A 57,671-nucleotide genomic window follows, 5' to 3' on the forward strand; every position below is an offset into this window, starting at 1 on the left:
AGCGCCGCTGCTTCGGCACGCTCGCCGACCCGAGCGGGCCGTAGAAGGCCGACTCCATCGCGTTGGTGAACGCCCCGGGGTCGTTCCCCGGCAGGGTGTTTCCCTGGGCATCGGACCACTCGTCCATGTTGAAGCCATGGCAGTGGTCGGCGGAGACGCCCCACTCCTTCAGGAAGTAGACGGCCCAGCGGTACATCCCCATCGGGCCGACCGGCAGGATCATCGCCAGCTCCCTCCCCTCCTGCCGGGAGCGACGGATCGCCTGGGCGATCTCGTGCCCCATCATCACGTCGAAGTCCTCGACCGAGGCGCAGGGGACCGGCTCGAAGCCGTCGTTCCAGAACGGCTGTCGCTCGGTGACGGACCCGGGAGGGTTCGAGCAGCAGGCGTCGATCTTCGAGAGGTCCCAGCCGGAGGGCAGGAAACCCTCCATCATCGACCCCTTGAATGTCGTCAGCAGGTTCATGTCGGGGGGGCTCCGGGGTTGCGGGGGCGGGCGGTCGAGAGGAGGGGAGGACGGGTCATTCCTCGTCGGTCGATCGGGCACCGGTGCCAGCCGGGGAGGAAGCGTCGCCGATCGGCTCGAGGACGAGGTTGCGGAAGCGGACCTCCATCGGCCCGCCGGCGTGCAGTTGCAGGGCGAAGACGCCGCGACGGGCCCCCTCGGGGTCGTCCAGGTCGACGCACCTCTTCCCGTTGAGGAACGTCTGGATCTTCGACCCTCGGGCCACGATCTCGTAGGAGTTCCACTGGCCGGGCTTCACGTGCGGTTCGCCGGACTCGTCCCAGAGCAGCCCGCGCCCGAGTTCCTCGTAGAGCTTGCCCCACCAGCCGGCGCCGATGTCGGCCTGGTAGCCCTTCACCTCGCCATCGGGCATCGGCTCGCTGCGGAACTGGATGCCGCTGTTCTCGGAGTTCGGGGAGAGCATCACCTCCAGTTGGAGGCGGAAATCGGTGGCGACCAGCTCGCTCTTGAGGAACTCGTTGTGGTTGAGGCCGTTCGTCTGGCCGACGATCTCGCCGTTCTCGACCCTCCAGAGCTCGGGGTCGCCGATCCAGCCGGTCAAATCCTCGCCGTTGAAGAACATCGGCGCCGTGTCCTGGGTGAGCAGCACCGGCACCTGCGACGGACTGGCAAGGTACGCGACCAGGGAGCGGATCTCATGGTCCGACAGATTCGCCCAGAGGTCGTCGGGCATCATCGACTGGTCGCTGAGCCGGCGTTCCTCGATCTCGTCGACGGGCAGCGTGATCGTCTCGTTCGCGGTGGCGAGGGTAATCGCGTTCTCATCCTCTCGCTTGATGATTCCGGTAAGAACCCGGCCGTCGACGGTGGCGACGAGGTGCGCCTGATAATCCTTGCCGATCAGCGCCGAGGGGTCGAGGACGTTCGAGAGAACGTAATCCAGGTCCGACCGATTCGATCCGGTCAGCTCGGGGCCGATGTCCCCCCCCTGATTGAACAGCTTATGACACTGGGCGCAAGTCTTGACGAAGACGGCCCGCCCGAGCGCGACGTCGGGCTCCGCCTCGGGAGCCGACGTGAGCATATTTTTGAATTGCGCGATCCGCTCGGCGCGATCGGCCGGGGTGTCCCGGACGGTGCCCCAGACCTCGGTGATTCTGGCCGTGACCTGCTCGTCGTCGAGGTTGCGGAGCTGTCGCACGATGTCGGCCGACAGGTCGGTGGCGGGCACCTTCCCCTGCCCCACGGCGTCGAGCAGCGCCCGGGCGGAGAAGGGGCGGGCGGCGAGCGTGTTCAGGGCGTCTCGACGCTCGGCGAGCGCCAGCCTCGGGTAGATCGCCAGGACCGATTCGGGCGTCTCCACGTCGTCGAAGTCGGCCAGCGCCCGGAGGGAGGCCCCGCGGACGGCGGGATCGTCGAGCAGGTGGCGAAGCTGTCCGGCGAGCCCGGGGGCTCGGGCCTTGCGCAGCGCCTCCAGGGCGTCGAGCCGGAGGGCGGCATCGGCGGAGCGGTCGGTGAGGACGTCGAGCAGGACCTCTCGGGCGGAGGAGTCGCCAAAGGTGAGCGCCAGCGCCGTGGCCCGGGAGCGGACGTCGGCGTTTCCGCCTTCGAGCAGTGACCGGAAGACGGCGGGCCAGTTCTCGGGCATCGTCACCTGGCGACGGCCCTTGAGCGCGTCGAGCAGGCCGCCGAGAATGGTGACCTGCCCGGCGGTCGACTCGGCCTGGCCGAGCCCGTCGACCAGCAGCGCGAGCGCCTCGTCGGTGCCGATGGCCCCGATTCGCCTCACGGTGTACTCCAGCAGCCCCGGAATTGGCGACGACGACGCCAGGGCGAGCGCCCGGCCGGGCTCGGCGCCGGCCTTCGGCTCCAGGGCATACCAGTCCATCAGCGGGAGGTTGTGATCCTCCGCGTCCTCGGCGTGCGCCACAAGCCCTTCGAGGATCGCCCAGCTCGCCGACGACTCGGCCGGCATGCGCTGCAGGGCCGAGGCCAGCGCGAGGCGCACGACCGGAGACGGGTCGGCCTTGGCCAGCTCGGCAAAGCGGGCGAGCTCGGAGTCGGCGGCCTCGCCGTCTTCCATCGCCAGGCGGATCGTCCAGGAGCGGACGTTGGGCTCCGCATCCGAGAGCCCCTGCCGGATCTCGTCTGAGTTCACGCCTCCCGTCACATGGAGGGCCCACAGGGCCCGAAGTCGCTGGACGGGCTCGGGGGCGAGGCGGAGGAAGGACGCGAGGAGGAATCGGGTGTCATCCTCGACCTCCGGCCCGCGTTCGGCGAGGCGTCGGAGGGCATGCTGAGAATGCCAGGCGTTCCGGGACGCGACGGCGACGACGGCAAGGGTGCGGTCGTCCGCCCGCCGGAGGTCGTCGATCTGGGAGGCGAACTCCTCGGGAGAGACGCCGTCGGGGAGCCCCGCGCGACGGGCCAACGCGTCGAGCAGCCGACGCGCCGAGTCGACGATCGGCTCGCCGCCGGAGCTCGGACGCTCGAATGCAATCTTGTAGACACGTCCCTTATTCTTGTCGTGGATGCTCGCATCGGGGACGTGGCACTGCTGGAGGTCGTACCAGTCGATCATCCAGACGTTGCCGTCGGGGCCGTGCTTCAGGGCGAGGATCTGGGAGGCGCGATCGTTGGCCAGGAGGAAGTCGGGGGCGTGGCGGCCGACGAAGCCGGAGCCGGAGGGCTGGGCGAGGTCCCGGTTGAGCCGGGCGCCGTGGATGTTGTTCATCAGGAGCGAGCCGCGGTACTCCTCGGGCCAGGCGTCCCCCTGGTAGATGAGCAGGCCGGAGTGGGCATGGCCGCCGCCGGCGGAGTCGGAGCGGTCGTTGCCGCCGTGGGGAGTGAGGCCGACGTAGTGGACGTGGTCGGCAATCGTCTTGATATCGTTGTACGTGTGCGGGTTGAAGTGCTGCCCGGCCTGGCGCTGGAAGCGACCGCCCTGGACCATGTGGTACAGGTGGGGGATGACGCAGGCCTCGATGAAGCAGTTGCCGAACTCGTCGAAGTCGACGCCCCAGGGGTTGCTGGTGCCGTGGGCGAAGACCTCGAACTCGTGGCGGGTGGGGTGGTAGCGCCAGACGCCGGCGTTGATGGGGATGCGTTCCTCGTCGGGCGTGCCTGGCTTGCCGACCCGGGAGTGGGTGAAGACGCCGTGGCAGCCGTAGAGCCACCCGTCAGGTCCCCAGGTGAAGCTGTTGAGCGTCTCGTGGGTGTCCTGGAGGCCCCAGCCGTCGAGCAGAACGACGGGGGCGCCGTCGGGTTCGTCGTCGCCGTCCGTGTCGGGGATGAACAGCAGCTCGGGAGCCGCCCCGACCCAGACGCCGCCGAAGCCGAGTTCCAGGCCGGTCGCCATGTTCAGGCCTTCATAGAAGACCTTGCGGGAGTCGAAGCGGCCGTCGTGGTCCTCGTCCTCGAAGATGAGGATGCGATCGGTCCCCTCCCCCTCCGGGGCGCGGAAGGGGTAGGTGTGATTCTCCAGGACCCAGACGCGGCCTCGGTCGTCGATCGCCAGGGCGATCGGCCGCACCACGTCCGGCTCACCGGCGGCGAGGATCACGCGGAAGCCCTCGGGAACGGTCATCGCGGCGGCGGCCTCCTCGGGGGAGAGGCCGGCGTGAGCGTAGGAGTCGCGCGGGGGGAGCGGCGCTCGGGAGGGGATGTCGGGCTTCTCGGGATGGAAGCGGAAGTCGTCGAAGTTGAGATGGCCCCAGCCGCCGGACACCTCGTCGACCAGCCGGATCTGGAGGGTGTCGCCGACGAACGGGGACAGGTCAACGACCACCCGGCTCATGTTCTCGACATTCTCGCCCGTCGCCTCGGCGATGACGATGTTCGAGTCGGCCAGCACCAGCTCGACGCAGGTTCTCCGGTGCGCACCGCCGCCGACGAGAAAGCTAGCGAAGGGGTGGGTGACCTTGAAGGGCACGGAGGTCAGCGTGCCTTTCGGCGCGTCCCCCTTGCGCTCGAAGCTGCCGACCCAGTAGGACCCGGTGTGGTTACTCTTCATGTCCGAGCGGCGGGAGGCGACGGTGTCTCCCTCGATCGGCTGGTCGCGGAAGGCCTCCCCCTCCGAGGTCCAGTCGGCCAGGGTGCCGGCCTCGAAGTCGAGGTTGAGCGTTCGCCCCGATTCGTCCGTCGGCACGACGCCACCGGGATCCTGGGCCCGGGCCCGCGTGCCGGCGAGGGAGGGGAAGAGGCCGCCCGGGATCGCGGCGGCGAGGATCGCGACGACGGCGAGGTGGTTCGACCTCATGGCGCGTCTCTCTCGGGTGTCGGGGCGTCGGTGCTCGGCCTGGCGGGATCGGTTCACCATACCAGGCGCCCCGGCCCCGCTCAATCAACCCCCCCCTCCCGCCAGCCTCCCGACGCGCCTTGCCCCCCGGCCGACCCGGATGGACAATCAAGCAATCGAGCGGAGCGCCCCGGCGGCATTCGTCCGCGAGTGGACCTCGAAGTTCGGATGCCTGATTCAATGGAGGGACCAATCATGACGGCGTGGCGGATCGCGCTCGGGATCGCCCTGGCCTCGCTCCCGATGGGCCGCTGCTGGGCCGACGACGGCCCGCCGCCGGAGGCGATCCGGGGCGCGGTCGAGCGCGGCCTGATCCGGATCGAGCAGGCGGCCCGGAACTACCCCGACCACCGCGACTGCTTCTCCTGCCACCACCAGACCCTGCCCGCGATGGCGATGGCGGCCGCCGATCGGGCCGGATTCGAGGTCGATCGGGACCTGCTTGCCGAGATCATCGAATTCTCGGCCGAATCCTTCCAGGTTCGGATCGAATCTCTGCGGGACGGGGCGGGGATCGGGGGCGGTTCGATGACGGTTGGCTACGGGCTCTGGGCCTTCCTGGAAGGTGATCGGACGCCGGACGCGCTGAGCGACGCCATGGCCGGGTTCCTGCTCAAGAACCAGCAAGCCTCCGGCCGCTGGTCGAGCAACTCCGGCCGCCCTCCGCTGGAGGGTTCGCACGTCATGTGCACCGCGCTGGCCGCTTACGGGCTCCGGGAGTTCGCTCCCCTGGCCTATCGATCCCTCTCGAAGGAGGCGATCGCGAAGGCGAACGCCTGGCTCCTCTCGGTCGAACCCGAGGACCAGGAAGACCGGGCCGCGAAGCTCTGGGGCCTCTGGCTGCTCGATGCGGACGACGAGGCGATCGCCGAGGCCCGCGCGGCCGTCCTCTCTGCCCAACGGGAGGATGGGGGCTGGGCCCAGCTCGACTCCCTGTCTAGCGACGCCTACGCCACCGGCCAGGCCCTCACGATCCTCTCTCGTACCGGCTTCCCGACCAACGACCCGGCCTACCGTCGCGGCCTCGCCTTCCTGGTCAACTCCCAGTGCGACGACGGATCCTGGTTTGTCCAGACCCGGGCCCGAGGATTCCAGACGCCGTTCGACAACGGGGACCCGCACGGCGAGTCCTCCTTCATCTCGGTCGCGGCCACCTGCTGGGCGGTTGCCGCTCTGGCCGAGGGAATCGATGCCAGGGCCGATCCCACGACGGAGGTGGGGGCGGATTGAATCGCGGTTCCCTGGGCCGACACCCGTTCTCTTCCTGACACGATCGCCGTCGTCCCTCTCCGCTGCGCTCGGCGTCTCGCGTCGGGGAGGGAAGAGACCGCTTCCCGGATCAGTGCGATGGCGGATCGGAGCCGTCTCCCGTCGCCCCGAGGACCTCGTCTCGGACTCGGATCCAGTGATCCGCGAAGAAGACCTTCTGCCCCGCGTCGACCCGAGGCATGTGGCAGGTCGTGCAATCGGTCGACGGTGACACCGGGCAGGAGACCTGGGTGGGATGGCTCGACTGGTGGCAGGAGAGGCAGGTGGTGTTGTAGGAGGAGGGGTCGGTCGAGGGGCGGTCGTGCGGATCGTGGCAGGTGGTGCAGCTCATCGCCCCATCGCTCTCGGTGAAGCAGCGAGACTGCATCAGCCCCACGGGCTGGAAGCGGGCGAGCTCGATATTGTCGGGCCGGAGCGCTCCCGGGGGTGCCTGGGAGGGATGCCGGTGGCACTCGCCGCAGAGGAGCATCTGATCCTTGGCCGAGGCTCGCCCGGGCCCGAAGGGCATCGCCAGGGAGGTTGGGTCGGCCCCCCGACGGGCGGCCTCGGCGTGGGTCCGGCCGGGGCCGTGGCAGCGCTCGCAGGAGACGGTCGGGATCAGCGTCGCCAGATCGACGTGGCCGGCCTCCGAGGCGGAGGTCAAGGTCACGTGGCACTTCACGCAGTCGAACGAGTCCTCGTCCCGGAGCACCCGGCCCATCGCGTCGGTGCCCGGGGCGGTTTCGATCACCCCCTGCCCCGGCGTGATCCGGATCGAGCCGTCGGCGTAGTAGGTCAGCCGGTGCTCCCGGATGACGAAGTCGTGGGGGTCGTCGTTCAGGACGCTGATGAAGGTCGTCGCGTGGTAGCCCGACCCGAGGGCGAAGTCGATCGGCAAGCGATCGACGCGGTCCCCGGCCTGCCGATCGACGGCAAGGCGGCCGTCGTCCAGCAGGAACCTCCAGGTGACGGCCGGCCGCTCCGGATCGGCAACCACCCGGCCATCGAGGCGGGCGGCCAGGGCGCGGTCACCGGCCCGGCGGAAGGTGCGGCTGTGACCGTGTCGCTCGTGGTAGACGGCGATGGACGGATGGCATTCGGCGCAGGCGTCCTCGCCGATGAACTCCTCGATCGCGAAACCCAAAGGGAGCGAGGCGGTGGCCCCCCTCCGTTCGTCGCCGTCTCCGTTCGCCCCCGGTTCCCGGGCGATCCACCAGAACAGACCCCCGAGCACGATCAGGCCGATCACCCCCAGGGCGATCGCCTCCCCGACCCCGGACGCCGCCCCCGTCGACGGCTGCTCGGCGTTGGACTCGCAATCGTGCGCGCTCATCAAAAGACCGCTCCGGCAGGATCGTCCGAAGGAGGACGGGGTCAAGTGTATCGGCCCGCCGAGGCCGCCGTCGATGTCTTCTTCCTCCCGGTGCCCTTCTGGTAGACTCGACGACCCGACGCCGATTGTCCCGCTCCCGTTCCACGGGAAACGCCGAAGGATCGGATCGGGCCCGGTCCAGCGCCACCTCCGCGCTCGACCGGCCTCCCGCCCCCCTCGGGGCGATCGTGAATCCGCCTGCGCAACGCAACGCAACGCAGCCACCGGGAGAGCGAGCCGTGCTCTGGTCGAACGCCCTGATCCCGACCCAGAAGGAGTCGCCGGCCGACGCCGTGGCCCCCAGCCACGTGCTGTTGCTCCGCGCCGGGATGATCCGGCAGCTCGGGGCGGGGACGTACACCTACCTCCCCCTCGGCCTCCGAGTCCTCCGGAAGGCCGAGCGCATCATCCGAGAGGAGATGGACGCCGCCGGCGCGCTCGAATTGCTCATGCCGGCACTCCACCCCATTGAGCTCTGGGAGGAGTCCGGCCGCGTCGCGACCATGGGCGATGTGCTCATCAAGTTCGACCTCGGCGGCGACCGCAAGGTCTGCCTCGGCCCGACGCACGAGGAGGTCATCACCGACCTCGCCCGGTCATACATCACCTCCTACCGCCAGTTGCCGATCACCGCCTATCAGATCCAGACCAAGTTCCGCAACGAGCCCCGCCCCCGGTTCGGCATCGTCCGGACCCGGGAGTTCCTGATGAAGGACGCTTATAGCTTCGGCGCCGACGTCGAGCAGCTCAACGCCAGTTACGACGCGATGTACGAGGCCTACTGTCGCATCTTCGACCGCTGCGGCTTGCCCTACGTCGCGGTCGAGGCCGAGAGCGGCCCCATCGGCGGCGACGCCTCGCACGAGTTCATGGTCCCCTCCCCTTCCGGAGAGGATCAACTCATCCGCTGCTCGTCCTGCGGTTACGCCGCGAACGTGGAGAAGGCCGAGGTGGGTACCCTGGCGGGACCCTCCCCCAACTCGGACGGAGCGCCGGCCCCGACCGAGGTCCAGACGCCCGGCCAGCGCACGATCGAGGAGGTCGCCGCCTTCCTCAAGGTCCAGCCCGAGGAGACAGGGAAGCTCCTCGTCTACCTCGCCGACGGCAAGCCCGTCGCCGTGCTGCTCCGGGGCGACCACGAGGCCAACGAGGGGAAGGTGCGCCGCGCCTTCGGGGCCGCGACGCTCGAGCCCGCCGACGCCCCCACCATCCAACGGGCGACCGGCTCCCTGATCGGATTCCTCGGCCCGATCGGCCTGACGATCCCGCTCGCCGTCGACCAGGCCGTCGCGCTGATGCCTCGCATCGTCGTCGGTGGGAACAAGGAGGACATCCATCTCAGGGACGTCGTCCCCGGCCGAGACTTCCCGATCGACCGCGTCCTCGACCTCCGCAACGCCGCCGCCGGCGACCCTTGCCCCCGATGCGGCTCGGCGCTGGAGGTGGGCAACGGCATCGAGATCGGCCACGTGTTCAAGCTCGGCACCAAGTACTCCGACGCGCTCGGGGCCACCTTCCAGGACGCCGAGGGCAAGACGCGCTCGCTCATCATGGGATGCTACGGGATCGGCGTGAACCGGATCGTCGCCTCGGCCGTCGAGGCCGGCCACGACGCCAACGGCATCATCTGGCCGCTGAGCATCGCCCCCTACGAGGCCCTGATCGTCCCGCTGCAGGTCGATCCCGACGGCGAGGTCATGAAGCTCTCCCAGCAGATCGCCTCGGCCCTCCGCTTCGCCGGCGCCGACGTGCTGATCGACGACCGCGATCAGCGGCCCGGCCCCAAGTTCAAGGACGCCGACCTCATCGGGATCCCGCTCCGGGTCGTGGTTGGTGAGCGAGGCTTGAAAGAGGGGAAGGTCGAGGTGAAGTGGCGGCACGACTCCGAGGCGTTCACGGTCCCGGCCGAGGACGCCCCGGCCGCGATCGTCCAGCGGCTCGTCTCCGCCCGGCAAGAGCTCGCCGATCGCGTCGAGCGTCGAGCCGAGGAACGTACCGCCAGACGAGGGCACGCCGGATGAGCCCCCCCGGCCCCCCGATCGCCAACGGCCCGAGGCCCCGCCTCTACATCCTGTTCGGGATGCTCTCGCTGCTCACCTTCGCCGGCCCCCTGGCGATCTTCCTCGTCGGCCGGGGAGGCCAGCGCCCGACCTGGCCTCCCGACCGGCCGATCGAGTGGCAGGTGTTCCTTGGGGTGACCATCGCCTTCGTCGTCCTCTTCGTCGCGTGTCTGGTCGACGCCGCTCGTCTACGGTCCCGACCGCGGGGCGACCGCTCGACCGACCGACCGGAGGACGCCTCGTGATCCAGGTGGCCGGGCTGGCGATGTTCTCGGTTGGGGCGGCGCTCTGCTACGCCTTGTGCTGGGCCGTGCGCTCGATCGCCCCCCGGGTCGGCTTGATCGACTCCCCCGGCGGCCGCAAGGCCCACGCGGCGCCCACCCCGCTGGGAGGCGGCGTGGCGATCTGGCTCTCCCTGGTGATCGTCCTCGGGATCGGGACGGGCTGGGTCGCCCTGGGGCTGCCCCTCCCCCCTGAGATGGCCCGCCACGCCGAAGGGTCGATGTCCCGGGTCGTCGAGCTCTGGCTGCTGGTGGCCCTCGCCACGATGATGATGCTTATGGGGCTGCTCGACGACCGATTCCGGCTCGACTGGAAGCCGAGGATGGCCGTCCAGGTCCTCGCGGCGGTCGGCCTCGTTCTGCTCGGCGGCCAGATCACGCTCTTCGGCCCCCTCGGCTGGCCTCCGATCCGATGGGCGATCACCCTGGCCTGGGTCGTCGGCCTGACCAACTCGTTCAACTTCCTCGACAACATGGACGGCCTCTCCGCCGGCGTCGGCCTGATCGTCGCCCTGCTGTTCGTGGGCGCCCAGGCGGCCGTCGGGGCGCTGTTCGTGCCGGCCGTGCTGCTGATCCTGGCCGGGGCGCTCGCGGGCTTCCTGGTGCATAACTCCGCTCCCGCGAAGCTGTTCATGGGAGACGCCGGCAGCAACTTCCTCGGCTTCCTCCTCGGGGCCCTGACGGTCGTCGGCACCTTCACGAGAGACAACCCCGGGTCGGGATACTCCCCCTTCGGCGCCCTGGCCCCCTTGCTCGTGATGGCGGTGCCGCTCTATGACACCGCCTCGGTCATCGTTATCCGCCTTCGGGAAGGGAGAAGCCCCTTTCAGGCGGACCGGAGCCATTTCTCCCACCGGCTGGTCGAGCGTGGATTGACCCCGCCCTGGGCCGTCCGAACGATCTACCTGGTGACGCTCGCCGGAGGACTCGGGGCCCTGCTCCTGCACCGCCTCGACGCCCTGGGGGCGGCCGTCGTGGTGTCGCAGACGCTCTGCGTCCTCGGCGTCGTGGCGATCCTTGAGATCGCTCGCCCCAGGCCGACGCCCTCCGGGCCGACATCCTCCGCTCCCCCACCGGCCGAAGAGGCATCGACGGGATAACGCCCATCATGGCACGCCGAGCCTCGTCCCACCGCAGGACCCCTTCCGGGCCCTCCCGCACCGCTGCCCCTCCCGTCGTCGCCCCCGACGACTCGGCCTGGTTCGCCGATCGGATCCGAACGATCGCCCTCGGCCTGACCGCCGCACTCGTCGTCTCCCGAGCGTACTGGCCCGCCGAGGGGACCACCGAGCTGATGACCGGGGAGCAGTTGCCCTGGACCTTCGCCCTGCTCGCCACCGCCTCGCTCGCCGTGGTCGGCGCGATGCTCGGCCGATCCCTCCGGTTCCGGTTCTGCTGGGCGGATCTCGCGGTAATCGGCCTGATGTTCGCCGTTGGTCTGAGCGCCTCCCACGCCCTCGACCGCCGAGTGGCGATCAACCTCGCCTGGCAGTGGGGAGGGGTCGGTGTCGTCTACGTCCTGCTCCGGAACCTTCCCCGAAGCCGGGCCGAGACCCGGGCGCTCGCCGGCATCCTCGCGGCGACGGCGACGGCGGTGTCCTGCTACGCCGTTTATCAGGTCGGGGTCGAACTCCCCGAGTTGCGTCGCCTGTTCCTGGAGAATCCTCGGCAGCTGCTGGCCCAGTACCCGATGGCCCCCACGCCCGGGACCCCCGAGTACCGATCGTTCGTCGACCGAGTGGTCGGATCGACCGAGGCGTTCGCCACCTTCGGCCTGGCCAATTCCCTCGCCGGCTACATCGTCGGGCCGTTGGTGGTCGGAATCGGCGTCCTCCTGGCTGGGGTCGCCCGCACCGGACGACAACGACTCGGGGAGGACGCCCCGAGCCCCGGCGTGGGGATCTCCTCGATCGCGATGGCCGCCCTGCCCGTGCTGCTCGTGCTCGTGGTGCTGCTGCTGACCAAGAGCCGAAGCGGCTTCCTCGGACTGGTGGTCGGCACGCTCATCCTCTCGGCGGCATTCGCCCGACGGCTCGGTCGTCGGGCGCTCCTTGGAGGAGCGGTGGGCCTGATCGCCGCCATCGGAGCCGCGGGGGGCGCCCTCTGGCGGCTCGGCTTCCTCGACCGAGCGGTGCTTACCCAGTCGACGCTCTCCCTCCGCTACCGCTTCGAGTACTGGGTCGGCACCTGGCGAGTCCTGGCGGACGGCGCCTGGCGGACCGGCCTCGGCCCGGGGAACTTCCGGCCGGCGTACCGCCAGTTCAAGCTTGTCGAGGCGAGCGAGGATGTGGTCGATCCCCATAACCTGTTCCTCGAGGTCTGGGAGGTCGCGGGCATCCTCGCGCTGGTGCTGCTCGTCCTCGGGCTCGGTTTGACGCTCTGGAACCTCTTTGGGCCGTCGAAGGCGTCGAGCGAGACGTCCTCTCCCCCCCCTTCGGCGGGCGATCCCAACCCGAACGGATCCGCCGGCTCGCTCCTGGTCTGGGCTGGACTTGGAGGCTGGGTCGGCGTCGTGCTCCTCGGCGACCTGAACCTGTTCTCGGACGACAACGACGCGATCGCCCGATGGCTCCTGCTCGGCCTCGGCTGGGGCCTGGCGGTAGCGCTGGCCGGGCCGCTCTGGGCGAAGGTCTCGCCCCCGGCGGTGGCGATCGGGGCCGCGGTCTTGGCGATGGTGGTCAACCTGCTCGCCGCCGGGGGGATCGGGTACGCCTCCGTCTCCTCGATGCTCTGGGGACTGGCCGCCGTCGGCCTGAACCTCCGGGAAGATCGCCCCGCCGGGCGCCTTCGAGAACTCCCCGGCCTCTTCCCTCCCTTCGTGGTCGCCGCCGTGCTCTCCGCCCTGCTGGGGACCTTCTACGGGACCGTCTCCCCCTACTGGCGCTCCCAGGCGCTGATGAAGCGGGCCGACGCCATCCTGGCCGAGCGGCCGACGGCCCCCCGCCAGGAGGACCTGGAGCAGGTCGCCGACCTCCTCCAGCGGGCCATCGCCGCCGACTCCTACGCCTCCCGGCCCTACCTCGCGCTGGCCGAGCTGGAACTGCTCGCCTGGATCTCCCGGGGCTCTCCTCCCGAGGATGCGGTCTGGAACCGGATCGTCGAGATCCTGGAAGACGCGATCACCCCCCCCCGAGACCCCCGATCGCTCGAGGTCCGCGCCTTCCGGGTCAACCTCGCCCGCCGCATCCTCGCCGCCCGGCCCGACCTCCCCTCGGCCGCCCGAGACCGGCTGCGGACGATCATCGCCACCGACTCCTTCGTCATCGCCGAACGGCTGACCCCCACCAGCCCCCTCGCCCACGCCCAGGCCGCCGAGGACCTTGCCGCCCTCGGCCAGTTCCGTCGCGCCGCCCGAGAGGCAGAGAAGGCCCTGGAGCTCGACGCCCGCACCCCGCACCAGGACAAGAAACTGCCCGAGGCGCTCCGAGATCGACTCGCCGACTCGATCCCCAACTGGTTGAGCCCCTCCGAGAGCCATCCGGAGGATGCGCAGCCCCTCGACGATCCGACGCCGAGCCCTTAATCCAGCTCGTTCGCGCTCCTGGGTTTCGGCGCGCCCGGGCCTCCCCTGCCCTCCGCATCGGGCTCCGAGGTCAGGGCGCGTCCCAGCACCGAAAGCCCCCGGTGCACGGCCACGATGGGCACGACCACCGGGCTGAGGGCGAAGCAGGCCAACGCCACGAACGCCGCTTCCGCGTCCGATGCGCCATTCCGCTTCGCCCGGATCGCCCGAGGGCGGAGCAGGAACAGCCCTCCGGCGTACAGCACTCCCAGCGTCCCCAAGACGACCGGCCTGCCGAGGAGCCTGGCCCCGTCCCCGTCCCCGGCTCCCGCGGAATGACCCTCCCCCCGCTCCTCCGGAGGGCCTGGCGGCGATTGATCGGCGCCGGCCCCGGCCCCGGCCTCGATTTCGATCTCGGAGATCGCCGCGTCCTCCCGCCGATCTCCCACGAACCAGAAGCCGGCCACGAGCAGCACGATCACGACCGCCAGGATCGCGACGAGTCCCGAGGATTCGTCCATCGCCTCTGCTCCGTCTGGGACGACTTCGATTCCATCACTCAGCCGGAGGGTACTCCGATCGATCGTCGGGAATCCCGGAGGAAGGAACCGGCCCCCCGGAGCCAGGGGGCCGGATCGGTTCAATCGCCCCCGGCGATCCGGGTCTGGTAGGTCTCCAGGTACTCCAGATACTCAGGGTCCGAGGGACGCTCGGTCCCGTCCGGGAAGGGATACTCGGGCATGCCCTTCCAGGGCAACGGCTCCACCGAGTCGCTGCCGGCCGTGAACGGGTCGGCGTCCTTGCAGTAGCCGTAGGTGCGGAGCACGAAGCTCCGCGTCCACCCGTCGGGGAGCGCCGGCGCCTCAGCGTCGAACTCGACCTTCACCTCGTCCCCTGGCCCGACCAGACAGTGCCGGTCGTCATCGGCCGAAAGCAGCTCCTTCACGTCTCCGAACCGGGTCAAGCGGCCGGCGAACGGCGCCAGGGGGGCCGGGTCGATGTAGTCGTAATCGTAGAGCAGGGGCAAACGGCCGTCGGGGGAGACCTCCCGCGTATACCCCCTCGGGCCGAGCTTCGCCCGAGCCACCGGCACGGAGGTCACTCGGATCTCCTGCTCGGCCTTCCGATCTCGGACGGCGATGAAGGCCTGGTCCCAGTAGCATTCCATGGTTGTCCGGAGCCGGAGCACGCAGCGAGGGCCGGTCAACTTCCCGGTCAGGTCGAGCGTCGTCATGCGGGGAAGCCCGGCGGGGTAGCCGGGATCGGGCTCGATCACCTCCCAGGACCCGTCTTCCCGCTGGCGTTCCAGCACCGGGGGTTGCAGCGAGACGCCTGCCGTCGCCGCCGCGTAGTTCGTCTGGGAATACGGATACTCGACCCACCCCGCCAGGCAAAGCACGAGCGAATCCGAAGGGCCGAACCGGGAGAGGCGGTCCCCGAAGTCGAGGACGATCCCGTGCTCCTCGGCGTAGCCGACCCAGCGGACATGACGCTTGAAGGTGTCGACCGTGGCGCGGTCCCAGGAGGCGAGGGTCTCGGTCACATCAGCCCCGCCCAGGTCGGTCGCCCGCTCCGGGGAGATCGCCTCTCGCCAGGCGATCAGCGCGCCGGTCGGGCGGTTCCCTCCCGGGGAGAACCGCTCGTCGGGGTGCGACTCCACCCCCGGGGGGCGGTCGATCACATCGAGCACCAGATGGTCGAGGTAGGCAACCTCGTCCATCGGCTCGGTGATCGCGATGCGATAGACGCCCCCCTGCTCCTTCAAGTGCTCATCGGTCAGGTGGAGCATCTCGTCCCGGTCGGGCTGGCTGTAGACTCCCGGCGCGACGAGGTAGCCCATCCCTCCGCCGCCGAGGAAGTCACCGAAGCAGACGAACCGGCGACCGTTCCACGTGAAAAGCACCGGGCAACTGCCGGTCTTCCGATTCTTCTCGGCGAGCGTGATCGCCACGTTGGCCGCCTGGTTCAGTTCGGTCTGCATCACCCCGTCGGGCCATCGGAGGCGGATCAGGGGAACCAGCTCCGAGTCTCCCAGGCCGAGGACGACCGGCGCCACCGACTGCGCCGGCCCCGCCTCGGTCGTGGTGTGATGGTAATGGACCGAAAGCCCCTCCCCTTCCAGCGAAACCTTCGCTCCGATCCCGTGCGGGTTGGTTCGCATCAACTCGGGGTAGATGTTCCACCGGCCGGCCAGATCGATGCCGAGCCACCGTTGGCCGTTGCCGAGGTTCTCGCCCAGCATCGGCGGCTCGCCATCGCGCAAGAGGACGAGGTCCGGCAGCGGAGACTCGCCGATCAGGTCGACCACCGCTCCTCCGACGATCGCCGCTGGGGATCCCTCGGGTGGGGCGGTCGGCAACGCTCGGGAGGCGAATCGGTCCCCCTCGTTCCGGGCCCAGGAGGGGAGCTCGCTCCCTGCGATCGAGGTCGCCATCAGGTCCGGAAAGCCGTCGAGGTCCAGATCGGCGACCGAGGCCGACCGCCAGCCCTTCGCGTCGATCGGCCAGGGCTCGGTCTGCAGGCTCAGCGTGGCCCCCCTGCCCTCGGTCGTATTGCGCCAGGCGACCACGCCCCCTTCCGAACGGGTGGCAACCAGGTCGGGCCGGCCATCCTGATCCAGGTCGGCGACCAGCAGTCCTGCGATCCTCGGGGGCACGTTCTCGGCGGGGAGTTCCTCCGTGTGGAACTGCCCGAGGCGGTCGTTCAGGGCCACGAGCAGCGGCTGGCCGTCGGCGGCGATCACCAGATCCAGGTCCCGATCCGAGTCGATGTCCAGCGCCGCCACCGCGGCGAGGGGAGCCTCGTCGCCCCGCGGAGCGATCACGTCTCCCCATTCCGAGAAGGCGATCTCCAGCCCGGCGACCGCGTTCGCCTTCGGCCCCTCGACGGCCAGCGGCGCGAACGACAGCGGCGTGCCCGTCTCCAAGGGGACCGGGCGGCCGTCGTTCCGATACACGACCACCGCGGTTCCCGCTGCTCCCTCCGGGGAGAAGGCTGAGTCGGCCTCCGAGACCGGGCAATGGTTCACGACGAACAGGTCGAGATCCCCGTCCAGGTCCAGGTCGAGCCAGCGAGCCGTGATGGTCACGGCATCGCCTCCTCCCGTGTTGGTCGAGGAGGTCAGGTCCTCGAACCTCCCGTCTCCCGAGTTCCGGAGCAGCAGGTTCGGCCCGACCCCGGCGAGGTACAGGTCGGGGAAGAAGTCGGCGTCGAAGTCGGCCACCGCGACGCCGATGCTCGCTCGGTCGGCGGGGATGCCGAACGCGACGGCCGACTCGACAAAGCGGCCTCCTCCCTGGTTCAGCAGCAGCGCGTCGCGCACTCCCTCCGGCCCGACGACGGCCGACGTGGCGAACAGGTCGATCTTGCCGTCCCGGTCGAAATCCGCCGCCGCCACTCCGGCGCCGAACCGGGCCCGGGCCCGGCCGACAACCGCCAGCGGTCCCTCGGCGAAGTCTTCGGCGGAAACCCAGCGATGCCCTTCGGGCAGTTCGACCTGAGCCGGGGTCATCGCCGAGAACTCGGGAGCGGGCGCCTCGGGGATGCGAGGCTCCCGATCGAGCGGGGGCCCAACGATCTCGGCGTAATGCCCCATCTCGCCGTAGACCTTCGCCGCCGTATCGCCGATCCCCGGAGGAGGCTCCCCGCGCTGGGGGTCCAGACGGTTCTTCCGGTCGTTCAGCCGTTCCCAATCGTCTCTGCGGCCGACCTCCGGGCGGACGTAGACCCGGGAGAGGTTGTAGATGGCGGGGACCAGATACGGGTTGATCGCCAGCGCCTTCTCCAGCGGCTCGACCAGTTTCTGCGGTTCAAACAGGGCCGCTCGCTCCGTTCCCGAGGCGTCGGGCATGGTCACGGCGTACCAGTAGAGGGCGTGGGCGTCGTTGGGATCCCCCTCGACGACCGCGGAAAACTCCTCGTGGGCCTCCTGCCAGCGGCCCACCTGCTCCAGGATGATCCCCTTGCAGTAGTGGGCGTGCAGGTTGCCGGGGTCGTTTGCCAGCACCTCGTCGAGCAGGAGGATCGCCTCGTCGAACCGGCTCAACTCCGGCTCGCCATCGCCCTCGGAAGTCGGTTCCTCGTCGGCGATCGCCTCGCCGGTCTGGTTCAGAAGGGCGATCGCCAGGTTGATCTTCGCCGGCTGCCAGTCGGGGGCAAGCCGGCGAATCTCGCGGAACCGGCTCGCGGCCTCGGCGTACTCGTAGCGTTCCATGTGGCCGAGGCCGGCGTAATGCGCCTCGAGCACGTCCTCGATCACCTCGGCCGGGATGCCTGGGATCTGCGAAACCTCTTCGGCGTCCTGCTTCGGGGACCGGCCGCAGCCGGAGAGGATCAGGACGACCAGCAGCGGTGCCAGGAACGGCACTCGATCGAGGAGCGGATTCCGCATCGTCGCGACTCTCCGAGGTGCGGGATCGATTGCGGTCGGATCGTCTCGGGAACCGGCCAGGGGGAGCCTGCCGGAACAAAACCATCACCCCCGGAAGGGGGGCCTGTGGATGGGGCGATCGTAGAGCCCAGTATACGCCTCGGACCGGATGTGGGACAGCAGCGCATGACCCTGCCGGCGCCGCCGTTCGTCCCGGAGGGCCGCCAGGTCGATCGGCCCCACCACGATCTTCTCCCCCGGCCCCGGATCGGCCTGCGCGAGGATCCGGCCGTCGAAGTCGACGATCATGCTCCCCCCCGGCCAGGAGAAGGGCGGGTAGTTGGCCAGCGACGCCCCCTGGTTGGCCGCCACCACGAACGCCATGTTCTCCGCGGCTCTCGCCCGGTTGAACAGCGTCCACCAGTCCATCGGGGGGGTCGCCCCCCAGGGGTCCATGTAGGCGGAGACCCGGATCAGGACCTCCGCCCCGTTGAGCGCCAGCGCCCGGATCGCCTCCGGGAAGAGCCAGTCGTAGCAGATCGCCACCCCCAGGCGGCCGATCTCCGTCTCGGCGACCGGGAAGAGGTCTTCGTCATAGCCCGGCAGGTCGTGAGGGCTGGCGTGCACTTCCCAGGGCAGCCACGGGTTCACCTTGCGATACCTGGTCAGGATCCCGTCCGGCCCGATCAGGCACGTCGAGTTGAAGACCACCCCCGGCCACTTCGGATCCGACTCCAGAAACGTCCCCGTCTGGATGTAGACCCCGTGCCGCCTCGCCTTCGCCGCGTAACGGTCGGTGTGCTCGTTCGGGATCGGGACGGCGAGGCGGTCGAGGAGTTCCTCGGCCGTCTCGTAGATGGGAGCCGCGTGGGCGAACTCCGGGAAGACCACCAGCCTCACGTCGAAGAAGGGGCGGTAGCCGACCACCGCCGCGTCGACCATCCCCAGCAGGTGATCGACCCGGCCGGGCAGCTCGTCCCGGGATCGGGGGCAGGGCAAATCCGTCTGGCAGGCGGCGGCATAGAATCGAGTCGTGCTGGGCATCGCGGCGAGCGTCCCGACGGGCATCGGAGGAATCCGGACGGCCGAAGGTCGCTACGTCGCCAGAGTCGGAACGGTTCGCGCTGTCTCGAGCGACCCAACCGTCGGCGTCAGGGGTCCAGACCGGCCGTCCTCAGGAGCGCCTCGAGGGCGGCATCCGGCCTTCCGTCGTCGATCCGGACCAGGACCTCCTCCGCCCGGTCGACCCGACCGGAGAGGAGCAACTCGGCCCCGAGCACCAGCCAGGCCTCTCGGTCGTCCGGTCGGCCTTGCAGGTGGGCCTCGAGCCGGGCGATCGCGTCGTGGAAATCGGCCGGCTCGGCGAAGAGGGCCTGGAGATCACCGGCCATCGCCGGCCAGTCGGGATCGGCGGTGATCGCCTCCCGAAGCCGAGCGGCGGCCTCATCGTAGTCTCCCCTGACAACGGCGACCTGAGCCAGCCGGGCCCTCGGCAGCGCCGATCGAGGGGCCTCGGCCAGCGACTGCCGGTAACGCCGCTCCGCTCGGCGGAGGTCTCCCGCTCGAAAATTCCGGTCGCCGAACGTCAACAGCTCCAAGGCCCGCTCCGAGAACGTCGGCGAAACCGGCCTCCTGGGCACGCTCCCCCCCTGCCCGGCCACGATCGGAAACGCGGCGACACCCCCTGGCGGGGGACCGATCCCTCCGCCCGGAATCCTCCCGAGGCCGCTCGGGGGTGGAGGGGATGCCGGGGTTGTCGGCACCAGCGGCACGCTCCCCAGCGACCAGACCGACACCCAGGGAGCGACCGGCACAGACCCGAACGGCCGAGGGACGAGGATGACCCTCGGCTCGTACCGGATCACGTCCGGAGGACGGTACGGGACGCACCAGGCCGATCGGCCCCCGGGCCGTCCTCCCGGATCGGAAGCATCTTGAGCGTCTCCGGGAAGCGCTTGAGCACCCGCTCCCCCCGTCATCATCGCCACGAGGGCCGATCCCGCCCCGAGAGACGCTCGAATGAGGTGCCCCCATCGTCGCATCGGCTCGCCTCCCTGTGCTCAGGAGGACCTCCGACCGTTGCTCACACCCGGGCCCCGAGGCTCGGTCGAGCGCCCGGCTCCTGTCCCGATCGGCCCCATGCGGGGGTCGAGCCGGTCATCGGGTCGGCGATCTGCCCTTCGTCTCCGACCGCCGGGGACGATCGGCTCGGCCAGTCCATCCGGATCAGGCTGATGATCGCGAAACCGAGCAAGGCGATGACCAGCCCCACGATCGCCCCCCCCAGCGCCCAGGCCTTGACCGAGGCCTCCTCCCCGTAGGATCGCCGCCTTCCCAGCGAGACGGGAGAGCCCACAATCTCCTCCGCGCTGCCCAGGTCGGCGAAAGGATCGAAGGCGTCACCGTCCGTCGCGGCGGCCTTGCTTCTCGGCAAGGGAACCGGCGGGCCCTCCCAAGAGGGAGAAGGAGGCCGCCGGTGATTCTTCGAGACGGGCTCGTCCTCGTCGCTGAGCAGCATGGCCAGCTCGGAGAGCTTCAACTCGGGCTCTCGGGGAGAGGCCTCCTCCGGGCCGGGAACCAGGTTCCGGGCCGGGGGAAACCGGGGCTCGGCTGGCGGTCGACGGGGAGGCTCGACAATCCGAGGGACATCCCGGGTCGATGGCGGCTCGATCAGCTCGGCCCCGTCCCCGAGATCGAAGTCGGCCGACTCGTCATCGTCGGCGATTAGCGCGTACTCGAACGACCCGCTGCCGTCCTCCGAGGGATTGGAGGCGAGCGTGTCAAGTTCGGCAAGCAGTTCGTCGTAGTCTGCGAACCGATCCTCCGGCCGCTTGGCCATCAGCCGGAGAATGAGCCTGGCCACCCCTCGGGGCACGTCGGGCCGGAGCTGGCGGACATCCGGAGGGGGCTGGGTCGCGTGCCTTCGGAGCTTGTCGGCGATATGGCCTCCCGGGAACGGCGGGAAGCCCGTGAGCAGGTAGTAGAGCGTGCAGCCGAGCGAGTACATGTCGCTCCGCTCGTTCGCGGCCCGGCTGTCCCGGGCCTGTTCCGGAGCCATGTAGTCGACCGTGCCGACGGTGGTCCCGTGTCGGGTGACGCGCTCGTCCTCGGCCTCGTGCTGCAAGGCGAGCCCCAGGTCGATGAGCTTCACCGAGCCGTCGCTCGCCATCAGGATGTTGGCCGGCTTGATGTCCCGGTGGACCACCCCCTTGCTCGACGCGTATCGCAGCCCCTGGGCCGCCTCTCGGATCACCCGCATCGCCTCGTCGACGGGCATCGGTCCCCGATGACGCACCCGATCGTGCAGGTCGGAGCCGTCAACGTACTCCAGCACGAGGTAATGACGGCCCCCCTCGGATCCCCGATCGTAGATCGAGACGATGTTCGGATGTTCCAGAGCCTCGGCGCTCACGGCCTCGCGAAGGAAGCGCTGGAGGAGCGTCGAGTTCTTGGCGAGGTAGCGCGGCAAGACCTTGAGCGCGACCTCGTAGCCGCTGTCGATGTGGACCGCCCGGAAGACCGAACTCATCCCTCCAGAACCGAGGGGCTCGATGAGGCGGTAGCTCCCGAGCCGAGTCACCGTCTGGGAGGCCTTGCTCGGGATGCTGTCATCCATGGTGGCCCCGCTCTCGACCCTTCGGCCCGATCGAACGAGCACGATGACCCGTGTCTGACAGCGAGCCGGGATTGGATCCCGATGCCGACGGCTCTGAGAATTGTAGGCGGGCGATTGGTTCGGGCAAAGTCCTCTCCTCAGAGCCGTCGCAGATGAAGCCCGCCGTCGACATAGACCACCTGGCCAGTGGAGAAGCCGAACGCCCCGGATGACAGGGCGGAGACGACCCTCCCGACGTCCTCCGGGGCCCCCCAGCGTCGGGTCGGGCTCAGGCCGTCCGCGATCCGACGGTCGTAGGCCTCCTTCACCCCGGCGGTCATGTCGGTGGCGATGATTCCGGGACGGACCTCGAACACCAGCACCCCCTCGTCCGCCAGCCGGGCGGCGAAGAGCTGCGCCACCATGCTCAGCCCCGCCTTGGAGACGCAATACTCCGGCCGGTTGACGCTGGCGAACGTGCTGGAGACCGAGGTGATGAAGACGATCATCGGCGGCACGTCCCCTCGGGGATGCCCCGGGGCGATCATCGCCGAGGCGGCGTGCTGGGAGAGGAAGAACGGGCCCTTCAGGTTGATTCCCAGCACGCGATCCCAGCTCTCCGGGGCGGTCTCCAGCAGATCGGCCCGGCGTTGGGGGGCGACTCCCGCGTTGTTGACCAGCACGTCGATCCTCCCGAACGCCTCCAGCGTCCGGTCCACGAGCCCCCTCCCCTCGTCCAGCTCAGCGAGATCCGCGCGCAAGGCGATGGCCCGGGGCGCCCCCAGCCGCTCCGCCTCGCGACAGGCCTCCTCGGCCGCCGCCGAGTCCGACCGATAATTCACCACCACCGACACTCCGTCCCGGGCCAGGGCCGCCACGATCCCCCGGCCGATCCCCCGGCCGCCTCCCGTCACGAGAGCCACTCGATCCGTCCCCATGATCTCCACCGGCGATCAGCCAGTCCCTCCTCCCCCTTCAGGTCCCCCGGAACCGCCCGGGTGGGCCAGCTTGATCCCCGGGCACCGTGGGGTCAAGGGATGGGGAGCGGCGAACCGGGACGACCCCGGCCGCGTCCGGTCGGTTGACAGCGGGACGCACGCGGTGGACAATCGGAGTCGGCCTGATCAACGCGCCCGTAGCTCAGGAGGATAGAGCGGCGGTTTCCTAAACCGCAGGCCGCAGGTTCGAATCCTGCCGGGCGTAGTCGGAAGCGCCAGTCTCGCTCTCGCCCCTCTCCGCTCTCGGGGCGCCCGTAGCTCAGCCGGATAGAGCAGCGGTCTTCTAAACCGCCGGTCGCAGGTTCGAATCCTGCCGGGCGCGCTGTCCTGGCCCGTCCGAGTTCGACCGATCAATCATTTCCCTCAAGGGAATCGTAACGTAGACTCACTCTGGAAGGGTCGTCCCGGGCCGACCGATCCCGTTCCACGTGGAACACGCCGCGATCGGCGCCCCAGACTCGGGCACGCATTCGCCACTCACCGGGTCGCAGCAGACCTCTCGTGATCGCATCGCGGAGCCGACGATGAACGGTTCGGAGGAGTTCGCCACCGTGCCCCCGAGCGACGGCGCCCCCGATCGACTGACGGAACTCCAGACCAACTGGACCTTGATCCGCTCGGCCCACGCCCCCGGTCCCGCGGGCCAGGCGGCGATGCGCGACCTGATCGGCCGCTACCACGACGCCGTCGAGCGCTACCTCCGACTCAAGCTCCGCGACCGAAACCTCGCCGACGAGGTGCTCCAGGAATTCTGGATCAAGCTGCTCAACCACAAGCTCGCCGGCGCGGATCACTCCAAGGGCCGCTTCCGGGACTATCTCCGGACGGTCCTCCACCGCCTGATCATCGACCACTTCCGGGGTCGCAAGTCGCAGCCCCTGCCCCCGGGCGACCTGTCCGACCCGACCATGCCGGACGCCGAGTACGACCGGGTCTGGCGCGAGGCGGTGATCAATCGCGCCCTCGGTCGCCTGGAGACGTATGAGGCCAGTACCCCGAAGAACCGGTACGCGCGGGTGCTCAACCTGCGCAAGGCGTTTCCCTCGGCCTCGATCGAGGAATTGACGGATCGGCTGGCGGAGCAATACGGCGAACGCCTCACGCCGGAGGCCTTCCGCAAGACCCTCCAGCGGTCCCGAGCCAAGTTCCTCGAACTGCTCATCGCCGAAATCAAGGACGGGATGACCGATCCCACCCCCGAAGCGATCGAGGCCGAGATCCACGACCTGGGGCTCGGCACCCTCTACCGTCGCTACGCCTACGACCTCCACCTCTGAACCGGCGCCGACCCTCGATCGGACGCAAGTCCTTGACCTTGCCCGATCCTCCTTCTACATTTTCCCTGGATAGCTGGCACGGAGGGAGGGTCCGGCCCCTCCCCGGCCGTGGACGTGCGATCACGCTTCGGCCGCGCCGTGGGCTCATCCCAACCCGTTTCCTGACGAACACCCATGTGGATGCACTGCGAGGGTTGGCGATGCTGGTCCTTTCCCGGAAGAAGAACGAGAGCATCATCATCAACGACCACATCGTCGTGACGGTGGTCGAGATCCGAGGCGACAAGGTCCGTCTGGGTATCGAGGCTCCCAAGGATGTCTCGGTCCATCGCCGCGAAGTGTACGAGGCGATCCAGAACCAGGCCGACGCTCGCCCCCAGCCCACTCGGCTCTACGAGGACGACTAAGCCCCGGACCGATCGCCTCGGCCCCGGTCAGCTTGACGTCCCGCGGACCAGCCGGACGAACTCCCGCATCCACGGTCCGTTGTCCGGCCAGCCCCGAACCGTGACCACTGGCCCCGAAACGACCACCTCTCGGTCGACGAACTCCCCTCCCGCGCCTCGAACATCGGGCGCGAGGTCGGGATAGCACGTCATCGTCTGGCCCGAACCGTATCCCGCGGCCAACAGCAGCAACGGGCCGTGGCAGTTCGCGGCGATTGGCTTGCCGGCCTCGACGAAGTGCCGGACGATCGCCACGGCCTTCGGGCGGTTCCTGAGGTATTCCGGCGCCCGGCCCCCGGGCAGGACCAGAGCGTCGTAGCCGGTCGGATCGCACTCCTCCAACCCGAGGTCGGCCTGGACTCGGTAGCCGGGCTTCTCGGTGTACGTGTCGAACCCCGGCTCGAAGTCGTGGACCACCGACAAGAACGCGCGGCGCTCCGGGGCCGCGATCCGCACCCGCCAGCCTTCCTCCTCGAGGCGGAACTTGGCGTAGTAAATCTCCTGCGCCTCGCCGGCGTCGCCGGTCAGGATCAGGATCGTCTTCATCTCGGTTCGTCCTCGCGGCTGGTGCTCTCCCCTCTGTCCTTCAGACCTTACCGCGCCCGTCGGGCTCGATTCAAGCGTCCGCACTCCGCATCAGGTCCCTCGGCTCAGCTTGACCCAGAGGCGATTCTCCCCATAATGGGTCCTGCCACCCCTGGCCCCGTCGTCTAGAGGTTAGGACACAGGTCTTTCACACCTGTAACACGGGTTCGAATCCCGTCGGGGTCGCTCTCCTGGGCGATCGCACCATCATGAGGGTGTCCTCCCGGTTCCGGGCGGACACCCTTCGTTGGTTTTCCCGGCCTCCGCCATCGCCTCCGGAGGGGCCGTCGAGTCGTCCAGGGCCTCGGGAGGCTCCGACTCGACGCCGATCCGGTCGAGCAGCACCGCCACCAGGATATCCGCGACCACGTTCGTCATCGCCCGGCACCGGGACAACACCCAGTCGACCGTCAGCAGCAAGGGGAGCAATTCCAGCGGCAGGCCGACGGTCGAGAGCACCAGGGCCAGCGAGATCAGCCCCGCCTCCGGGACGCCGGCGATCCCGATTCCCGCGACCACGCACGACAGCGCCGCGATCACCTGCTGGCCAACGGTCAGGTCCAGCCCGTAGGCCTGGGCCACGAAGAGGACGGCCATCGCCTCGTACAGCAGGATGCCGTCGTTGTTGAAGTTGGTCCCCACGCAAGCCGACAATCGGGCCGCCGTCGGCGACACTCCCATCCGATCCAGGCACCGCAACGTCACCGGCAGGGTTGCCAGGCTGCTGCTCGCCCCGAGGGCGTAGACGACCGCCTCCTTCGCCCCTCCCCAGAACCGCCTCAGGGTCATCCGGGCGACGAACACCACCCACGCCTGGTACATGATCGCCACCTGGAGCGACAGCCCCAGCACCGCGACCGCGACATAGGCGAACAGCCCCTTGAAGGGCTCGAATCCCTGCTCGGCCACGGTCTTGGCGACCACCCCGAAGACCGCCAGCGGCACCAGGGCGATCACCCAGGAGAGCGCCACCTCGATCGTCCGGTAGAGCACCGCCACGGCCGACTCGACCCCGCGATAGTCGTCTCGACCGGCCCGGATCTGCTCGTCCTTCACCCTCCGCAGCGCCGCTCCGCCGAGCACGGCGAGAAGAACGATCGAGAGGATCGAGCTCTCGAGGAACGGCTGGACCGGGTTCGTCGGCACGAATCCCAGGAGGTCACGGAGAAAGTCCAGCGGCCTCGTCCCCGAGGCGAATCGCTCTAGCTCGGGTGCCGAGGAGGCGCCCGCCTCCCGGCCGGCGTCGAGCTCGGGAGTGTGCTGAAGGTACCGACCCGGCTGGATCGCGTTCGAGATCGTCAGACCGATCACCACCGCGACCGCCGCGTTGATGCCGGAGATCCCCAGCATCATCGCGGCGTTCCGGGCTCGGACCCGGCTCCTGAGGAACGCGTCGATCACGGCGAAGAAGAGCAGGGGACCGGCCAACCCCTTGATCAGGCTGACGAGCAGCCCGCCGAGATAGCCCAGCGCCGAGGCGAACGACCCGAGTTTCTGCCAGGTTTCGAGGACCGGCCGACCGATCTCGCCCGGGAGCCGGCCCGCCATCCGCTCGGCCAAGGTCGGCGGGGAGCCGGCCGCCCAGTGAGCCAATTGCCCCAGAAAGGCCCCGGCGGCCATCGCCACCAGGATCCGGAAGACGAAGGAGTCTCGGCGGCGGGCGGTTGGCGTCTCGGCGTCCATCGGCTCCTGGGGGTCGTCGAGTGATCGGAGGGGGGGATCGCCTCCGGCGACCGCTCAGGGAGTCTCAGCGCCGAGGGCCCGGAGATGGACCTCGACGCATCGGGCCAGCGCGATCGGGTCGTAGCCCCCCTCCAGGACGCTGACGATCCGTCCCTCCGCGTGGGAATCGGCGACGCGCTGCACCGCGTGGGTCAGTTCCTCGAAGTCCTCCGGCAGGAGGCCCAGATCGCCGACCGGGTCGTCCGAGACGGCGTCGAAGCCGGCACTGATGAGGACGAGCTCGGGCTTCGTCCGCTCGGCCAGCTCCTCGAGCCCGCTGACGAAACTCCGGATGATCTCCTTCCTCGGCGTACCATAGAGGGTCGGCAGGTTCTTCGTCCAGCCGATCCCCCGTCCGGTCCCCGTCTCGTCCGCCATGCCGGTGCCGGGATAGAACGGATGCCGGTGGATGGACAGAAAGCCGACCCGGCCGTCCGCGTAAAAGATCTCCTGGGTGCCGTTGCCGTGGTGGACGTCCCAGTCGACGATGAGCACCCGGGCCAGGCCCCTCACCTCGATCGCGTGCGCGGCGGCCGCGGCGACGGAGTCGAACAGGCAGAATCCCATCGCGTGAGCCGGCCTGGCATGGTGGCCGGGCGGTCGGACGGCGCAGAAGGCCACCTTCTGCGGCCCATCGAGCACGCTCGAAACCGCTTCGATCGCCGAGCCGGCGGCGAGCCTCGCCGCCTGGAGCGACTGCGGACCGAGCCAGGTGTCGGCCTCGATCCGGCCGCCCCCCTCGCGCTCGAAGCGGCGGAGGGAGTCGATGTACTCGACCTCGTGAACCCGGGACAGCTCCTCGTCCGTCGCTTCCCGAACGGTGCCGGTCGCGCAGGCGCTCCGCACGGTCGACCGCTCCAGGTGGCGGAGCACCGAGGCCAGCCGCTCCGGCCGCTCGGGGTGCCCGATCGGAGGAGCGTGATCGAGCATCCGGGGATCGCTGAAGAATCGGACCATGGCCATGACAGGGCCTCGATCGGTTCGGGCTCGCCGCGAGGGCTCATCGCTCGACGACCGCCCGAAGTGCACGGTACGGCCGCCATCCCGGGGCGTCAATGACCCGAGCGCGGCCTTCCCGCTCCGGTCCCCCTCGACGGGTTCCACGTGGAACAGGGGACGAGCGGGCCGGCGATTCGGCCGTTAGAATCGTGGGCATGGAGCGCGAACCGATGCCCCGACACTTCGGCCGAGAGTCCGTCTGGGTGGTCGCCATGACCATGCTCGGCGCCGGCCTTCGGCTCAAAGGGCTCGGCTCCATCGGTCTGGAGCACTTCGACGAGGGCATCTACGCCCAGGCCGCGACCTGGGTCTTCTCGGGAGCCGGACTCCGGTGGCTGGACCCCGGATTGATCCCGTATGCCCCTCCCGGCTTCCCAGTCCTCGTCGGGCTCTCCTCTGCGGCGATCGGCCCTTCGGGTACCGCCGCCATCCTCGTCTCGATCCTCTCGGGGGTGCTGACGATCCCCGTTCTCTCCTGGCTGTCCCGCTTCGCGCTCGGTCGAGGGGCCGGGGCGGCGACGGCCTCCCTGGCCGCCCTGGCCGGACAGCACGTCGTCTTCTCTCGAACCGGCCTGACGGACTCGACCTTCCTCCTCTGCTGGTCGCTGGCGATGGTGGCCGGCGCCACCTTCCTCGAACGCCCGACGCCGGGTCGAGCAGCACGGCTGGGCCTCGCCGTTGGCCTCGCGCAACTGGTCAAGTACAACGGCTGGATGGCTGGGGCGATCGTCGCGCTCGCCGTCCTGCTCGGAGCGATTCGACGGGGAGAGGCCCAGCGATCGACCCCAAGGCGGCTCGGCCTCGGCCTCCTCGCCGCCATCATCTCGGCGGTGGTGTATCTGCCTTGGTTCCTGTTCGTCGAGCGGACCACCGGCTACGCCGGCCTGCTCGCCCACCATCGCAGCTACGTCGATGGCCTGGCCGGATGGTGGCCGAACTGGCAGCTACAGATGGCCCAGGCAAGGGCCATGGAGGGGCTCCTCGGGAACGGAGTCACCTGGGCGGGACTGGGGATCGGCCTCTCCTTGATCGGAGCGGCGATCGGGCAGGGGAGGTCTGCTCGGTCCTGGGGACGGCTCCGCTCGCTGGGCCTGCCCATCGTCCTCGTGCTCGCGACACTCTCGATCGTGGCGCCGGGGAACCTGGCCTGGTGGATCTCGCTGGCGTGGGCTCCGCTGCTGCTGGGGGAGGGCCGGCCCTCCGCCCGGCTCGTGGGGACGTGGTTCCTCGTGATGGCGGCCTCGACGCCGCTGTACCATCCGTATGCCCGGCTCTGGCTGCCGACTCTCGCCGCCTCCTGGGTCGCCGGCGGAGGACTGATCGCGGCCTTCCTGTCCTGGGCCCGAGGAAGGTCAGGGCAGGGGGGGGAACCCGGCCCCCCGCCCAGCAGGCCGGCTCGAACGGCCGTGATCGTCCCCCTCCTGGCGATCCTCCTGGCGGGTCTCGACCCCCTGCTCTGGCCCGGCCGGGTCCGTCCCTTCCCCGAGCTGCTCTCCCCGAACGACGGAGTCCGACGCTTCTCCAAGTCGCTCGTCCCCGGGCTTCTCGGCGCCAGGCCCGACGGCCTCCACCTCTATACCCGGCCGACCTTCTCCTTCTATCTCCGTACCCAGGGGATCGGACCGCTTCGGATCCACGGCGACCTCGACTCGATCCGGACAACCTCCCCGAGCCCCGGCGAGTACGCGATCATCGACGCCGCCCTGGGCGTGACCCCGGACGACCTGGATCGCCTCCTCTCGTCCTCTGGCTGGCGCCTCCACGTTCAGGAAACGCTTCCGACTTCGATCGCGACGCTGCTCGACGTCCGGCCGGAAACGGTCTTCGATTCGGCTCGCGCTCCCCTCGGGTCCGAGCCCGATTCCGATCCGTCCCCTGCCCTGGACGCCCGCCCAAGGAGCACGGTCTGGATTCTCGGCCCGTCCTGAGGCGGCTCGCCTCCGCCTCGTCCCTTCGACCGCAGGCTCAACCATGCCCAGCCCCCCTCCCGTCTCGCTCTGGCCGGACCCCGACGCCCTCGGCCCGCTCACGGACCTTTACGAGCTGACCATGATGGCCGGGTACGCGAGCGAGGGGATGACCGAGACGAGCGCCACCTTCGAGCTCTTCGTCCGGACCATGCCGGCCAACCGCAACTACCTCGTCTTCGCCGGGCTGGAGCAGGCGATCGACGGCCTCGCCCGCCTCCGATTCTCCGACGACCAGATCGAGTGGCTGCGCCTCCATCCCATGTTCTCGCGGATCGAGGCGTCCTGGTTCGAACGGCTCCGGTCGCTGCGGTTCACCGGAGACGTCTGGGCCGTCCCCGAGGGGACCGTCATGTTCCCCGGCGAGCCGATGCTCCGGGTCCGGGCGCCAATTGACCAGGCCCAGTGGGTCGAGACGTTCCTCATCAACGCGCTGGCCTATCCGACCCTCGCCGCCTCGAAGGCCAGCCGGGTCGTCGCCGCGGCGGCCGGTCGGGCGGTCGTCGAGTTCGGCGCCCGGCGAGGGCACGGCCCGATGGCCCCGTTCCTGGCGGCTCGATCCGCCTACCTCGCCGGCTTCGTCGGCACCAGCCACGCCGAGGCCGCCCGACGCCTGGGCATTCCGGCGATGGGCACGATGGCCCACTCCTGGGTCCAGTCGTTCGAGGATGAGCGCCTCGCCTTCGCCGCCTTCTCCCGGCATTTCGCCGGAGGGGTGACGCTGCTGGTGGACACCTACGACACGATCGAGGGCGTCCGACGAGCGGCCACCATCGAGCCCGCCGTCCAGGCCGTCCGGCTCGACAGCGGCGACCTGCTCCAGCTCTCCCGGGAGGCTCGAGCCACGCTCGACGCTCTTGGTCGCCGCTCCACCCGGATCTTCGCGAGCGGAGACCTCGACGAGCGCAGCATCGACCGCCTCGTCCGGGAAGGCGCGCCGATCGACGTCTTCGGCGTCGGCACCGAACTCATCACCAGCCGAGACGCCCCGGCGATCGGCATGGTCTACAAGCTGGTCGCCGTCGACGGCTCGGGCCGTATCAAGTTGAGCACGGCCAAGGCGAGCCTCCCGCTCGCCAAGCAGGTCTTTCGCCGCCGAGACTCCTCGGGCCGGTTCGAGGGAGACGTCGTGGCCCTCGCCGACGAGCCCGAGGACGGCGAACCGCTCCTGGCCCCGGTCATGCAGGCCGGCCGTCCCGTCTCCTGCTGGCCCGATCTCGACGCGATCCGATCCCGATGCGCCAGCCAGGTGGCCAGCCTCCCCGACGCGATCCGAGGCCTCGACGCGGCCCCTCCGTATCCGGTCCAGGTCAGCGAGGCCCTCCGCCTCGAGGCCAGCCGCATCGAGCGACGGCTCCGATCCCTCCCCTCGTCTCCGCGTTGACGATCGCTCGACTCCATTGCGGTGACTGGCCAATCGACGGCGCCAGGGCACCGACCCAAGCGATCGCCCGGCCCTCCTGGTCGATCCGGAGGACGAGCCGGACCCTCGGTGCGAGCGACTCCGGGAGGAACGCCTTCGGCCTTCCCTCGGCGTCGGCGTTCTCCTCCCGTCGTCGCTCCCGCCAGGCTCCTCCCGCCTCCGAGCCAACCAGGAGGGCCCGACTCGGATCGCCTTCTCGGCGGCCACGACCAGACCACACCACCATCCCGGCTCCGCCCTGCCGATTCCCGGCGATCGCCGCCGGCGCCCGTCGATCGTCCTGCACCGCACCGATCGGACGAGCGACGCCGCCGGGATCGCATGAGGCGACGTCGATCGGTGCTTGAGCTTTACAGGGCAGGGGAGGGCGGCTACACTCCCGCCGCCCTCGCGATCGGCACCCCCCGGCATCATCCCTTCGCTCTTGCCGAGCGGGCACGGACGCCCGACCCCCGCCGACGCCGCCTCCCGACTCTCGACCGTCCGCGCCCTCCCGGCCGACTCCAGGCAGGCGGGAGGAACCTCGACCGTGGCCAAGATCATCAGCGTGGCCAACCAGAAGGGCGGGGTCGGCAAGACGACCACCGCGATCAACCTGGCGGCCGGGCTGGCCAAGGCGGGCCGGTCGGCGCTCGTGATCGACGTCGACCCCCAGTGCAACGCCACCAGCGGGCTCGGCGTCGAGCCGGCCAAGCGGCACCCGCTGCTCGCCGGAAAGCCCCTGGCCGAATCGGTGGTCGCCACCGCTCAGCCCGGCCTCTCCGTGCTCCCCGGCTCCCAGAGCCTCGCCGACGCCGACGCGCTGTCCGCCTCCAACCGCCAGCGCGCCAGCGCGCTCCGCCAGCAACTCGGCTCCGAACTCTCAACGTTCGACTATATCATGATCGATTGTCCGCCCTCGCTCGGGCAGCTCACCCGGGCCTCGCTCGGCGCCTCGGCCGAGGTCTACATCCCCATCCAGTGCGAGTACTTCGCGATGGAGGGGCTCTCCCAGATCATCGAGCTCGCCCGCCAGACCAAGGCGAGGGACAACCGACGGCTGGAGATTGGCGGGATCGTGCTCACGATGTACGACCCCGATCTGGAGCTGGCCAACGAGGTCGCCAACGAGGTGCGCGGCTTCTTCGACGACGCTGTGTTCGACACCGTGATCCCCCGAGACGTGCTCATCAGCGAGGCGCCCAGCCACGGGCTGAGCGTGCTCGACTACGCCCCTCGGGCCAGGGGGGCCCGGGCCTACGTGGAATTGACGCTGGAGGTCATTGACCGTGACTAAAACGAAGCGACTCGGCCGCGGCCTGACCGCGCTGCTCGGTGCCGAGGAAGGGGGCTTCGAGCCCGGCTCCCTCGAGGCCGCCGAGCTGACCCACCTGCCGGTCGACCAGATCGACCCGAATCCCTACCAGCCTCGTCGCGTCTTCGACGCCGAGGAGATCGCCGCACTGGCCGACTCGCTCCGCCAGCACGGCATGCTCCAGCCGATCCTCGTCCGGCCCGCCGGCGAGCGCTTCCAGGTCATCGCCGGCGAGCGCCGCCTCCGGGCGGCGGTCGAGGCCCACCTGGCTGAGGTCCCGGCCCGGGTCCTGGAGCTGGACGACCAGAAGGTCAACGAGCTGGCGATCGTCGAGAACCTCCAGCGCAAGGACCTCAACGCCATCGAGAAGGCGCAGGCCTTCCGCAACTACCTCGACTCCTACGGCGGCACCCAGGAGGAGCTGGCCGGCCGGCTCGGCATCGACCGCTCGACCCTCTCCAACCTGCTCCGGCTGCTGGAGCTTCCCGAGGAGCTTCAGCAGGCGGTCGTCAGCGAGCAGATCAGCCCTGGCCACGCCCGGGCCCTGCTGGCGATCCAGGACCCCTCGGAGCAGGCCGAGGCTTGCCGTCGGGTGATCGAGGAGAAGCTCTCGGTTCGACAGACCGAGGCCCTGGTGAAGACCGGCCAGCCCACCCCCTCCCGGGGCCGGGTCCGGATCGACGCCGGTCATGCCCCCGTCCGTCCCCCTCACCTCTCGGAGCTGGAGGAGCATCTCAAGACCCGCTTCGAGACCTCCGTCGTCATCAAGGTCAAGGGGGAGGACCGCGGCCAGATCGTCATTGACTTCACCTCCCGGGACCAGTTCGAGCGCATCAGCGGACTGATCCGGGGGTCCGAATGGAGCCCCTCCCCCGCCGACCACGCGCCGGAGGGGAAGGATCACCCGCACCACCACCACGAGGAGCACCACCACCAGGAGTGGTCGGGATGATCCCCGCTCCCCGCCTTCGGGACCGGCTCGGGTCCCGGATCGGGCCGATACCGGAAATCCATTACGCCGGTTCCGTCCCTCTCGAACGCGATCCCGGGCGGCCCCAGGCCGCCCGGGGTCGGGTCGGGCGGTCCTCCTCCGCCGCCGGGGCGCGCAGGTCGGTTCCCATTTCCCCCGGGGCGGCGACGATGAGGAGAAGCCTGATTCCCGCCCGATCCTCCCCTCCCGAGGCCTCTCATCCGGCGACTCCCCTCCGCAAGCGATGAGAGACGACCGAGCTAGGGAGCGCGGGGCTTCGCTCCCGGCGCTCTGGCACCCCGGTTGCTTTGGACCGTGCCCCAGGTCCCCGATCTCGGACGGCAGACGTCTCGGGCCGGGGAGCTGCGACGGACTGCGAGACACCTCGGAGGGATGATGGGTACAGCCGGGCAGGTCGACGGATTGGCCGGCGCGCTGCTGCGATGCGTCGACGAGCCGGAACAGGTCGCGGTGATCCACTCCCTGCTGGATCGCTACTGCCACCGGCTGCGCAACCGGCTCAACTCCATGAAGCTGAGCCTGTACCTCGCTCGGAGGCTCTCGGGCGGGGGCGGCCTCCTCGACTGGGACCGGGCCGAGGCCGCATCCCGGTCGATCGAGGGGCTCATCGACCAGCTCCAGCAGTTCTGTACCCCGCTCACCCCGGTTCCTTCCCCCGGCGACCTGGGCGACTGGCTCCGGGATCGGCTCCCCTCCTGGAGGCAGCTCCTCGCACCCCGGCCCATCCGGCTCGTCGCCGAGGGGACCGACGAGCCCCTTCCCGTCACCTTCGACTGGATCCGACTCGGCCAGGGGCTCGACGGACTGGTCGCCGCCTGGGCCCATTGTGCACCCGAGGAGGCCTCCCTCCGCCTCTGCTGGGGACGCGATTCCGACCGCATCGTCCTTCGCTTTGAGGCCGAGGCCTGGCTCGCTCGGCCCGACGGTGAGGTCGAGAGCCTGGCCCTGCCGCTGCTCGCCCGGGTGATGCGCGCCCACCGAGGATCGCTCGCCCTCCTTGACGAGTCTTCCGCCATCGAATTGAGCTGGCCGTCTTCCTGACCCTCCCTGACGATCGAGGCCTCCGATGTTGACGCTGCTCACCCCGACCGATGGCGACCTTCCCGCGACACTCCGGGAGCGTCCCCCCTTCGTCCTGCTCGTCGACGACGACTCGACTGGGCGTACGACCCTGGCCCGTCTGCTCGACAGCGCCGGCCACTGCTGCGTCGATGTCGGATCGGGAGACGAAGCGCTCGAGCTGTGCGTCAGTCTCCGCCCCGTCCTCGTGATCACCGACCTCTGCATGCCCGGCCTCGACGGCAGGGGGCTGGGGCGGTTGCTCCGTTCCCGGTTCCCCAAGCTCTCCCTCATCCTGATCACCGCCCAGCCGCTCGACGACGACACTCGAACGGAGCTGCTGGGCACCTTCGACGACGTCCTGAGCAAGCCCGTTGACGGCGACCGCCTGCTCGACCGGGTGGCCCGCCTGGCCCACTGATCCCGAGGGCTCGGATCGCGAAGTCCGCGAAGCTCGGAGCGGCCGGGGGCGTGACGACCCCCGCGTCGAGGGGCGGCAGAACCGGGGTCGACTCCCCCCCGAGTCCCCGTCTCTGCCCTCGTCCGACTCCCCCGACATCCGGGATCACCGCCCGCCGCGCGCTGCGTCCCACCGACTCGGGCTTGACCGGAGATCCCGGGCCCCCCTAGGATGCGAATGCAGCGCGGGGCGTAGCGCAGCCTGGTTAGCGCGCCTGCCTTGGGAGCAGGAGGTCACCAGTTCGAATCTGGTCGCCCCGATTCCGAGCCTTCGGTCGGTCCGGCCACCGGCCCTCCGACCCTCGGCGTCCTCGTTCCACGTGGAACCGCGATCACGCTCGAAGCGCGGGGAGCGTCTCGCTCTCTCGGCTCCGATCCGCTCTCGGCGCCCGCTTCGAGGAGAGGTTCGGACGGAACATCATCAGCAGCAGCAGGGGAAGGTAGAGCAGGACCATCGTCCCGCCCTTCTCCAGGTACCAGAACTGGCTCGCCAGCAGGACCGCCGCCGACAGCGCGATCAGCTCTCCCAGGTTCTTGCGGAGCGGCCAGATCGAAACCACCAGCACCAGCGCCAGGTACGCGATCAGCACCGGTAGCCGATACGCCGGGTCGATCCCGGACCAGAGGCCGGCCGTGGTGGTGGGCTCCAGGCCGGGCAAGAGCCCGGCCTCGGCCAGCCCCCGCGCCCCCATCGCCTCGGCCCATCGGCTCAGGGGAGGGAACGCCCTTCCGGCCCCGACGCAGAGTCCGAGCACCGACAGGCTGGCCCCCCCGAACCCCCAGGCCTGCCTCCCCCGGTAGAAGCCGAACCACAGCGGCAGCAGGCCAATGCCCGCCGGCATCCAGCCGGCCGCCAGCCCGATCGCCAGCCCCGCCCGCACGGGCCGCTCGTACCAGAGCAATGCCCCCACGATCAGGGCCGCCGGCACCAGTTGCCCGCTGTCCACCACCTCGATCCGGGAGTAGGGCAGCACCAGATAGAGCGCCGCGGCCGACAGCCCCGCGATCGGCCTCTTGAAATGGCCCCGTCCGAGCAGGATCAGGCCCACAACCACCCCGACGTGGGCCACCCCGGCCAGCACCCGGGAAAGGATGATCTGTGTCGACCGCCAGCGCACCACCCCCGGTCGGGTCGGCACCGGCAGGGGTCCCACCGTGCCGTCTCCCGGCACCCGAGAGACGGCGCCGACAGCCTCGTGCGCGTCGGACGGGCGATCGTCCGACGCCGCCGGATTGCGCGCCTCCCCGACCCGAATCGGCAGGCTGATCGTCTCCGCCACCAGCAGGGCGATCATCCCCGCCGAAAGACACGTCAGCCCGGGAGCGTTGAGGTTCGGTTCCAGGACCGGCCTCCTCGGCAGCCCCAGGTCGACCAGGCACCGCAACAGCCAGAGCCCGGTCCCGACGAACAGCCAAAGAAAGGGGACGATGGTCGTCTCCCCCTCGCCGCCGACCAGGGCCATGATCCCGGGCGCGAGCACGAACAGCAGCAGCAGGTCCAGGTTCCGCAGGCTCCACGGCCTCCGGAACGAGACGAAGATCGAGACGCTCATCAGCAGCGTCAGCAGCAGCCAGATCTCCGGCCCGAGGCCGAGGTCGGGGACCATCGCGGAGCTCTCTGACAGGCCGGCATCGTTGCCGGGAGCGACGGGGGGGGGTCCCGGTCGAGACGCCAAGCTGTCATCCTAGGCGCACCCGGACCTCGCCGCAAGGGGATCGCCCGAGTCTGAGCGCCCGGGCTAACCCGAGGCAAACGGGATCGGATCTCCCGCGATCTGGCAAAGCGCATTCAGCGCGGCACGCTGCTCGGCCTCCTTCTTGTTCCGGCCCCAGGCCGGAGGGAACTTGTGCGGCCCGACCTGCGCCGCGATCTTGAAGCACTTCGAATGGTCGGGGCCTTGCTCGTCGAGCAGGCGGTAGGTCGGCGTCGCGCCGAACTCGCGCTGGGCCACCTGCTGGAACGTGCTCTTGTGGTTCGTCCCCGCCTGGTTCTCGACCGCCGCGGCGATCTCGGGATTCACGATCGGCTCCAGAAACCTCCGAGCCGTCTCCATCCCTCCGTCCAGATAAAGGGCCCCGAGCACGCTCTCGAAGACGTCCGCCAGGACCGAAGAGGGGGTCGGCCCGAAGCCGGACATCCCCTTGCCCAGGGTCAGGAACGCCTCGAATCCCAGCTTCCTGGAATACTCGGCGCAGCTCTGGCGAGAGACGACCACGGACTTGATCCGGGTCAGCTCCCCTTCGAGCGACTCGGGGAGGCCGCGATAGAGCAGGTCGCAGACGATTAGGCCGAGCACGGCATCGCCCAGGAACTCCAGCCGTTCGTTGGAGGCGAGCCGATGGTCGGCCCCCGAGGCGTGCGTCAACGCGGAGCGGAGCAGGGCGGGGTCGGCGAAACGATAGCCGATCGCCCGCTGGCAGAGCTCCAGCAGGTCGTCTTCGGGGGGATCGGATTGGGGCATGGAAGCCGTCTCGCGCGGGGGGACGAACTGGAGGCTATCCCGCCCGCGGCCGGAAGTCAATGAGTCGTTCGAGCAGGGGTTTACCGCCGAGACTTCCCGTCGCTACGATGTTCGGGCGTCCCGGCCGCCCGGGCCGGATCGGGCCGGCCGGGCCGGAGTCCTCTCGCCGCCGGGGACGCCGAGGCCGGAGCGTCGCCGCCGTGATCCCCGCCAAGGATTTCAAGAAGCGGATGGTCGTCGAACTCGACGGCGATCCCCACCTGATCGAGCAGATCGTCGTTCAGACCCCTTCCGCCCGAGGGGCCGCCACCCTCTACAAGGTCCGCGCCCGCAATCTCAAGACCCGACAGCGTGTCGACCGGACCTTCAAGGGTACCGATTCCCTCCCCGAGTCCAGCTTCGAACGCCGGCCGATCCAGTATCTCTACCGGGACGAGGAGCTGTTCCACTTCATGGACTCCCAGTCCTTCGAGCAGTTCTCCCTGCCCGCCGAGAGCCTGGACGATCAGTCCCCCTTCATGACCGAGAACATGGAAGGGGTCGAGGCCCTCGTCGTCGATGATCAGCCCATCGGCATCGAGATCCCCGACGTCGTCGAGCTCCCCATCGTCGACACCAACCCCGGCGTCCGCGGCAACTCCGCCACCGGCCGGACCAAGCCCGCCACCCTCTCCACCGGCCACGTCGTCCAGGTCCCCGAGCACCTCGACCCCGGCGTCGTCGTCCGCGTCGACACCCGGACCGGCGACTACCTCGGCCGAGGGGGCTGACTCCTTGCTCCCCATCGCGGCCAGATGCCGACCGATCGCCGATGCCGGACCTCCCTCCCCAACGCGGCGGAGACTCCCGCGATCGGCCGCGATCGACCCTCCCGCATCAGGCCATCGCCGTTCCCCGCTCAGCCCAGGATCGTCTCCTTCGCCTGAGGCAGCGGCGCCCCCGGCGCGTTCGCTCGGGTGAGCGCCTGCTGCCTCCTCCGCTCTCTGCCCCGGCTCAGCAGCCACTGCCCGCAGGGCACCAGCACCGGCCGGACCAGGGCCGCATCGGTCACAATCCCCACAACCAGCGAGAAGCCCAGCTGCCGAAGCGACGACAGCGGGCTGAACATCATCGCCGCGAAGCTGCAGGCCGTGATCGCCGCCGCCGAGGTGATCAGGCCCCCGGTCTGCCCGATCGCCCGGGTGATCCCCGCCCGGAGCCCCAGCGCCTTGACCTCCTCCTGAAGCCGGGACATCAGGAAGACGTTGTAGTCCACCCCCACCGCCACCAGCAGCACGAACAGGAAGTACGGTACCTTCCAGTCGATCCCCTCCGCCCCCATCCCCCAGACGAAGACGACGTGCGTCACCCCCAGGGCGAAGGCGTAGGTCAGCAGCATGGTCGCCACCAGGTTCATGCAGGCCAAGGGAGCCCGGAGCATCCCCACCAGCACGAGGAAGACCCCCAGCGGGACAATCACCCAGGTCTGGTACTGGTCGCGCCGGGTCAGGGCCCGGATGTCCGCCCCCTCGGCATTGGTGCCGGCGACCATCGCCCTCGGGTGCATCGGGTCCTGCTCGTCGTACTCGTCGAGATAATCTCCCAGGCGTCTCCGGATCGTCTCGACCTGGTCCAGCGCCTCGGGCGAGAACGGCCGGGCGGTCTGCACGGCATCGATCCGGGCGATCCGGCCGTCCGAGTCGATGTATGCCTCAAAACTGCGGAGCAGTTCGGGGTTTTCCTCGATCGTCTTCTCGTTGATCAGCAAGCGGTCCAGCGCCCGACGGCCGACCGGATCGTCCAGGATGTTGGCGATCTCGACCCGGGCCTGAGATGCTCCCTCGGCGATCTGGTCCGCCCCCTCGGCCGCCCGGCCCAGCTCCCGGAGCAACTGAGCGACCGGCCCATCCCCCTCGACCGGGGCGATCGGGTTCCGAACACTCGGCAGCTCCACTCCGCCAAACTGGCCGAGCATCGCCGCGGTTGCCCGCCGCAGTCCTGAGGTCACCGGGTCCGACTCCCCGGGAGTCGGAGCGCTCGGCTCCTCCGGCTCCGGGGCAGGGGAGGGAGCCGCCGGCGCCCCTTCCCCCAGAACGTCCGCGCCGGCCAGCTCCCCCAACAGCATCGCCCCTCGGATCCGGGCCGCCCCCTGGTTCAAGCCCTCCTTCAGCTCCCTCGCCCCCTCGACCAGCCGCTCGAACCCCTCGCTCACCGCCCGAAGCCGAGACGACAACCGGGCCGGCTCGAACGGCGCCGTCGAGCCCATCGGCTGCGTGGCCGAGCGAACTTCCGTCAGCGTCCTTTGGTGGCTCAACAGCCGGCTGATCTCGTCGATCGTCGCCAGCCCGACGGAGCTCCGGAAGTCCGGGTCGCCGGGGCCGGCCTCCAGCAGGACCGCCAGCGGAGCGGTCGCCCCCAGGCCGAACTTCTCGGCGATCAGCTCCAGCCCAGCGACCGACGGCGTCGTCGGCGGCATCTCGGCGACCGTGTCCTGAATGAACGCGTTCTCGGCCGTCAGTCGGATTCCGAGTACCGCCGCCGGCAGCATCACCAGCAAGGTCAGCGACCAGGCCAGCCAAGGCCTTCTCAGAATCGCCCGGCCCAGGCGATCCCAGTTCCCCGACGGCGGCCGGGTCAGGCCCGTGAACGCCTTCGGCCGCCACCGGGCCAGGAAGAGCAGGAGGGCTGGGGTCAGCGTCAGTGCCGCCGCCACCGTGATCACCAGGCCGAACGCCACGCTCGGGCCGGTGCTCGAGAACAGCTTGAACCGGGTCGTCCCCATCAGCGACAGGCCGATGATCGTCGTGAAGGCGCTGGTCACCAGCGCCTGCGCCACTCTCCCCAGCGTTGTCCGGATCGCCCCCCTCGGGTTCGAGGAGTTCCAGTTCTCTCCGAACCGCCAGGAGAGCAGCAGACAGAAGTCCGTTCCCGTGCCGAAGAGCAGGACGACCAGGAACAGCTCCACCAGCGACGACAGTTGCCAGCCCAGCTCCGCGGCCCAGGCCAGCAACCCTCGGGCGATCAGCAGGCTGACGCCGATCGTCACCAGGGGCACCATCGCCAGGAAGAGCGATCGGTAGACCGCCAGCAGGACCCCCAGCAGCAGGAACACCGTGGCGAGGGCCGCCCGATCCAGGGTCCGCTGGACATTCCTCATGTAGTCCCGGCCGATCACCGCCGAGCCGCTCCAGGACAGGTGCAGTCCCTCGGGCTTCTCCGGCGCGAGGCGAACCGCCTCGGCCTCCAGCCAGGCGACCGCTTCCTGGCTCGCGGGGCTGACGAATGCCTCCTTGATCGGCACGAACATCAGCAGGAGGGTCCCGTCCCCGCTCAGCAGCCGGGAGGCGACCTCCGGGTCGCCGTCCGGGGCGATCACCGTCGAGATGGCGGCCGGGCGATCCTCCGACCGGATCCGATCGGCCAGCCGTCGGGCGAACGCCCGGTCCTTCTCGTCGATCCCGCCGGGATCGTGCAGCGCCAGAACGGCGGCCGAATCGAACCACTGCTCCGGGAAGCTCGCTTCGAGGATCCGCGCGGCGATGGCGCTCTCCGACCGCTCTGGCAGCAACGTCGCCTGTCCCTCGGCGGCCAGCCGGGTCAGGTCGGGGGCCAGTCGGACCACCAGCGCCAGTGCCACCAGCCAGAGCAGCACGACGACCGCCGGCCGACGGCTGACGAACCATCGCAAGGCGTCGAACGACATACGCGACGGGCTCCCCCGCCGGGACCCGGATCGGACCAGCGACCTCCAGCCCGCGGCACCCCCGCGGCGATCGGGCCAATCCGACTATTTTGCAAGCTTCGAGCGGATCGGCTAGGGGGTACCGACCCCCCGCTCCCCTGGGGCGCGCCGTCGTCATCCTCCCGACGGTCCCGGCAGGGGCAGGGAGGAGCGATTGGGCTCCTGAAGGCGAGGGGGCCCGGAGGAGGCTCCGAACCGCGAGAGGATCGAGAACTGCCTCGCTCCGCGGAGCTCGACACCCTCACGACCGAAACGATCGAGAACACCCCTGGAAACCGCCCACTCCCCCTCCCCGGAAGGACCGGACCGCTCCGTCAGAAGCAGACCTCGCGTCCCAGGCCGCATCCAACGAACCGTTGGCGAGGGTCGGCGATCGGGGATCGTCCCGGTCGGTGGGTCACTCGATCCGGTGCGGCGCCTCGGGCGAGTGCCCCCGGTCGGGAGGGGAGGGGGAAACGTCGGAGGCCATCGGCAACGTCCGGGCCACCACGGCGACGATCCCGAGGCCCAGCAGCACCGCCACTCCCCAGCCGGCCACCGCCGCGTACCAGGCGATCGAATACTTCCGGGTCAGCGGGCCGGGCTCCTGGATCGCGTTCCCCTCGACCGGCTGGCCCGCCTCCTCCAACCGACGGACCAGCAGCTCGTTCTGCAACTCCAGCCGCTCCGATCGAGTCTTCAGCGCGTCCAATTGCTTCAGCGCCTCGTCCCTCCTGGCGACCTCCTCCTCCAGCCCCTGGATCTGGCGCTGCTTCTCAATCAGATCCAGGCCCACCTGCTCGACCAGGGCGGCCTCGGCCACCGCCCGGTCGCGCTCCTCGTGGAGCCGGTTGTAGATCTCGAGGAACCGCTCGTTCGAGTCCCCCAGGCGAACCTCGCGCAGCAGCGCGTCGAGCGCCTGCTCCTTGGCCCGGACCCGCTCGATCGCCTCGGACGACTCCTCGGCCCGATTCGCCCTGGCCAGCTCCTCCCTCAGCGAGGCCAGCGTCCGAGACTGCTCGCGAAGCTGCCCCGAGAGCGAGGCGATCCAGAGGGTCAGGGCCACCGCCACGGCCCCCAGCACCATCCCCAGGAGGCTGAAGACGGCGGCCGACTGGCCCCGGTCCGTCGACGCCGAGACGGCATGCGGTCGGTTCAACATGGCGATCAGCTCCGCCTCCAGCCTCGGTGACAGGGCACCGATCCCTCCCGCCAACCCAGCGTCCTGGACCCCTTCCAGCTCGTTCACCGTCCGGGCCAAAGCCACCCGATGCTCCCTCGGGGCAACGAGGTAATACCCCTCCACCTGCCTCAGCGCGTCCCCCCGCCACTGGAAGAATCCCCGAGTCTGGCGGATCGGATCGACCACATACGCCACCTGCAGCGGCTGGCCGAAGAAGTGCTGCTGAATGAACACGTCATGCCCGGACAGGAAGATCCCGAAGTCCGGGTGCGTGTGGTACCACCCCACGATGTCCAGGTCCGGGAACCGCCGGTCCCGCTCCCGGGTGATCTCCTGCCACGAGTCGTGCGTGTAGGTGAAGCTCGCCTGCGTGTTCTCGTAGTGCTTCGCCTCGAGCGCCTGGCTGACCCAGACGAACGGCTTCCCCGTCTCCTCGTCCACGCACTCCCGGCCGAGGAGGATCCCCCCCAGCTCGACCGACACGTCGCTCAGCGCATGCCGCTCGATCGCGTCCACCGTCTCCCGCTCGATGAAGATCGCCAGGTCCTCCGGCCCCGGAGTCCCGTAGGCCAGGCTCGCGAACGACCGGTCGCGGTCCGGCCGCTTGAGCCGCTTCGGCTCGCGATAGCTGACCTCCTCGAACTGGATGTCGTCGCTCTCGGTACTCACGGACGGCTCGGATCGGGCCTCGGACGACCTGGAATCGAACTCAATGCCTGATGAGTGAGACGAGAGGACCGCTCCCCAACCGCGATGGCCGGGACCGCCTCCGCTTCGGCCTCCTCCCCTCCGAGGAGGCCGATCCTCTGCCCCGAGTCAGCCATCAGCCACCCCGCCCCGACCAACTCCCAGGACCCGCTCCCGATCCCCCGCCAGCAACAGGAAGGCCGGGCCCTCGGCCCCGTCGACGCGGACGATATCGTACGGCGGCACTCCCAGCTCGGCCAGACTCCTCCCGGCTAGCGTGCTTGCTTCGTCCACCGTCGAAACCAGCTCCGGCCGGCCGACCTCCCCCGTCTCCGGGTCGGTCGCCTCGGCCAGAGCGACGCGAGTCCTCGGCCGGAAGACCTCCGCGCGACGGCCGAGCTGCGGCCAATCGATCGCCGAGACCAGGTCCCGGTCCAGCGCCAGCGACAGCGGCCCCGAGACGAACGCGCGTGCCACGTGGAACAACGCCTCCGCCGTCGCCTCGTGCCCCAGCGCGATGGCCTCGGGCTCCGGGTACGTCTCGTGGCTCAGGCAGTCGTCCTTGCGGGGCAGCCGCGTCGTGTAGAACGTGTTCGCCACCCCGTTGAACACGTGCAGGCAGCCGGCCTGCACCGGCATGCCGTGGATCAGCTTCAGCGCTTCCTGCACCTCCATCGCCGCCATCATCGAGGCAATGGTCGGTGCCGTTGGCACCTTGCCGGCGAGGATGTCCTCGCGGCGGAGCAGGGGACAGGAATACCGGAGGTTGAGCAACTGATAATCCCGGCTCGTCATTCCGCACTCATAGCACGCCGAGTCCGGCGGCACGAACACGCGGACGACCCCCTGGATCTCCTGGATCCCCGCGTCCACCCACGGCGTGCCCACCTTCCAGCACTGCCGGTTGACCCAGAGCCGAGCCTCCCGGTTGTCGAGGCAGCCGATGACCACGTCCATCTCGGCGAACAGCCCGAGCCCCAGGTCGGTGATCACGTCGCCGTGCACCGGGATCACCCGGACGTCCGGGTTCAGCTCCCGGGCCCGATCGGCGGCCACGACCGCCTTCGGCCTCCCGCCGTCTCCGGATCGGAAGAGGACCGATCGCGAGAGGTTCGACGCCTCGATCTCGTCCAGGTCGATCACAACCACCGTCCCGACGCCCAGCAGCGCCAGGTTCTTCAGCACCTCGTTCCCCAGGGCCCCCGCTCCCACCACCAGCACCTTCGCCGCCTCAAGCCGGTCTTGCCGCCACCAGGGAATCAGGCGGAGGCGGCCGTAGCGGTCGTCGTCGTCGATGCGGAGGAGATCGTCCCCCTCGTCTGGCAGACGGCTCATGGGCTCGATCCCGGCGTGGGGACAGAAGTCATCGGGCAGGGGGAGCAATCCCGGCGAATTCCCTTGAGCCGAGAGACCGTGGGAGGCGTCCTCGCTCCGGTCGGCCAGCCTGCTCAACGAGCTGGCCTGCAACGCCCCCCGACCCGTGCGGTTCGAACGGACCAGAGGCCCGTACTCTTCCCTCCCGAGGATCACGGCGAGTGACGACAGGGAGCATCAGCCCGAACAAGGGAACGCTCGGTCCTCCCTCAGGACAGCTCCCTGCCCAGGAGGATCAGTCGAGGAACATTACCTCCGGTGGCGGCTCTCTCCGGGAAGGGGGCTCCGACCGCCGGGCACGCTCCTGTTGGGAAGGCCCGATCAGATCGGTGTCAAGGATGAAGATCGGTTCCTCTTCCGAGAGGAAAGACGGGGCCGAGAGTGAGGCCGGCTCGGAGATCCCCGAGCGTCGGTTGAAGGATTCGGGCCTCGAGACCACCGCCTCCCTCCCCTTGGCTGCCCGCAGGTCTCGGAGCGGCCGGTCGTCCATCGGGAAGGCGAACGTCGCCTGGCTGGCCGCCCAGAGGGCCGCCTCGCGGTTGTAGGGGGAGCGGAGGTCGTAATTGTGGAACCGGGCCATGTCCCAGAGCATCTCGCACAGCTCGTCGAGCTGCAAGCTCGGCACCCAGTGGGTGTTGTAGCCGCCGAGGCAGACCAGGCCGATCTCGGAGATGTTCGGGTGGAAGATCGGCGAGAGCCAGCGCAGCTCGGGCATCGTGCGGGGGTACGAGGCCCCGAGCTTCACCTCGACCTGGTGCGTCTGCCACTCGATGACCTTGCCGCGCTCTCGGGCCAGGCTTCGGCCGTGAAACTCGATCAGGTAGCGCTGGGGCGGGTCGCCCTGGGCGCCGAACCGGAAAATCGTGCTCTCGTCCCGCAGCCGCTCCAGCGCCGATCGGTCGGAGCGGAGCCGGCGCGCCTGCGGCGAGTCGTAGGTCTTGCGGAGCATCGCGCGTCGCCTCGGTCGGCCTCGGGCCGCGAGCCGGTCGGGGGGGATCAGCCCGCGACGACCTCGGGGTAGACGATCAGGTGGTCGCCGTTCTGCACGCCCGCCTCGACCAGCGTCTGCGACTCCGCCAGCCGACGGCCCCCCTCCTTGTGGTCCAGCGAGTAGCTCAGCGGCTGCCCGTCGGGCCCGGTGGTGGGCAGGTTCATCTTGGTGATGATGTTCGGCAGGATCCGGCTCACCGGCACGCTGTACGCGATCACGGCCTTGACCGACTTGGCCCCGGTCTGATCGAGAAACGTGACCTGGATCCCGCTGGCATCCGCATGACCGCCGTACGACATGGCAGGGTACCTCCTCTAGCATCCGATTCGGGACCCGGCCCCCATTATTGGGCCGCCGCCACCGATTCGGCCGCGGGGAATTGGTCGCGGCGGGCACCAGCGAGACCACCTCGGGTCGACGCTTCAGCATACCCACCCCGCTTCCCCCGGAAAAGAGGCGCGAACCTCCCAGCATGCATCCGTCTAATCACGATGGCACACACCGCTTCCCCTGGCAGCCGTAGATCGAGCATGTCCCCACGAAATTCCAGCAGTCCCGGTGGTGGGGTGTCCGGCAGGACGAGCACGACACGCGGTCCTCCCCCGGCAGGATTGGTTCGTTGCAGACCTTGCAGATCGGCGGCCCGGTCTCGGCCTCGGCCTCGGCCTCGGCCTCCGGGGGGTCTTCGACGATGGCGATCCCCTCGGCCATCCGCTCGGCCACCCCGAGGCGGAGCAGGTCGTGCAGAACCAGGCTCTCCCGCACCGCGGCGTCCAGCGCCGCGACGCTCGTTCCGAGGTTCCGGTCCACCTGGACCAGGAGTCGCTCCGGGCTGGTCGACACGAGCATCCCCGCCGGCGGCGCCAGCCTTCTGAGGTTCTCGATCGCCGACCTTGCCTCCGGCCGCTCCAGCAGCTCCCGGGCGATCTCCGGATCGTTCGCCCGGACCACGTACTGGCGATCGAAGACCGGGTCCCCCGTGCGAACCAGCCGAGTCCCTCTTGGCGTCTGTTTGGGGGACGGGCGCTGGATCGGGAACAGCTCGAACCGGAACGGCAAGCCGCTCGAGAACCGCGCGACCACTCTCGTCCTTGGTGGCGACGGCTGCCCCGGCACCACCGGCGCCAGGCCGACGCGCACGCTCGACCCGTTGTGCCAGAAGCTCACCGTGGGAGGATCGACCAGCCCCCGGTGTTCATACCTGCCCCGGTATCGCTTCGCCAGCGCCCGGTACGCCCGGTATCTCGCCCCCGACAGCCCCGAGCCAATCGCCCCGATCAGCCTCACGGCCGCATACAGGATCAGGACGATGATCCCGACGACGATCAGATCCATCGACGGCCACCCCTTGATCCCGCGCCGCGGCTGCCCCCAACCCACTGTACAGCCGAAGCCCTCTCCTGGGCAACCAATCCCCCCGATCACCGCCGAGCCGTTTCGCTGCGTCTGCGCTCCCCTGCCCTCGGCTCGTTCGCTCCTTTTGCTCCTCTTCTGCTCCGCTCTTCTTCTCGTCGGCTCCTCCGCGCAAGCTCCCTCCCCCCCAGGCCCCGCTCCGCTACGATAGTCTGCTCGACTCCCGATTCCCCCCCAGGGACTTCGCCCCGTGCCCGCCCAATCTTCGGCCCATTCCGACCGTGCCTTCGGCCGCCGCTGCGTGATCGCCGCCGCCGTGCTTTGGAGCCTCAGCGGCGTGATCACCAAGGCCCTCACCGGCCTCGACGGCGGCTCGATCGCCTTTTATCGCGGCCTCTTCGCCGGGCTGGCGTTGTTGCCGCTGGTCCGCCCCTCGAAGTGGGCGTTCCGACCCGCGATGCTCCCCCTGGTCGTCGGCTTCGGGGCGATGACCGGCCTCTACATCGGGGCGATCAAGGCCACCACCGCCGCCAACGCCATCTTCCTCCAGTACAGCGCCCCGATCTGGGCCGTGCCGCTGAGCCTGCTGCTCCTCCGAGAGCGCCCCGACCGCCGCTCGCTGCTCGGCATCGCCGTGGCCGGCCTGGGGATCCTGTGCATCGTCGTGCTCGGCGGGGGAGGGGGGCCGAACGACGCGCTGGGGATCGCGATGGGCCTGGCCAGCGGCCTCGGATTCGCCATCGTCGGCGTCGGCCTGCGCTTCCTCCGCGGCCTCGACCCCATCTGGCTCAGCGCGATCAACAACCTGGGCGGCTCGATCGTGCTGGGGCTCTGGCTGCTCGCCTCCGCCGGCTCCATCCCGATCCCCGCCGTCCCCCAGGCCGTCGTCCTCTTCGCCTTCGGCGTCATTCAGATGGCGATCCCCTACGTCCTCTTCGCCCGAGGGCTCCGCGACATCCCCGCCCCCGAGGCCAGCCTGCTCGCCCTGCTGGAGCCGGTGCTCAACCCCATCTGGGTCGTCCTCGTCATCGGCGAGGTCCCCGGCTGGCCCACCTACGTCGGCGGCGCCTTCCTCCTGGCCGGCGTCGTCCTCCGCTACGTCCCCACCGGCCGACCCCGCCCCGCCCCCCCCAGGCTGCCCTCCGGCACCCAGGAGGTTCAAACGCCAGTGCCACCGTCGTGACGGCCATCCGGGGAGCCTGGCCTCCTGGAGTTCCCCGGGGCAATCAAGAGGATCAAGCCGGTCGTTTTGAAACAATCCCCAGGGGCGAGTCTCAGGGAGGCACGATCTCCGAGGAGCGATCATGCGGCCCGAGACCGGGTTCCTGGCCCCGGTCGATTCCCAGCCGCTCACTACATTGATCGAGAATCTGGACGGCGACCTGGTTGGGGTTGTACCCGGCCTTGAGCCGAAGATAGGGCTTGCCATACCGCTCGCAGAAGTGTTTGACCCCCTCGAACGAGTGACTACTCCAGCGAATGGGGAGGACGACCAACGCGACGTCCGGGCGGGAGACGTGCGCCTCGAAGGAGGCGATCGACTGATGCTTGCGGGTAAGGACCCAGTCGATGTCCGCCAACTCAAAGGCGTCAATCAGCGCGGTTTTGGCGTGAGGGTTCTCGACGTTCGAGAAAAAGACGATGGACCGACCCCGGAGCCGATCGGCGACCTTGGCGACCGCGATGTTCCAGTACGTCGGCTCCTCCGGCTCACGATGCGACTCGGACTCGGCCTGGTGGTCGAGGTACTGATCGACCTCTCTCAGGGCCAGCTCGAAGCCTCGGGGCAGGGCTCCCAGATCCGGCATCAGGTCGCGAACCGGGACCAAAGCGTCTCGAATGGCGACCGCACTGGGAGGAACTCCGGAGTCCACCATCTCGTTGATCGTCGCAACCAAGGCCCTCCAGTTCTCCAAATCCTCATCACCATCGTTGATCTTTCCCGAGAGATACCGGAGTTTGTTCTGCCTTCGGCGACGCTCCTTGGCGCGACGACGATCCTCCTGCAGTCGGTCGGACAGCGCCGCCAGCGATTCGGAGAGAACCGGGAGGTTGTTCGGGTCGGCCAGTTGATCTTTCCGCAGGTAGTTCTCAATGAAGATGGAGTGCCGCTCGGCGTGCCGTCGAATGTGCCAGAAAAGGGCGTTCTGGTCGGAATCGGGTTGAGCTCCGGCCCGCTTGACCAGCACGCGAAGGGCCGACTGCGTCTCGGCGGCGGCATGAAGGATCTCGGAGCGGAGGCCGTCATCCGGGTCGTTCCCATCTTCGAGCTGATGGAGCAGCTCGGCGGCGTCGGCGGCAACGTCGAACGCGGAGGCGAGCTTCTCGACCAATTCGGGCTGCCGTCCCAGGGGATCGGCCAGAAGGTGGTTGGCCCAAAGGTAACACCGAGGCATCGCCTTGGCCCGCTGGATGAGCTCCTGATCTCCGGCGGCGATCTCCTCGGGATCGTCTCCGTCCCGGTGGCGACGATGGCGTTCGGGAAGCCAGCGCAGGCCCTCGGCCTTCAGCCGGCAGCGTCGCGCGACCAGGCGAACATCCTCCGAGTCCTCCTGCTCACGGTCCTCAGCCGGCGAAGCGGCTCGAGGTCCGTCGGACTCGGAACGGCTCGGGCTTGCTTGTCCCAGAGTCAGGGGCGGGAGGGGCTCGGGCGAGACCGTCGGCACCGCTTCTGAAGAGCGGGAGAGCGGCTCGATCGGTTCGGGAAAAGACCCCACGAAGCCTGATCCGGAATCGGACAGAGCCTCCTCGGTGAGAGAATCGACCGGCCCAGGCGGGTCCTCGGCGAGGGATGCCTCGTCCTGGTTGACCTCGGAGCGACCGGAGTCGTCCCCGGCCGTGGGGAGTTCGGCCGCGGCCAAGAGCATCTCGGCCAACGCCCGCATCGCGAGGCGGACCTCGGGATCGGCGGCCCATCGGCGGAGCAAGCCGACAAGAGCCGCTGACAGGGGGTCGCGCTGCGAATCCGACATCGATAAGCCACCGGGTAAACAAACAAGCCGGCCGGCGGTTTCCTTCCCGCCGGCCGGATCGAAGGTTGCCGGTCTTGGGGACTCACATCGCCCCCAGGTGGCGATCCGGCGGATCGATCAATACATGTCGTCGTCCATGCCGCCGCCGGCCGGGGCGCCCTTCTCCTCCTTGGGGAGGTCGGCGATCAAGGCGTCGGAGGTCAGCAGCAGGGTGGCGACGCTGGCGGCGTTCTGCAGGGCCGAGCGGGTGACCTTGGTCGGGTCGATGATGCCGGCCTTGACCAGGTCGGTGTACTCGTCATTCAGGGCGTCATAGCCCTCGTTCCCCTTGAGGTCGAGGACCTTCGAGCAGACCACACCGCCGTCCTGGCCGGCGTTCTCGGCGATCTGGGCGATCGGCGCGGCGCAGGCCCGGACGATAATGTCGTAGCCGGTCTTCTCGTCGTGCGACAGGTCGCCGGGCTTGACCGAGCGCGAGGCCCGCAGCAGGGCGACGCCGCCGCCGGGGAGGATGCCCTCCTCCAGGGCCGCGCGGGTGGCGTGCAGGGCGTCCTCGACGCGGGCCTTCTTCTCCTTCATCTCCGACTCGGTCGCGGCGCCGACGTTGATCTTCGCCACACCGCCGGAGAGCTTCGCCAAGCGCTCCTCCAGCTTCTCGCGGTCGTAGTCGCTCTTGGTCTCCTTGATCTCTCGGCGGATGGCCTCGATCCGGCCCTGGATCGCCTCGGTGGTGCCGGCGCCCTCGATCAGGGTGGTGTTGTCCTTGTCGACGATCACTTTCTTCACGCGGCCCAGGTCATTCAGGCCGACGTTCTCCAGCTCGATGCCCAGCGCCTCGAAGATCGGCTTGCCGCCGGTCAGGGTGGCGATGTCCTCGAGCATGGCCTTGCGGCGGTCGCCGTAGCCGGGGGCCTTCACCGCGGCGCAGCGGAAGGTGCCGCGGAGCTTGTTGATCACCAGGGTGGCCAGCGCCTCGCCCTCGACGTCCTCGGCGATGATCAGCAGCGGCTTGCCCGTCTGCGCGACCTTCTCCAGGACGGGGACCAGGTCCTTGACCGAGCTGATCTTCTTCTCGTGGATCAGGACGTAGGCGTCCTCGAGCACCGCCTCCATCGCCTGGGGGTTGGTGACGAAGTACGGCGAGAGATAGCCGCGGTCGAACTGCATCCCCTCGACCCACTCGACCTCGGTCTTGAGGCTCTTGCCCTCCTCGACCGTGATCACGCCGTCCTTGCCCACCTTCTCGGTGGCCTCGGCGATCATCCGGCCGACCTCGCGGTCGAAGTTCGAGGCGACGGTCGCCACCTGCTCGGTCTCCTTGGTGGTGGAGACCTTGGTGCTCATGCGCTTCAGCTCGGCGACGATGTCCTCGACCGCCTTGTCCATCCCGCGCTTCATCAGCATCGGGTTGACGCCGGCGACAACGGCCCGCAGGCCCTCGTTGTAGATCGCCTCGGCGAGGATCGTGGCGGTGGTGGTGCCGTCGCCGGCGACGTCGTTGGTCTTGGAGGCGACCTCCTTGACCATCTTCGCGCCCATGTCCTCGTACTTGTCCTCCAGCTCGATCTCCTTGGCGACGGTCACGCCGTCCTTGGTGACCGTGGGCGAGCCGAAGGACTTCTGGATGATGACGTTGCGGCCCTTGGGCCCGAGCGTCACCTTGACGGCTCGGGCGAGCTTGCTGACGCCGCGCTGCATCGCGGTGCGGGCGTCCTGATCGAAGGCGATCATCTTCGCGGCCATGGACACTCTTCTCCTGGCTCGGTTCGGTTCGATTCGTGGGGTGGCCTGTCCGTCCGTCGATACGAAGCGATTGAGTCATGCGCGGAGTGCGGGCCCGGTTCGGTGGGTCTCGCCTGGCGGACCCACCCCGCGGAGCCCGGCGTCAGGCATCCGGCGTCCGCCGGCCGCCATCCGCCATCCTGCCCGGCCCTGCTCAGCCCTCGACAACCGCGAGGATGTCGTCCTCGCGCATCAGCAGGACCTTCTTGTCGCCGTTGAGCTTGAACTCGTCGCCCGCGTAGCTGGTGAAGATGACCGTGTCGCCAACCTTCACCGTCAGCGGCCTCTTGGTGCCGTCCTTGGTGGTGGTGCCGTCGCCCACAGCCACGACCTTCCCCTTCTGCGGCTTGTCCTTGGCGGTGTCCGGCAGCACGATCCCGCCAGCGGTCGTCTGCGAAGCCTCCTCCCGTTCGACCACCACGCGGTTGCCCAGCGGCTGGATGTTCATCGCGACCTGCTCTCCTCGCCCGACGGCCCCCGACAACCGGATCCGATCCGGATCGGGCCCCCGGGCGTCGCTCTCGCCTGTGATCCGACGGGGCCGCCTGCCGCTCGTCCCCCTTGGACGGGGCACGCCCCGATCGTCGAGCAGCGGCAGAGGCAAGCCGCGTGCCCATCACGGCATTTTCCCACAAGTCCAAACACAGAAACAACCTACGCCAACAACCTCTGAGGGCCGCCCACCCCTCGGCTGCCGATCCCGTGTCGTCCCGGCGGGGAGACTGCCGATTCGGCAGTCGAACCCGCCTCGAGGAGGACAGGCCCGAACGCTCCAGCCCCCCGACGCCGGCCGCTCCGCGATCCGTCCCCCCGGCCCGGAGCGAGTTTCCCCGGCTTGGCGACCGCTCGATCCTCCCCGTACACTGGCCTCGTCTGCCCGATCGCGGCCCGAACCCTCGACATCCCCTGGAGTCGGCCGACCATGACGACAGGCCTGTTCCCGAGCCTCCTCGCCGGAGCGATCTCCCTGATGCCCTCGCCCTCCCCCCAGGACGACGCCGACGCCCCCCTCAGGTACCCCGAGGCCCGTCGCGGCGACGTCGTCGACACCTACCACGGCACCCCCGTCGCCGATCCCTACCGCTGGATGGAGGACATCGACTCGGAAGAGACCCGGACCTGGGTCGAGGCCCAGGTGGCCCTCTTCGCGTCCTACATCGCGGAGGTGCCCGCCCGGAAGCGACTGCAGGACCGCTTGACCCAACTCTGGGACTACGAAAAGTTCGGCATCCCCTTCGAGGAAGGGGGCCGCTACTTCTACTCGTATAACAGCGGGCTTCAGAACCAGAACGTCTACTACACGACCGAATCCCTCGCCGACGACGGCCGGGTCCTGATCGACCCGAACACCTTCAGCGCCGATGGCACCGTCGCCCTCGCCGGCCTCTCCCCCACCAAGGACGGCCGACGCATCGCCTACGCCGTCTCGGACGCCGGCTCCGACTGGATGACCTGGAAGGTCCGAGACGTGGAAACCGGCCGCGACCTCGACGATGTCGTCCGCTGGTCCAAGTTCTCCGGCGCCGAGTGGACCCCCGACGGCGACGGCTTCTTCTACGGCCGCTTCCCCGAGCCCGAGCCAGGAGACGACCTGAAGGCCGCCAACTACTTCGAGAAGGTCTTCTTCCACAAGATCGGCACCCCCCAGGATCAGGACCGGCTCGTCTGGGAGGACCCCGAGCACAAGGACTGGCGCGCCGATGCCACCGTCACCGACGACGGCGCCTACCTGCTCCTCACCATCGGCCGAGGCACGGACGACAAATACCGCATCCTGTATCGCCCGCTGGCCGACGAGGGGGCCGAGCCGAAACACCTCGTCGGCGACTTCGACGCCGACTACACCTTCATCGACAACGACGGCCCTCGCCTGTTCTTCCGCACCGACAAGGACGCCCCCCTCGGCAAGGTCATCGCCATCCACGTCGACCACCCCGAGCCCGAGCACTGGGAGACGATCATCCCCGAGGCCGAGGAAACCCTCCTCGGCGCCAACCGGATCGGCGACACGCTCTTCGCCCAGTACCTCAAGGACGCCCGCTCCCAGGTGAAGGTCTTCCGCCTGGACGGCACCTTCGAGCGCGAGGTGGAGTTCCCCGAGATCGGCACCGCCACCGGCTTCGACGGCGACCGAGCGAGCTCGGAAACCTTCTACGCCTTCTCCTCCTTCACCCGGCCGACAACCATCTACCGCTACGACCTCGCCTCCGGCGAGAGCACCGTCTACAAGCGGCCCCGGGTCGGGTTCAATCCCGACGACTACACCACCGAGCAGGTCTTCTACACAAGCAAGGACGGCACGCGCGTCCCCATGTTCATCTCCTACAAGAAGGGGACGACCTTCGGGCCCGACACGCCGACCCTGCTCTACGGCTACGGCGGCTTCAACATCCCGCTGACGCCCGGCTTCAGCGTCTCCCGGCTGGTCTGGATGGAGCTGGGAGGCGTCTACGCGGTGCCCAACCTCCGAGGAGGAGGCGAGTACGGCGAGGCCTGGCACCAGGCCGGCACCAAGCAGCGGAAGCAGAACGTCTTCGACGACTTCATCGCCGCCGCCGAGTACCTGATCGCCGAGGGGAGGACCTCCACCCCCAAGCTCGCCATCCAGGGGAGATCCAACGGCGGACTGCTCGTCGGCGCCTGCATGACCCAGCGTCCCGACCTCTTCGGCGCCTGCCTGCCCGGCGTCGGCGTGCTCGACATGCTCCGCTTCCACACCTTCACCATCGGCTGGGCCTGGACCGACGACTACGGCTCGGCCGAGGTCCCGGAGGAGTTCCCCGCCCTCTACGCCTACTCCCCCTACCACAACGTCAAGGACGGCACCTGCTATCCGCCGACCCTGATCGTCACCGCCGACCACGACGACCGCGTCTACCCCGCCCACAGCTTCAAGTTCGCCGCCGCTCTTCAGGCCGCCCAGGGCTGCGACAACCCCATCCTCATCCGCATCGAAACCCGAGCCGGCCACGGCGCCGGCAAGCCCACCGCCAAGATCATCGAGGAGGCCGCCGATGAGATGGCCTTCCTCGTCGATCAGCTGGGCGTCACCCTCCCCGAGTGACGCCTTCCTCCGGATCGGGCAGGGGGGGCCTCCCGCTCCTCCTCGCCCGGGAGGGCACGGGGCGGTTCGCGGCGCGCCGGCTCGTGTCGTATGGTCGTCTCGGAACCCGTGCGAGGGGTCGGTCGGCCTCCCCAACCCGGGCCGACTCGCACCCTCGCGTCCCGTCGTACCCTCGACGCCGGGGATCCGCCGGTCTAGGATGGGTGCCGCATCGCCCCGTCCGTCGCTCGCATCCCCAACCTTGATGCGTCCAGATGTGCTCAATCCACCGACCCGGGACCCGCAGCGCGCCGCCACGATGATCCGGAACGCCCCCCCCCTCCGACGATCGCCGGCCCTTGCCGGTCCCGCGTTGCTGTGTGCCGCCCTGGCCGGCTGCGAGAGCGCCGAGCCCTCCGTCGTGCCCAGCACGCCCCCCACGGTCTCGGTGAGCCGCCCGCTGGTCCGGCCCGTCGTCGCCTACGACGCCTACACCGGGCGCACCCGATCCGTCGCCACGGTCGACATCCGAGCCCGGGTCCAGGGCTACTTGAAGGAGATCCGCTTCGCCGCGGGGGATCTCGTCGCAGCCGGCCAGGTCCTCTTCGTCATCGACCCCCGAGAGTACGAGGACGCCGTCGCCCTGGCCGAAGCCAAGCTCGAGCAGGCCCGAGCCCGAGCCCGGCTCGCCGCCGTGGAGCGCGAGCGCTACCGAGCCCTCGCCCAGCGCGACGCTGGCAGCCGCCAGGACTTCGACCGGGCCGCCGCCTCCTACGACGTCGCCGTCGCCGAGGCCAAGGCCGCGGAGGCCGAGCTCGACCGCGCCCGGCTCGACCTCGACTTCACCCAGGTCCGCTCCCCCATCGCCGGTCAGGCCGGGGCTCACCTCATCGACGTCGGCAACCTGATCACCGTCGGCCAGTCCGAGGCCAACCTGCTCACCACCGTCGTCGCAGTCGACCCGATGTTTGTCGACTTCGATGTCGACGAGCGCGCCTTGCTCCGCTACCGCAAGGCCGCCTCCGACCGTCGCGGCGAGCAGGTCGAGACCACCCGCATCCGGGAGGCCCGCATCCCCGTCGAGATGGGCCTGGCCGACGAGCCCGGCTACCCCCACATCGGCCTGCTCGACTTCGCCGACAACCGCCTCGACCCCGCCACCGGCACCCTCCGCGCCCGGGGGGTCTTCCCCAACGCCGATCGCCTGCTCACCCCGGGACTCTTCGCCCGAGTCCGCATCCCGATCACCGATCCGAAGGATTCCGTCCTCGTCGCCGAAACCGCCCTCGGCTCCGACCAGGGGAACCGCTTCGTCTTCGTCCTCGGCCCGGAGGACCGCGCCGAGCGCCGACTCGTGCAGGTCGGCCCCATCGTCGCCGGCATGGCCGTCATCACCGACGGCCTCTCCCCGGACGATCGCGTGATCGTCTCCGGCATCCAGCGGGTGCGAGACGGGGCCCCCGTCGACCCCCAGGACGTCGCCATGCCGCTGCCCCCCGGTGCCGACGAGGCCCTCGCCGCCGCGACTTCCGCCGCCGACGAGGCCCCCGTCCTCGACCTCCCCGAGACCGAGGGGGCCGCCCAGGCCGCCGGCATGGACCAGATCCCCGAGCCGGCTCCCGACTCCGAGGCGGAGCCCGATTCCGGAGCGGAGCCCAACCCCGCCGCCGAGCCGGCGACCCCCGTGGCGCCCGGCGCCGACGACGCCCCGCCGGCCGCCCCCGGCGACAACCGCTGAGGGAGGCCGCCTCTTATGTTCACTGGATTCTTCATCAAGCGGCCGATCGCCGCCGCGGTCCTCTCCATCCTCACCGTCATCTTCGGCGGCGTGTCGCTGATCTCGCTGCCCATCGCCCAGTATCCCGAGATCACTCCCCCAACGGTTTCCGTCACCACCACCTATCCCGGCGCCGGCGCCGAGACGGTGGCCGACACCGTCGCCTCCGAGATCGAGAAGGAGGTCAACGGCGTCGAGGACATGCTCTACATGTCCTCCTCCTCCACGTCCGACGGCCGATACACCCTCAACGTCACCTTCGAGGTCGGCACCGACCTCGACACCGCCCAGGTTCTCACCCAGAACCGCGTCAGCACCGCCGAGGCGAAGCTCCCCGAGGAGGTCACGCGCAACGGCGTCACCACCAAGAAGAAGTCCCCCTCGATCACCCTCTGCGTCAACCTCGTCTCCCCCGACGGCCGGTACGACCAGCTCTACCTGAGCAACTTCGCCGCCCTGCAGGTCAAGGACGAGCTGGCCCGGCTCCCCGGCGTCGGCGACGTCACCTTCCTCGGCGAGCGCGAGTATAGCATGCGCGTCTGGCTCGACCCGGACCGCCTCTCCGCCCTGGACCTGACCGCCTCCGACGTCGTCGCCGCCATCCGGGAGCAGAACGTCCAGGTCGCCGCCGGGCGCCTCGGCCAGCCGCCCTCCCCGGCCGACGTGGGCTTCCAGTACTCCCTCAGCGCCCGGGGCCGCTTACTGGAGGCCGAGGAGTTCGGCCGGATCATCATCAAGACCGGCGAGGCCGGCCGCGTCGTCCGCCTCGAGGACGTCGCCCGCATCGAGCTGGGCGCCCGCAGCTACGACGTCGACAGCTACCTCGACGGCCAGCCCACCATCACCCTCGCCGTCTTCCAGCTCCCCGGCTCCAACGCCGTCGAGACCGCCCAGGGCATCCACGCCAAGATGGCCGAGCTCCAGGAAACCGTCTTCCCCGAGGGCCTGGAGTACCGCATCGTCTACGACACCACCCAGTTCATCGAGGAATCGGTCGCCAGCGTCGTCCACACGCTCCTCGAGGCCTTCGTCCTGGTCTTCCTCGTCGTGCTGATCTTCCTCCAGAACTGGAGGGCCACGATCATCCCGATGGTCGCCGTGCCCGTCTCGCTCGTCGGCACGTTCATCTTCATGGCGCTCTTCGGATTCTCACTGAACAACCTGTCGCTGTTCGGCCTGGTGCTGGCCATCGGGATCGTCGTCGACGACGCAATCGTCGTGGTCGAGAACGTGGAGCGGAACCTCGCCCTCGGCCTGAGGCCCCGCGAGGCCACCTCCCGGGCCATGACCGAGGTGATCGGCCCGATCATCGCCACCACCTTCGTCATGCTCGCCGTCTTCGTGCCGGTCGCCTTCATCAGCGGCATCTCCGGCCGCTTCTACCAGCAGTTCGCCCTGACGATCGCCGTCTCCACCGCCCTCTCCGCCTTCAATTCGCTGACCCTCAGCCCGGCCCTCTGCGCCATCCTGCTCAAGCCCCACGGCGACCACGCCAGCAACAGCCAAAGCTCCCGGTCCTGGGCCCTCCCGAGGCTGGCCTATGTCCTCGTCTTCGGCTATCTCGCCGACGCCGCGGCCGGCACGCCGCTTGTCTCCTCCAGAGGCCTCGACGGGGGAGGGGCCCTCGCCGCTCGGATCGGCATCGCGCTGGCCGGAGGCGCCGCCGGCTGGGCCATCGGCGCCGTGCTCGACCGCCTCCTCTCGGCCTTCTTCGCCGGCTTCAACCGCGTCTTCGACGCCGCCACGAACCTCTACGGGAAACTCGTCGGCGGCCTGATCCGAGTCTCGGCGATCGTCCTGGTCGTCTACGTCGGCCTGCTGGGCCTGACCTACCTGGGCTTCCGGGCCGTGCCGACCGGCTTCATCCCGGCGCAAGACAAGGGCTACCTCGTCGTCAACGCCCAGCTCCCCGACGCCGCCTCGACCTCCCGCACCGA

General features: G+C 69.5%; 41 protein-coding genes and 4 tRNA genes (2 of these 45 running past the window's edge). 22 read left to right on the plus strand and 23 right to left on the minus strand.

Annotated elements, in window-relative coordinates; all coding sequences use genetic code 11:
• Positions 1-466 carry the start of a sugar phosphate isomerase family gene (locus tag TsocGM_RS03915; RefSeq protein WP_126724010.1) on the minus strand. It extends 485 nt beyond the left edge of the window, so only the first 466 of its 951 coding nucleotides appear in the window; the start codon lies at positions 464-466; its stop codon lies beyond the left edge, outside the window.
• Positions 467-521: 55 nt separating this feature from the next.
• Positions 522-4,724 (minus strand): PVC-type heme-binding CxxCH protein, encoded by a 4,203-nt coding sequence (locus TsocGM_RS03920; protein ID WP_126724011.1) that lies wholly within the window; start codon positions 4,722-4,724, stop codon positions 522-524.
• A 234-nt stretch (positions 4,725-4,958) separates the two neighbouring features.
• On the opposite strand from TsocGM_RS03920, the gene TsocGM_RS03925 reads away from it, so the two are divergent.
• Positions 4,959-5,993, plus strand: a complete 1,035-nt coding sequence (locus TsocGM_RS03925) for a prenyltransferase/squalene oxidase repeat-containing protein (protein ID WP_126724012.1) — start codon at positions 4,959-4,961, stop codon at positions 5,991-5,993.
• A gap of 109 nt (positions 5,994-6,102) precedes the next feature.
• On the opposite strand, the gene TsocGM_RS03930 is transcribed toward TsocGM_RS03925, so the two are convergent.
• Positions 6,103-7,344 carry a multiheme c-type cytochrome gene (locus tag TsocGM_RS03930; RefSeq protein ID WP_126724013.1) on the minus strand — a complete coding sequence of 414 codons (1,242 nt, stop codon included), beginning with the start codon at positions 7,342-7,344 and terminating at the stop codon, positions 6,103-6,105.
• 278 nt (positions 7,345-7,622) lie between these two features.
• Here TsocGM_RS03930 and TsocGM_RS03935 point away from each other — a divergent pair, with 278 nt between their 5' ends.
• Genes TsocGM_RS03935 through TsocGM_RS03950 form a run of 4 tightly spaced genes read left to right on the plus strand, consistent with a single transcriptional unit; the run spans position 7,623 to position 13,247 of the window.
• Complete coding sequence (locus TsocGM_RS03935; protein WP_126724014.1) at positions 7,623-9,404, plus strand: proline--tRNA ligase; 1,782 nt, start codon at positions 7,623-7,625, stop codon at positions 9,402-9,404.
• A complete protein-coding gene (locus tag TsocGM_RS03940; protein WP_126724015.1) occupies positions 9,401-9,688 on the plus strand; it encodes a hypothetical protein in 288 nt (95 codons plus the stop codon). The genes TsocGM_RS03935 and TsocGM_RS03940 overlap by 4 nt, the downstream gene beginning before the upstream one ends.
• A complete protein-coding gene (locus TsocGM_RS03945) occupies positions 9,685-10,824 on the plus strand; it encodes an MraY family glycosyltransferase (RefSeq protein WP_233578260.1) in 1,140 nt (379 codons plus the stop codon). Before TsocGM_RS03940 ends, TsocGM_RS03945 begins: the two co-directional genes overlap by 4 nt.
• 8 nt (positions 10,825-10,832) lie before the next feature.
• The gene (locus TsocGM_RS03950) at positions 10,833-13,247 is read left to right on the plus strand and encodes an O-antigen ligase family protein (protein ID WP_126724016.1); all 2,415 of its coding nucleotides are present in this window, start codon (positions 10,833-10,835) and stop codon (positions 13,245-13,247) included.
• On the opposite strand, the gene TsocGM_RS03955 is transcribed toward TsocGM_RS03950, so the two are convergent.
• The 6 genes from TsocGM_RS03955 to TsocGM_RS03980 form a co-directional block, all read right to left on the minus strand.
• Positions 13,244-13,747: a hypothetical protein gene (locus tag TsocGM_RS03955; protein WP_126724017.1), complete on the minus strand. Its 504-nt coding sequence runs from the start codon at positions 13,745-13,747 to the stop codon at positions 13,244-13,246. The genes TsocGM_RS03950 and TsocGM_RS03955 overlap by 4 nt on opposite strands.
• 119 nt (positions 13,748-13,866) lie before the next feature.
• The gene (locus tag TsocGM_RS03960; protein WP_126724018.1) at positions 13,867-17,616 is read right to left on the minus strand and encodes an FG-GAP-like repeat-containing protein; all 3,750 of its coding nucleotides are present in this window, start codon (positions 17,614-17,616) and stop codon (positions 13,867-13,869) included.
• A gap of 84 nt (positions 17,617-17,700) precedes the next feature.
• Positions 17,701-18,663: a nitrilase-related carbon-nitrogen hydrolase gene (locus TsocGM_RS03965; RefSeq protein WP_233578263.1), complete on the minus strand. Its 963-nt coding sequence runs from the start codon at positions 18,661-18,663 to the stop codon at positions 17,701-17,703.
• 83 nt (positions 18,664-18,746) lie between these two features.
• Positions 18,747-19,193, minus strand: a complete 447-nt coding sequence (locus tag TsocGM_RS25770) for a tetratricopeptide repeat protein (protein WP_158633369.1) — start codon at positions 19,191-19,193, stop codon at positions 18,747-18,749.
• Between the two features lie 485 nt (positions 19,194-19,678).
• A complete protein-coding gene (locus TsocGM_RS03975; RefSeq protein ID WP_126724020.1) occupies positions 19,679-21,211 on the minus strand; it encodes a serine/threonine-protein kinase in 1,533 nt (510 codons plus the stop codon).
• Positions 21,212-21,348: 137 nt separating this feature from the next.
• A complete protein-coding gene (locus TsocGM_RS03980; protein WP_233578265.1) occupies positions 21,349-22,113 on the minus strand; it encodes a 3-ketoacyl-ACP reductase in 765 nt (254 codons plus the stop codon).
• 206 nt (positions 22,114-22,319) lie between these two features.
• On the opposite strand from TsocGM_RS03980, the gene TsocGM_RS03985 reads away from it, so the two are divergent.
• From TsocGM_RS03985 to csrA, 4 genes are all read left to right on the plus strand, one after another.
• Positions 22,320-22,393: transfer RNA gene (locus TsocGM_RS03985), tRNA-Arg, on the plus strand.
• A gap of 43 nt (positions 22,394-22,436) precedes the next feature.
• Positions 22,437-22,510: transfer RNA gene (locus tag TsocGM_RS03990), tRNA-Arg, on the plus strand.
• Between the two features lie 202 nt (positions 22,511-22,712).
• Positions 22,713-23,465 (plus strand): RNA polymerase sigma factor, encoded by a 753-nt coding sequence (locus TsocGM_RS03995; protein ID WP_126724021.1) that lies wholly within the window; start codon positions 22,713-22,715, stop codon positions 23,463-23,465.
• Between the two features lie 200 nt (positions 23,466-23,665).
• Complete coding sequence (gene csrA / locus TsocGM_RS04000) at positions 23,666-23,872, plus strand: carbon storage regulator CsrA (protein ID WP_126724022.1); 207 nt, start codon at positions 23,666-23,668, stop codon at positions 23,870-23,872.
• A gap of 27 nt (positions 23,873-23,899) precedes the next feature.
• On the opposite strand, the gene TsocGM_RS04005 is transcribed toward csrA, so the two are convergent.
• Positions 23,900-24,457, minus strand: coding sequence for a DJ-1/PfpI family protein (locus TsocGM_RS04005; RefSeq protein ID WP_126724023.1), 558 nt, complete (start codon positions 24,455-24,457; stop codon positions 23,900-23,902).
• Between the two features lie 153 nt (positions 24,458-24,610).
• On the opposite strand from TsocGM_RS04005, the gene TsocGM_RS04010 reads away from it, so the two are divergent.
• Positions 24,611-24,682: transfer RNA gene (locus tag TsocGM_RS04010), tRNA-Glu, on the plus strand.
• A gap of 21 nt (positions 24,683-24,703) precedes the next feature.
• Here TsocGM_RS04010 and TsocGM_RS04015 read toward each other — a convergent pair.
• Entirely contained in the window at positions 24,704-26,179 is a 1,476-nt protein-coding gene (locus TsocGM_RS04015) for a dicarboxylate/amino acid:cation symporter (RefSeq protein ID WP_126724024.1), read from the minus strand.
• Between the two features lie 54 nt (positions 26,180-26,233).
• Positions 26,234-27,181 carry a histone deacetylase family protein gene (locus TsocGM_RS04020; RefSeq protein WP_126724025.1) on the minus strand — a complete coding sequence of 316 codons (948 nt, stop codon included), beginning with the start codon at positions 27,179-27,181 and terminating at the stop codon, positions 26,234-26,236.
• Positions 27,182-27,387: 206 nt separating this feature from the next.
• On the opposite strand from TsocGM_RS04020, the gene TsocGM_RS04025 reads away from it, so the two are divergent.
• From TsocGM_RS04025 to TsocGM_RS04055, 7 genes are all read left to right on the plus strand, one after another.
• Positions 27,388-29,145: an ArnT family glycosyltransferase gene (locus TsocGM_RS04025; RefSeq protein ID WP_158633370.1), complete on the plus strand. Its 1,758-nt coding sequence runs from the start codon at positions 27,388-27,390 to the stop codon at positions 29,143-29,145.
• A gap of 43 nt (positions 29,146-29,188) precedes the next feature.
• Positions 29,189-30,568 carry a nicotinate phosphoribosyltransferase gene (locus tag TsocGM_RS04030; protein WP_126724027.1) on the plus strand — a complete coding sequence of 460 codons (1,380 nt, stop codon included), beginning with the start codon at positions 29,189-29,191 and terminating at the stop codon, positions 30,566-30,568.
• 568 nt (positions 30,569-31,136) lie between these two features.
• Complete coding sequence (locus TsocGM_RS04035) at positions 31,137-31,883, plus strand: ParA family protein (RefSeq protein WP_126724028.1); 747 nt, start codon at positions 31,137-31,139, stop codon at positions 31,881-31,883.
• Positions 31,876-32,853 (plus strand): ParB/RepB/Spo0J family partition protein, encoded by a 978-nt coding sequence (locus tag TsocGM_RS04040; protein WP_126724029.1) that lies wholly within the window; start codon positions 31,876-31,878, stop codon positions 32,851-32,853. The genes TsocGM_RS04035 and TsocGM_RS04040 overlap by 8 nt, the downstream gene beginning before the upstream one ends.
• Positions 32,854-33,264: 411 nt before the next feature.
• Positions 33,265-33,933 (plus strand): ATP-binding protein, encoded by a 669-nt coding sequence (locus tag TsocGM_RS04045; RefSeq protein WP_126724030.1) that lies wholly within the window; start codon positions 33,265-33,267, stop codon positions 33,931-33,933.
• A gap of 25 nt (positions 33,934-33,958) precedes the next feature.
• On the plus strand, positions 33,959-34,372 hold the full coding sequence (locus TsocGM_RS04050) for a response regulator (RefSeq protein ID WP_126724031.1): 414 nt from the start codon (positions 33,959-33,961) through the stop codon (positions 34,370-34,372).
• Positions 34,373-34,596: 224 nt separating this feature from the next.
• Positions 34,597-34,671: transfer RNA gene (locus tag TsocGM_RS04055), tRNA-Pro, on the plus strand.
• A 71-nt stretch (positions 34,672-34,742) separates the two neighbouring features.
• On the opposite strand, the gene TsocGM_RS04060 is transcribed toward TsocGM_RS04055, so the two are convergent.
• On the minus strand, positions 34,743-36,017 hold the full coding sequence (locus TsocGM_RS04060) for a hypothetical protein (RefSeq protein ID WP_126724032.1): 1,275 nt from the start codon (positions 36,015-36,017) through the stop codon (positions 34,743-34,745).
• Between the two features lie 132 nt (positions 36,018-36,149).
• The gene (gene rnc, locus TsocGM_RS04065) at positions 36,150-36,872 is read right to left on the minus strand and encodes a ribonuclease III (RefSeq protein WP_126724033.1); all 723 of its coding nucleotides are present in this window, start codon (positions 36,870-36,872) and stop codon (positions 36,150-36,152) included.
• 200 nt (positions 36,873-37,072) lie between these two features.
• Between rnc and TsocGM_RS04070 the strand changes: the two genes are divergently transcribed.
• The gene (locus tag TsocGM_RS04070) at positions 37,073-37,642 is read left to right on the plus strand and encodes an elongation factor P (protein WP_126724034.1); all 570 of its coding nucleotides are present in this window, start codon (positions 37,073-37,075) and stop codon (positions 37,640-37,642) included.
• A 128-nt stretch (positions 37,643-37,770) separates the two neighbouring features.
• Here the strand turns inward: TsocGM_RS04070 and TsocGM_RS04075 are convergent, their stop codons facing one another.
• The 6 genes from TsocGM_RS04075 to TsocGM_RS04100 all read right to left on the minus strand — a co-directional run bounded on the left by TsocGM_RS04075 (position 37,771) and on the right by TsocGM_RS04100 (position 46,142).
• Positions 37,771-40,554, minus strand: coding sequence for an MMPL family transporter (locus tag TsocGM_RS04075; RefSeq protein ID WP_126724035.1), 2,784 nt, complete (start codon positions 40,552-40,554; stop codon positions 37,771-37,773).
• Between the two features lie 436 nt (positions 40,555-40,990).
• The gene (locus tag TsocGM_RS04080; RefSeq protein WP_126724036.1) at positions 40,991-42,424 is read right to left on the minus strand and encodes a Mov34/MPN/PAD-1 family protein; all 1,434 of its coding nucleotides are present in this window, start codon (positions 42,422-42,424) and stop codon (positions 40,991-40,993) included.
• Between the two features lie 147 nt (positions 42,425-42,571).
• Entirely contained in the window at positions 42,572-43,777 is a 1,206-nt protein-coding gene (locus TsocGM_RS04085; RefSeq protein WP_126724037.1) for a HesA/MoeB/ThiF family protein, read from the minus strand.
• A gap of 274 nt (positions 43,778-44,051) precedes the next feature.
• The gene (locus TsocGM_RS04090) at positions 44,052-44,765 is read right to left on the minus strand and encodes a ubiquitin-conjugating enzyme E2 (protein WP_233578268.1); all 714 of its coding nucleotides are present in this window, start codon (positions 44,763-44,765) and stop codon (positions 44,052-44,054) included.
• A gap of 47 nt (positions 44,766-44,812) precedes the next feature.
• On the minus strand, positions 44,813-45,106 hold the full coding sequence (locus tag TsocGM_RS04095) for an EsaB/YukD family protein (protein ID WP_126724038.1): 294 nt from the start codon (positions 45,104-45,106) through the stop codon (positions 44,813-44,815).
• Positions 45,107-45,293: 187 nt separating this feature from the next.
• Complete coding sequence (locus TsocGM_RS04100) at positions 45,294-46,142, minus strand: RING finger protein (protein ID WP_126724039.1); 849 nt, start codon at positions 46,140-46,142, stop codon at positions 45,294-45,296.
• 268 nt (positions 46,143-46,410) lie between these two features.
• On the opposite strand from TsocGM_RS04100, the gene TsocGM_RS04105 reads away from it, so the two are divergent.
• The gene (locus tag TsocGM_RS04105; RefSeq protein WP_126724040.1) at positions 46,411-47,343 is read left to right on the plus strand and encodes a DMT family transporter; all 933 of its coding nucleotides are present in this window, start codon (positions 46,411-46,413) and stop codon (positions 47,341-47,343) included.
• A 91-nt stretch (positions 47,344-47,434) separates the two neighbouring features.
• Here the strand turns inward: TsocGM_RS04105 and TsocGM_RS04110 are convergent, their stop codons facing one another.
• The 3 genes from TsocGM_RS04110 to groES all read right to left on the minus strand — a co-directional run bounded on the left by TsocGM_RS04110 (position 47,435) and on the right by groES (position 51,362).
• Complete coding sequence (locus TsocGM_RS04110) at positions 47,435-49,132, minus strand: hypothetical protein (RefSeq protein WP_126724041.1); 1,698 nt, start codon at positions 49,130-49,132, stop codon at positions 47,435-47,437.
• A gap of 117 nt (positions 49,133-49,249) precedes the next feature.
• Positions 49,250-50,875, minus strand: coding sequence for a chaperonin GroEL (gene groL, locus TsocGM_RS04115; protein WP_126724042.1), 1,626 nt, complete (start codon positions 50,873-50,875; stop codon positions 49,250-49,252).
• 193 nt (positions 50,876-51,068) lie between these two features.
• Entirely contained in the window at positions 51,069-51,362 is a 294-nt protein-coding gene (gene groES, locus TsocGM_RS04120; RefSeq protein WP_126724093.1) for a co-chaperone GroES, read from the minus strand.
• Positions 51,363-51,884: 522 nt separating this feature from the next.
• On the opposite strand from groES, the gene TsocGM_RS04125 reads away from it, so the two are divergent.
• From TsocGM_RS04125 to TsocGM_RS04135, 3 genes are all read left to right on the plus strand, one after another.
• Positions 51,885-53,978, plus strand: a complete 2,094-nt coding sequence (locus tag TsocGM_RS04125) for a prolyl oligopeptidase family serine peptidase (protein WP_126724094.1) — start codon at positions 51,885-51,887, stop codon at positions 53,976-53,978.
• 400 nt (positions 53,979-54,378) lie between these two features.
• Positions 54,379-55,695 (plus strand): efflux RND transporter periplasmic adaptor subunit, encoded by a 1,317-nt coding sequence (locus TsocGM_RS04130; protein WP_158633371.1) that lies wholly within the window; start codon positions 54,379-54,381, stop codon positions 55,693-55,695.
• Positions 55,696-55,710: 15 nt separating this feature from the next.
• Positions 55,711-57,671 carry the 5' portion of an efflux RND transporter permease subunit gene (locus tag TsocGM_RS04135; RefSeq protein ID WP_126724044.1) on the plus strand. It continues 1,486 nt past the right edge of the window, so 1,961 of the gene's 3,447 nt are visible here — the first part of the coding sequence; it begins with the start codon at positions 55,711-55,713; its stop codon lies off the right edge, out of view.

This window comes from Tautonia sociabilis (assembly GCF_003977685.1).
GTDB classification, from domain to species: domain Bacteria; phylum Planctomycetota; class Planctomycetia; order Isosphaerales; family Isosphaeraceae; genus Tautonia; species Tautonia sociabilis.

Excerpts from the sequence above, each read along its gene's own strand:
- TsocGM_RS03920 (WP_126724011.1), bottom strand. The coding sequence starts at position 4,724 with ATGAGGTCGAACCACCTCGCCGTCGTCGCGATCCTCGCCGCCGCGATC.
- TsocGM_RS03925 (WP_126724012.1), top strand. The coding sequence starts at position 4,959 with ATGACGGCGTGGCGGATCGCGCTCGGGATCGCCCTGGCCTCGCTCCCG.
- TsocGM_RS03930 (WP_126724013.1), bottom strand. The coding sequence starts at position 7,344 with ATGAGCGCGCACGATTGCGAGTCCAACGCCGAGCAGCCGTCGACGGGG.
- TsocGM_RS03940 (WP_126724015.1), top strand. The coding sequence starts at position 9,401 with ATGAGCCCCCCCGGCCCCCCGATCGCCAACGGCCCGAGGCCCCGCCTC.
- TsocGM_RS03950 (WP_126724016.1), top strand. The coding sequence starts at position 10,833 with ATGGCACGCCGAGCCTCGTCCCACCGCAGGACCCCTTCCGGGCCCTCC.
- TsocGM_RS03955 (WP_126724017.1), bottom strand. The coding sequence starts at position 13,747 with ATGGACGAATCCTCGGGACTCGTCGCGATCCTGGCGGTCGTGATCGTG.
- TsocGM_RS03960 (WP_126724018.1), bottom strand. The coding sequence starts at position 17,616 with ATGCGGAATCCGCTCCTCGATCGAGTGCCGTTCCTGGCACCGCTGCTG.
- TsocGM_RS03965 (WP_233578263.1), bottom strand. The coding sequence starts at position 18,663 with ATGCCCGTCGGGACGCTCGCCGCGATGCCCAGCACGACTCGATTCTAT.
- TsocGM_RS03975 (WP_126724020.1), bottom strand. The coding sequence starts at position 21,211 with ATGGATGACAGCATCCCGAGCAAGGCCTCCCAGACGGTGACTCGGCTC.
- TsocGM_RS03995 (WP_126724021.1), top strand. The coding sequence starts at position 22,713 with ATGAACGGTTCGGAGGAGTTCGCCACCGTGCCCCCGAGCGACGGCGCC.
- csrA (WP_126724022.1), top strand. The coding sequence starts at position 23,666 with ATGCTGGTCCTTTCCCGGAAGAAGAACGAGAGCATCATCATCAACGAC.
- TsocGM_RS04005 (WP_126724023.1), bottom strand. The coding sequence starts at position 24,457 with ATGAAGACGATCCTGATCCTGACCGGCGACGCCGGCGAGGCGCAGGAG.
- TsocGM_RS04015 (WP_126724024.1), bottom strand. The coding sequence starts at position 26,179 with ATGGACGCCGAGACGCCAACCGCCCGCCGCCGAGACTCCTTCGTCTTC.
- TsocGM_RS04020 (WP_126724025.1), bottom strand. The coding sequence starts at position 27,181 with ATGGCCATGGTCCGATTCTTCAGCGATCCCCGGATGCTCGATCACGCT.
- TsocGM_RS04025 (WP_158633370.1), top strand. The coding sequence starts at position 27,388 with ATGCCCCGACACTTCGGCCGAGAGTCCGTCTGGGTGGTCGCCATGACC.
- TsocGM_RS04030 (WP_126724027.1), top strand. The coding sequence starts at position 29,189 with ATGCCCAGCCCCCCTCCCGTCTCGCTCTGGCCGGACCCCGACGCCCTC.
- TsocGM_RS04045 (WP_126724030.1), top strand. The coding sequence starts at position 33,265 with ATGATGGGTACAGCCGGGCAGGTCGACGGATTGGCCGGCGCGCTGCTG.
- TsocGM_RS04050 (WP_126724031.1), top strand. The coding sequence starts at position 33,959 with ATGTTGACGCTGCTCACCCCGACCGATGGCGACCTTCCCGCGACACTC.
- TsocGM_RS04060 (WP_126724032.1), bottom strand. The coding sequence starts at position 36,017 with ATGGTCCCCGACCTCGGCCTCGGGCCGGAGATCTGGCTGCTGCTGACG.
- rnc (WP_126724033.1), bottom strand. The coding sequence starts at position 36,872 with ATGCCCCAATCCGATCCCCCCGAAGACGACCTGCTGGAGCTCTGCCAG.
- TsocGM_RS04075 (WP_126724035.1), bottom strand. The coding sequence starts at position 40,554 with ATGTCGTTCGACGCCTTGCGATGGTTCGTCAGCCGTCGGCCGGCGGTC.
- TsocGM_RS04085 (WP_126724037.1), bottom strand. The coding sequence starts at position 43,777 with ATGAGCCGTCTGCCAGACGAGGGGGACGATCTCCTCCGCATCGACGAC.
- TsocGM_RS04090 (WP_233578268.1), bottom strand. The coding sequence starts at position 44,765 with ATGCTCCGCAAGACCTACGACTCGCCGCAGGCGCGCCGGCTCCGCTCC.
- TsocGM_RS04095 (WP_126724038.1), bottom strand. The coding sequence starts at position 45,106 with ATGTCGTACGGCGGTCATGCGGATGCCAGCGGGATCCAGGTCACGTTT.
- TsocGM_RS04100 (WP_126724039.1), bottom strand. The coding sequence starts at position 46,142 with ATGGATCTGATCGTCGTCGGGATCATCGTCCTGATCCTGTATGCGGCC.
- TsocGM_RS04110 (WP_126724041.1), bottom strand. The coding sequence starts at position 49,132 with ATGTCGGATTCGCAGCGCGACCCCCTGTCAGCGGCTCTTGTCGGCTTG.
- groL (WP_126724042.1), bottom strand. The coding sequence starts at position 50,875 with ATGGCCGCGAAGATGATCGCCTTCGATCAGGACGCCCGCACCGCGATG.
- groES (WP_126724093.1), bottom strand. The coding sequence starts at position 51,362 with ATGAACATCCAGCCGCTGGGCAACCGCGTGGTGGTCGAACGGGAGGAG.
- TsocGM_RS04125 (WP_126724094.1), top strand. The coding sequence starts at position 51,885 with ATGCCCTCGCCCTCCCCCCAGGACGACGCCGACGCCCCCCTCAGGTAC.